This window comes from Corynebacterium sp. MSK073, assembly GCF_030232085.1.
Lineage (GTDB): Bacteria > Actinomycetota > Actinomycetes > Mycobacteriales > Mycobacteriaceae > Corynebacterium.
In genome coordinates this window covers 1-41,436 of the sequence record NZ_JASPIY010000018.1, presented here as the reverse complement: position 1 = coordinate 41,436, position 41,436 = coordinate 1, and the positions used below count along the sequence as shown (strand labels likewise).

At 55.9% G+C, this 41,436-nt stretch carries 36 protein-coding genes, 1 other RNA gene and 3 pseudogenes; 28 read left to right on the top strand and 12 right to left on the bottom strand.

Annotated features, from left to right (window positions below; all coding sequences use genetic code 11):
* Positions 1 to 166: 166 nt before the first annotated feature.
* Positions 167 to 307, bottom strand: a complete 141-nt coding sequence (locus QP970_RS10730; RefSeq protein ID WP_023025712.1) for a hypothetical protein — start codon at positions 305 to 307, stop codon at positions 167 to 169.
* A gap of 262 nt (positions 308 to 569) precedes the next feature.
* Between QP970_RS10730 and QP970_RS10725 the strand changes: the two genes are divergently transcribed.
* The 6 genes from QP970_RS10725 to QP970_RS10700 all read left to right on the top strand — a co-directional run bounded on the left by QP970_RS10725 (position 570) and on the right by QP970_RS10700 (position 7,390).
* The gene (locus tag QP970_RS10725) at positions 570 to 869 is read left to right on the top strand and encodes a type II toxin-antitoxin system RelE/ParE family toxin (RefSeq protein WP_023025236.1); all 300 of its coding nucleotides are present in this window, start codon (positions 570 to 572) and stop codon (positions 867 to 869) included.
* Between the two features lie 14 nt (positions 870 to 883).
* Positions 884 to 1,978 (top strand): HigA family addiction module antitoxin, encoded by a 1,095-nt coding sequence (locus tag QP970_RS10720; protein ID WP_023025715.1) that lies wholly within the window; start codon positions 884 to 886, stop codon positions 1,976 to 1,978.
* Positions 1,954 to 2,355, top strand: a complete 402-nt coding sequence (locus tag QP970_RS10715; RefSeq protein ID WP_156904663.1) for a type II toxin-antitoxin system death-on-curing family toxin — start codon at positions 1,954 to 1,956, stop codon at positions 2,353 to 2,355. Before QP970_RS10720 ends, QP970_RS10715 begins: the two co-directional genes overlap by 25 nt.
* Before the next feature lie 630 nt (positions 2,356 to 2,985).
* Positions 2,986 to 5,889, top strand: coding sequence for an FAD/NAD(P)-binding protein (locus QP970_RS10710; protein WP_284869927.1), 2,904 nt, complete (start codon positions 2,986 to 2,988; stop codon positions 5,887 to 5,889).
* Positions 5,870 to 6,250, top strand: coding sequence for a carboxymuconolactone decarboxylase family protein (locus QP970_RS10705; RefSeq protein ID WP_023025722.1), 381 nt, complete (start codon positions 5,870 to 5,872; stop codon positions 6,248 to 6,250). The genes QP970_RS10710 and QP970_RS10705 overlap by 20 nt, the downstream gene beginning before the upstream one ends.
* An 18-nt stretch (positions 6,251 to 6,268) precedes the next feature.
* A complete protein-coding gene (locus QP970_RS10700) occupies positions 6,269 to 7,390 on the top strand; it encodes a YbfB/YjiJ family MFS transporter (protein ID WP_284869926.1) in 1,122 nt (373 codons plus the stop codon).
* 876 nt (positions 7,391 to 8,266) lie between these two features.
* On the opposite strand, the pseudogene QP970_RS10695 reads toward QP970_RS10700, so the two are convergent.
* A pseudogene (locus tag QP970_RS10695) lies at positions 8,267 to 8,660 on the bottom strand (IS6 family transposase); the annotation flags it as partial.
* A 93-nt stretch (positions 8,661 to 8,753) separates the two neighbouring features.
* Positions 8,754 to 9,563: an ArsR/SmtB family transcription factor gene (locus tag QP970_RS10690; protein ID WP_023025734.1), complete on the bottom strand. Its 810-nt coding sequence runs from the start codon at positions 9,561 to 9,563 to the stop codon at positions 8,754 to 8,756.
* A 29-nt stretch (positions 9,564 to 9,592) separates the two neighbouring features.
* Here QP970_RS10690 and QP970_RS10685 point away from each other — a divergent pair, with 29 nt between their 5' ends.
* The 4 genes and pseudogenes from QP970_RS10685 (at position 9,593) to QP970_RS10670 (ending at position 14,868) form a co-directional block, all read left to right on the top strand.
* Entirely contained in the window at positions 9,593 to 10,102 is a 510-nt protein-coding gene (locus QP970_RS10685; RefSeq protein WP_023025736.1) for a ThiF family adenylyltransferase, read from the top strand.
* Positions 10,099 to 11,463, top strand: coding sequence for an MFS transporter (locus QP970_RS10680; RefSeq protein WP_023027935.1), 1,365 nt, complete (start codon positions 10,099 to 10,101; stop codon positions 11,461 to 11,463). The genes QP970_RS10685 and QP970_RS10680 overlap by 4 nt, the downstream gene beginning before the upstream one ends.
* Positions 11,464 to 11,537: 74 nt before the next feature.
* Positions 11,538 to 12,731 (top strand): annotated as a pseudogene (locus QP970_RS10675) (IS3 family transposase).
* 1,342 nt (positions 12,732 to 14,073) lie between these two features.
* Entirely contained in the window at positions 14,074 to 14,868 is a 795-nt protein-coding gene (locus QP970_RS10670) for a GDSL-type esterase/lipase family protein (RefSeq protein WP_284869925.1), read from the top strand.
* 157 nt (positions 14,869 to 15,025) lie between these two features.
* Here QP970_RS10670 and QP970_RS10665 read toward each other — a convergent pair whose 3' ends face one another.
* Genes QP970_RS10665 through QP970_RS10655 form a run of 3 tightly spaced genes read right to left on the bottom strand, consistent with a single transcriptional unit; the run spans position 15,026 to position 17,993 of the window.
* Entirely contained in the window at positions 15,026 to 15,838 is an 813-nt protein-coding gene (locus QP970_RS10665; protein WP_023025750.1) for an ABC transporter ATP-binding protein, read from the bottom strand.
* Positions 15,838 to 16,929, bottom strand: a complete 1,092-nt coding sequence (locus QP970_RS10660; RefSeq protein WP_023025753.1) for a FecCD family ABC transporter permease — start codon at positions 16,927 to 16,929, stop codon at positions 15,838 to 15,840. Before QP970_RS10660 ends, QP970_RS10665 begins: the two co-directional genes overlap by 1 nt.
* Positions 16,926 to 17,993 (bottom strand): FecCD family ABC transporter permease, encoded by a 1,068-nt coding sequence (locus tag QP970_RS10655; protein WP_023025755.1) that lies wholly within the window; start codon positions 17,991 to 17,993, stop codon positions 16,926 to 16,928. Before QP970_RS10655 ends, QP970_RS10660 begins: the two co-directional genes overlap by 4 nt.
* A 568-nt stretch (positions 17,994 to 18,561) precedes the next feature.
* Between QP970_RS10655 and QP970_RS10650 the strand changes: the two genes are divergently transcribed.
* Both QP970_RS10650 and QP970_RS10645 read left to right on the top strand, forming a co-directional pair.
* The gene (locus QP970_RS10650) at positions 18,562 to 19,542 is read left to right on the top strand and encodes an ABC transporter substrate-binding protein (RefSeq protein ID WP_284869924.1); all 981 of its coding nucleotides are present in this window, start codon (positions 18,562 to 18,564) and stop codon (positions 19,540 to 19,542) included.
* Positions 19,543 to 19,944: 402 nt separating this feature from the next.
* Positions 19,945 to 21,741: a siderophore-interacting protein gene (locus QP970_RS10645; RefSeq protein ID WP_284869923.1), complete on the top strand. Its 1,797-nt coding sequence runs from the start codon at positions 19,945 to 19,947 to the stop codon at positions 21,739 to 21,741.
* 40 nt (positions 21,742 to 21,781) lie between these two features.
* Here the strand turns inward: QP970_RS10645 and QP970_RS10640 are convergent, their stop codons facing one another.
* Together QP970_RS10640 and QP970_RS10635 are read right to left on the bottom strand one after the other, a co-directional pair.
* A complete protein-coding gene (locus QP970_RS10640) occupies positions 21,782 to 23,143 on the bottom strand; it encodes a DHA2 family efflux MFS transporter permease subunit (RefSeq protein ID WP_284869922.1) in 1,362 nt (453 codons plus the stop codon).
* 80 nt (positions 23,144 to 23,223) lie between these two features.
* Positions 23,224 to 23,667 (bottom strand): MarR family winged helix-turn-helix transcriptional regulator, encoded by a 444-nt coding sequence (locus tag QP970_RS10635; RefSeq protein WP_284869921.1) that lies wholly within the window; start codon positions 23,665 to 23,667, stop codon positions 23,224 to 23,226.
* Positions 23,668 to 23,986: 319 nt separating this feature from the next.
* Between QP970_RS10635 and QP970_RS10630 the strand changes: the two genes are divergently transcribed.
* Positions 23,987 to 24,601, top strand: a complete 615-nt coding sequence (locus QP970_RS10630) for a kinesin (protein ID WP_284869920.1) — start codon at positions 23,987 to 23,989, stop codon at positions 24,599 to 24,601.
* Between the two features lie 63 nt (positions 24,602 to 24,664).
* Here QP970_RS10630 and QP970_RS10625 read toward each other — a convergent pair whose 3' ends face one another.
* A complete protein-coding gene (locus QP970_RS10625) occupies positions 24,665 to 25,105 on the bottom strand; it encodes a DUF1990 family protein (RefSeq protein WP_284869919.1) in 441 nt (146 codons plus the stop codon).
* 210 nt (positions 25,106 to 25,315) lie between these two features.
* Between QP970_RS10625 and QP970_RS10620 the strand changes: the two genes are divergently transcribed.
* The 4 genes from QP970_RS10620 (at position 25,316) to QP970_RS10605 (ending at position 29,128) form a co-directional block, all read left to right on the top strand.
* Positions 25,316 to 26,407 carry a S1 family peptidase gene (locus tag QP970_RS10620; RefSeq protein WP_284869918.1) on the top strand — a complete coding sequence of 364 codons (1,092 nt, stop codon included), beginning with the start codon at positions 25,316 to 25,318 and terminating at the stop codon, positions 26,405 to 26,407.
* Between the two features lie 238 nt (positions 26,408 to 26,645).
* Complete coding sequence (locus QP970_RS10615) at positions 26,646 to 26,930, top strand: FeoA family protein (RefSeq protein ID WP_284869917.1); 285 nt, start codon at positions 26,646 to 26,648, stop codon at positions 26,928 to 26,930.
* A 3-nt stretch (positions 26,931 to 26,933) separates the two neighbouring features.
* On the top strand, positions 26,934 to 28,871 hold the full coding sequence (feoB, locus tag QP970_RS10610) for a ferrous iron transport protein B (protein ID WP_284869916.1): 1,938 nt from the start codon (positions 26,934 to 26,936) through the stop codon (positions 28,869 to 28,871).
* Positions 28,868 to 29,128 carry a MarR family transcriptional regulator gene (locus tag QP970_RS10605; RefSeq protein ID WP_284869915.1) on the top strand — a complete coding sequence of 87 codons (261 nt, stop codon included), beginning with the start codon at positions 28,868 to 28,870 and terminating at the stop codon, positions 29,126 to 29,128. The genes feoB and QP970_RS10605 overlap by 4 nt, the downstream gene beginning before the upstream one ends.
* Here the strand turns inward: QP970_RS10605 and hisN are convergent.
* Together hisN and QP970_RS10595 are read right to left on the bottom strand one after the other, a co-directional pair.
* Entirely contained in the window at positions 29,125 to 29,907 is a 783-nt protein-coding gene (gene hisN, locus QP970_RS10600) for a histidinol-phosphatase (protein WP_005277599.1), read from the bottom strand. The two genes, QP970_RS10605 and hisN, sit on opposite strands and share 4 nt — an antisense overlap.
* Positions 29,900 to 30,736 carry an inositol monophosphatase family protein gene (locus QP970_RS10595; RefSeq protein ID WP_284869914.1) on the bottom strand — a complete coding sequence of 279 codons (837 nt, stop codon included), beginning with the start codon at positions 30,734 to 30,736 and terminating at the stop codon, positions 29,900 to 29,902. The genes hisN and QP970_RS10595 overlap by 8 nt, the downstream gene beginning before the upstream one ends.
* A 60-nt stretch (positions 30,737 to 30,796) precedes the next feature.
* On the opposite strand from QP970_RS10595, the gene prfB reads away from it, so the two are divergent.
* Positions 30,797 to 31,900: a peptide chain release factor 2 gene (gene prfB, locus QP970_RS10590; protein ID WP_284869913.1), complete on the top strand. Its 1,104-nt coding sequence runs from the start codon at positions 30,797 to 30,799 to the stop codon at positions 31,898 to 31,900.
* 21 nt (positions 31,901 to 31,921) lie between these two features.
* On the opposite strand, the gene QP970_RS10585 is transcribed toward prfB, so the two are convergent.
* The gene (locus QP970_RS10585; protein WP_284869912.1) at positions 31,922 to 33,544 is read right to left on the bottom strand and encodes an AbgT family transporter; all 1,623 of its coding nucleotides are present in this window, start codon (positions 33,542 to 33,544) and stop codon (positions 31,922 to 31,924) included.
* A gap of 120 nt (positions 33,545 to 33,664) precedes the next feature.
* On the opposite strand from QP970_RS10585, the gene ftsE reads away from it, so the two are divergent.
* The 10 genes and pseudogenes from ftsE (at position 33,665) to QP970_RS10535 (ending at position 41,302) form a co-directional block, all read left to right on the top strand.
* Positions 33,665 to 34,363 (top strand): cell division ATP-binding protein FtsE, encoded by a 699-nt coding sequence (gene ftsE, locus QP970_RS10580; RefSeq protein ID WP_284869911.1) that lies wholly within the window; start codon positions 33,665 to 33,667, stop codon positions 34,361 to 34,363.
* Positions 34,360 to 35,262 carry a permease-like cell division protein FtsX gene (gene ftsX, locus QP970_RS10575; protein ID WP_023025800.1) on the top strand — a complete coding sequence of 301 codons (903 nt, stop codon included), beginning with the start codon at positions 34,360 to 34,362 and terminating at the stop codon, positions 35,260 to 35,262. The genes ftsE and ftsX overlap by 4 nt, the downstream gene beginning before the upstream one ends.
* Positions 35,263 to 35,306: 44 nt before the next feature.
* The gene (smpB, locus tag QP970_RS10570) at positions 35,307 to 35,810 is read left to right on the top strand and encodes an SsrA-binding protein SmpB (RefSeq protein WP_023016945.1); all 504 of its coding nucleotides are present in this window, start codon (positions 35,307 to 35,309) and stop codon (positions 35,808 to 35,810) included.
* Positions 35,803 to 36,168 (top strand): DUF488 domain-containing protein, encoded by a 366-nt coding sequence (locus tag QP970_RS10565; RefSeq protein WP_239270080.1) that lies wholly within the window; start codon positions 35,803 to 35,805, stop codon positions 36,166 to 36,168. The genes smpB and QP970_RS10565 overlap by 8 nt, the downstream gene beginning before the upstream one ends.
* Before the next feature lie 67 nt (positions 36,169 to 36,235).
* Positions 36,236 to 36,618: a transfer-messenger RNA gene (gene ssrA, locus QP970_RS10560) on the top strand.
* A gap of 74 nt (positions 36,619 to 36,692) precedes the next feature.
* A pseudogene (locus QP970_RS10555) lies at positions 36,693 to 37,459 on the top strand (amidohydrolase family protein).
* Between the two features lie 85 nt (positions 37,460 to 37,544).
* Positions 37,545 to 38,537, top strand: coding sequence for a siderophore ABC transporter substrate-binding protein (locus tag QP970_RS10550; RefSeq protein ID WP_370657801.1), 993 nt, complete (start codon positions 37,545 to 37,547; stop codon positions 38,535 to 38,537).
* A gap of 68 nt (positions 38,538 to 38,605) precedes the next feature.
* Positions 38,606 to 39,571, top strand: coding sequence for an ABC transporter permease (locus tag QP970_RS10545; RefSeq protein ID WP_239270078.1), 966 nt, complete (start codon positions 38,606 to 38,608; stop codon positions 39,569 to 39,571).
* A gap of 1 nt (position 39,572) precedes the next feature.
* A complete protein-coding gene (locus QP970_RS10540) occupies positions 39,573 to 40,550 on the top strand; it encodes an iron chelate uptake ABC transporter family permease subunit (protein WP_239270097.1) in 978 nt (325 codons plus the stop codon).
* The gene (locus QP970_RS10535) at positions 40,547 to 41,302 is read left to right on the top strand and encodes an iron ABC transporter ATP-binding protein (RefSeq protein ID WP_023025818.1); all 756 of its coding nucleotides are present in this window, start codon (positions 40,547 to 40,549) and stop codon (positions 41,300 to 41,302) included. The genes QP970_RS10540 and QP970_RS10535 overlap by 4 nt, the downstream gene beginning before the upstream one ends.
* The last annotated feature ends 134 nt before the right edge of the window (positions 41,303 to 41,436 follow it).

Genomic DNA, 41,436 nt, shown 5'->3' with positions numbered 1-41,436 from the left:
GCCGCTGCGTGTGGGCGTTGTTAGGCCGTCTCGAAGACCCGGTTGACGATCACCGCGTCCGGGTTCGGTTGCCCGTACCCTATATTCACAAGTATAGACACGCTTCTAGTGAATGGCAGAGTGTTGCGCCTCGGAGTATCTCTCTCGAGACACAACACTGGTGCAGCTACTTTTCGCGACGCTTCGGCGCTTGAGACAGTGTGCTGCCGGCGGCCTTCTTCGCAGCGGCACTATAGTTTTTGCTGCGCAGTACCTTACTGGCTGCCTTCGCCGCAGACCTGCTGGTCTGCTTGGAGTTACGAGCCATTTTCTCCTCTCGAGTCAATCAGTCCGAGGGGGAAATACTCCGCTACTACCAGAAGGTGCATGGGTTCTGACAGCTCTCAGGACTTGCCGGTGGGGCACCTCGTTGCAGCGAGGCGCCCCTCTTTATACCTGGTTCCACCTTGCGGAACCGGCACATTTAAGATAGCGTACTTCACGCGAAGGGTGATGAGCCTTAGATAAGTAGAGAAGAAAGGGTCACGTCATTTGGGCGCGGCACTAGTGAACTGGACGAGGTGGACTTGGTGCGCATCCTCTTCGAGGACGACGAACTTCAACGAGTGGCCGAGGATGCCTCCTACATCCCCAAACGATGGGGTTCGGACATCATCAAGGCGTATCGCAAGAAGATCCAGATCCTGAAGGGAGCCGTGGATGAACGCGACCTGCGGGCCATGCGGTCGTTACATCTGGAACAACTGAAAGGTGACCGAGCCGGGACCTCTTCGATCCGCCTGAACAAGCAGTTTCGGCTCATCCTCAAATTCGCAACCAACAGCGACGGCCGCGTGGTCATCGTTATTGAAATGGTGGATTACCACTGAGAGAAGGTGAACTCATGAATACTCCAATTGCGGCGGAGCTATTCCCGGCCGGAGAGATCCTCGCTGACGAGCTAGACACACGCGGATGGACCCAGGCCGACTTTGCCGAGGTGCTCGGACGTCCGGCACAGTTTGTCTCGGAGATTATTTCCGGAAAAAAGGAGATCACGCGCGAATCCGCAGCCCAGATCGGTGCCGCCCTGGGCACCTCCGCGGAATTCTGGCTTAACCTCCAGGACTCCTACCTGCTATGGAAGCAGTCCCAGGACGACCAGACGCAGAACAACCTCAACATCGTGAAGACCCGCGCACAGTTACGAGAGTTAGCCCCCGTCCCTCTGCTCGTCAAGCGGGGATACATCACCGCCACCGACGTACAAAGTCAGGCATGCGAGGTGCTGAACTTATTTGGCAAGAAATCCTTTGAAGATCCCTTGGGAATAAGCTTCGCCGCCCGCCGTAGTAACTGCGAGGAAAATGTCACCGTCCTGCAGGAAGCGTGGGCAGCTTGCGTTAGAGCAACTGCCAGAGTTCTCGAGACTGCCCCCTACTCCCGGAAGGCACTAGAAGACCTCGCCCGGACGCTGTCGAGTAGAGCATGTGACCCGCAGGCGTTTGCTGAGTTCCAGACTCTGTTCGCCGAGGTAGGGGTGAAACTTGTTTATGTGGAGGCTTTTCCGGGAGGAAAACTCGACGGCTGCGCCATGATGGTCGACGGGCACCCCGTAATTGGCATATCGGGACGAGGGAAACGGCTCGATAAGATACTATTTACCATCCTGCATGAGACAGCCCATATATTATTGGGTCACCTTGTCGACAATGGCGAGGTCATCCTAGATGACCTATCAGATGACAGTGCCAATAATGAAGCCCAGGCAGACCAGCTGGCCAGCGAACTCGTGATCTCTAGCCCTTTACCGGCGGTTCCTGATCGTGTGCACTCATCCTGGATTAAAGAACAAGCCGACCACCTAGGGGTTCATCCCATCACCCTGATTGGAAGGCTTCAAAAAGAGGGTAACCTGTCGTGGAAAACCACTCTCGTGCGCAACGCTCCCACCGTCATCGCTCAGCTTGAAAGCTGGAAATCACCCCTCCCAGCCTGACTGAGATTGGTAGCTTCGTTCATCATCAGCAAGACGTTTGCCTATCGGACACTGAAAGTAACGGAAGCGATGCACTTATTGGGATAAGGCCGCACCCGACCGCTTGGGATAAGGCCGCAGCATTACTGCATTCCTTCTATACTACCCAAAGTCTCCTTGACGGCAATAAGCGGACCGGCTGGGCTGCTTGCTGGTTATTCCTCAGACTGAACTTGGCAGTAGGCCCCTTGCTTGGAGAAGTTGATGCAGACGCCGCTGAACGCCTCGTTTTAAAGATAGCCAACAAAAAGATAGAGATATCAGAAATCGCGGGTACTCTGCGTTCCCTAGTTACTCCCCTCCTGGGTAACGTCGACCATTTACCCCCCAGGATTTGAAGTAACAAATGTCCTAGAAGACTTAGAAGGTGTACTCACGGGAATTGGGGAGCTTCCCGACGGAACACGTCTTGTCTACATGTATTTCACTTCGGATGAAGGCACCCCTGTCGAAACGGTACTTACCCCCCAGCCAAGCACGCGGATTCGCTGAAGAACTACTTCTTTTAGCTGATAATCCTCTCGAACAAAGGAAGCAACTCAAAATTCAAGTACAAGCAATTCAAGCCCACTTAGACCTACATAACCGACCCGACGAGCTATAGCTAACTTAAAACTCATAGCAGTACATGAGGGCCAATGAGGCAATATACATTGCCTAAAGCATCTGCCGCCTAAACGTGCACCAGGCCCAAACGAGACACAGCAGAGAGCCCATTTCTCTCACTCTCTGCTAAGAACATGGATCTATGGTAAAGATAGTAACAGCGCCTTGATTACAGCGGATGTCGAAACCCTCTCACAGGGAACTAACACCATTCCGCCGTCAGGCCAACGTGAAAACTTTACATCCAAAAGCCAACCCCCTATCCAAGCAAGATAGCAAACCGCTAGAAGCGCTCAAAGCACCACCACTGCTCGCTTTTATCCCATGCACATCACACCACATTCACTTGGAAAGGATCTCCAGTGACTCTGTTCGAAAAACCTATCGTTCTTGCGCCTATGGCAGGAGGGCCGTCAACTCCTGAGCTATGCGCAGCAGTAACCAATGCGGGCGGGTTAGGCTTTCTCGCCGGCGGTTACCTCACTCCAGAAAAGCTTGAAGAACAAGTAAGCACTGTTGAGTCTTTAACCACTCAGCCGTTCGGGATCAATCTATTTTACCCTTCCCATCCCAATTCTGACCAGCACGCCGAATACTCTAAGTATCATCAGGCACTGACTAAAAAGTGCGTAAGCTACTCCGATTTTCCTTCACGCCCTAAGTGGTCAGATGATCATTACGATCGAAAGCTCGATATTGCGCTGAAGTCCAACGCTAAGTTCATTTCCTTAACTTTCGGATACCCTGACGCAAATACGCTAAAAACGATTCGTCGAGCAGGCAAGAAAGTAGTTCTCAATGCCACAACTCCACGAGAAATCGATCACATCATCCAGCTCGACTGCGATATTCTGTCTCTTCAAGGAAAGGCTGCTGGCGGTCACCGGGCAACAGTCCTAGACAATAACATAGAGGGATCTTCCTACGATGCAAAAACTCTCCTGCACCATGCAGTAGCGAAGACAGAAAAACCTGTATTTGCCGGCGGGGGCGTAGGTACAGCAGAAGATACACTAGACCTACTCAGATCCGGCGCAACCGCAGTAATCGTAGGGACTCGTTTTCTCACTGCACAGGAAGCAGGCACAAAAGACACACACCGGCATGCACTTCTGGAGCTAACTAACCGAAACACTGTTATTACCCATGCCTTCTCCGGGAAACCGGCTCGAGCAATTTCCAATACATTCACCAAAACATTCACACCACAGGCGCCCTATATCTACCCCGAAATCCACTACTTAACTGCGGGAATGAGAGCTGAGGCCAATAACGCAAAGGATCCCGAATATCTTAACCTTTGGGCAGGCGAAGGATTCGCTAATTGCCGAGAAGCAACCGCCAAACAAATCATTGACGAACTCTTACCATACTCACAAGCGCAAGAATCGTCCAAAGTAAGTTTTTCACATACAGACGTAGCTGTAATCGGTGGTGGACCACGAGGAATGGCCGTCATTGAAAGACTCAGTTCACGCATCAAGGACAAAAACTTAAACAAGCCAATCCATATTGTCTGGTATGACGATAACGGCTTTGGATCGGGTAAAGTTTGGAGCCCCTACCAGTGTCAATTGCTGCTCATGAATACTGTTACAGCACAATTGTCAGCTTTTCCCGACGAATCTGCGGGACTTTCCGGCCAACATGCCACTGGACCAACATTTTATGACTGGCTTAAATCAAACGATGCTCGAGAATTCTTATCTTCCGACCCCGTACTGCTAGCAGAAGCAAGCTCCGCCACCGAGGATACTTATAGTTCTCGCGCTCTCTATGGTGCTTATCTTCAATGGTCAGTGAATCAACTACTTAAGGACTCAAGGGAATATTCCCCAATCGAACTGGTCGCTAGGCGAGCAGTATCCTTTGAAAAGAGGGAGGATTCACTTCTCATACACGACAGTCTCGGAGGGTGTGTAGAAGCTAAATCTGTAGTGCTGTCTCTAGGCCACACTTCGCAGAATCTCTCCGGAAAGGAAGAGAGCCTTTCTAAAAAAGCTAAGGAATCGACAGTAACTTATCTTCCCAGTGGGGACGCATCTATCCAAAAAGCTGCAAAGCTCCCCACAAGAGAATCAATCATCCTCCGAGGCATGGGCCTCACCTTCTTCGACTATATGATCCTCCTAACGGAAGGAAGAGGTGGGCAATTTAGAGAAAATGCACACGGAAAGCACTACATACCTTCCGGGAAAGAACCACATATCATCGCATGTTCTCGAAAGGGAGCACCCCACCATGCCCGTGGAAAAAACCAAAAACGTCCTGACGAACGATGGGTTCCACGAATCCTAACCGAAGATTACGCTGCTACTCTTTCGAACGCTACATTCTCTGTAGACGTCTGGCCCCGAATCGCTCAGGAAGTTGAACTAGCTTTCACAATTTCGCTCCTCGAAGCAAACAACGCCGATTACGATGAAGAATCTCTTGTTAGCCTTGCAAAGCAAGGAGGCCACAGTCTAGTTGAATGGCGACACAACCAAGGATATACAGAGACCTTGGATTGGGGTGAGCTTTTTCAGGCAAAATGGACCAACTCCCCTGGAGAGAAGCTCCGCGACTACCAGGACACGGTCGCTTCGAAGATTGAAAATGACATCGCCGAGGCAGAAAAGGGAAATAAATCCGGGCCACTCAAAGCTGCACTAGACGTACTTAGAGACATTAGAAACGAGGTTCGCGAATGCGTTCAATACGGGCGTATAACGGGAGAGTCCTTCAAGGAAGAACTCCTAGCTAGGTATAGCCCTACTAACGCTTTCCTTTCTATCGGCCCCCCGATCCAAAGACTGGAACAAATGCAAGCTCTAATCAAAGCGGGTATCTTAACTGTGCTCCCTGCTGATCCAATCATCTCCCTAGATGAGTCAAACGGAAAAGTTGACTATTTCAATCCATCGATGCCGCAAGAGAAAGGAGAAGCAACGGCTCTAGTGGAAGCAAGATTACCAACATCATCTATTCAAAATACAGCAGATCCGCTCATCGTTTCAGCTGCATCACTTGGCCTTATCAGGCCGCACTATTTTAAAAATACCCCCTGTGTATCCGGGGCAATTGATGTGGATCCACACAGTTTCAGGGTGCAGTCTGATAGCGAACAAAGCGTTTCTCTCTATGCATACGGGATTCCCCTCGAGGGCCTACAGTGGGGAACCGCTGCCACTATACGTCCGTTTGTAAACTCTGTAATTATTCACGATGCAGACGCAATCGCTTCAAGCATTCAGGAGGACCTTCATGAGCGAAAGAAACAATAACGCCGATCAAATCCGTCGACAGGTTCTAGGCGACAACTACGTCAACAATACGCTCAACGGTTGGGAACCCGCACGGCCCGTTCTGGAACTTTTGGAAAATACTCCCTGGGGTTTTCTTTGGCCGCGCGAACAATTGTCTTTGCAATCTCGCAGTCTAATCACAGTAGCTATTCTGGCAGCCCTTGACCGGCATCAAGAGCTAGAAACGCATATTCGCGGAGCTAGAAGAAATGGGTGTAGCTTCGAAGAGATTATCGAAGCGATCCTTCATTCTGGTGTTTATTCAGGAATGCCTACAGCAGTGGAGGGAGCTAAAATTGCCCAACGCATCGCTACGGAAGAGCAACAAGTAACTTCATAAGTAACCGGATTCAGATAGATGAGAGCAACGTCTTCAAGCATTCAAGGCACACTTGGACTTGCAGTGGCAATGGGGATCGGCAGGTTCTTCTATACGCCACTGCTTCCCCTCATGATGGCAGCTTTAAACTGGTCAAGTTCCATCTCGTCCTGGATTGCAGTATCAAATTATCTCGGCTATCTGCTCGGGTCTTTGACCCTTTCTAAAAACTGGCTATCTAAAACGAGAACCCTTTATCGCAGTTCCTTAATATTTTCAACTCTACTGCTTGCTGCAATGGCGTTGACAGATAGTCCAGGAATGCATGTTTTACTACGGTTCTTAGCCGGCATAGCGTCTGCATTCATTTTTGTATGCATCACCCAGTTTGTTACCCAGAATGTACAGTCCTCCTCTCTAGTTGGCTTTGTTTATGGTGGTGTTGGCTTAGGCATTACCGTTTCTGGACTAACGGTGTGGTCACTAGGTCAAACCTTGGCATGGACACACTTGTGGGGTATCGCTACCCTAATCAGTGCGTTATTTAGCATCATCGCCTGGACTTGGCCCATTGGCTCTGAAGAGAAGACTAAGGATCGCAAGGTACTGGCCAGTTCTACGGAACGATCCACCCCAGAACTTCATCAAGCTTTTCGATTACTGAATGCGGGATACTTTTTTCAAGGTTTCGGATACATTATTATTGGCACATATCTCGTTGTGCTGGCCGACCCTGTTTTCGGCTCATCAGCAGCTGCCATCACATGGGCCGTAGCTGGCGTCGCAGCAATCCCCTCTCCCTATTTCTGGTCAGCACTTGCAGAGCGTTTTGGCCGACGTCGTGCATTACTTGGCTGCTATACACTCCAAGTAGCTGGAGCAATTGCCGCCACTTTTGGCAATTCGACTGTTTTACTGATGGTTGCTGCCATTCTTTTTGGTGCTACTTTCATGGGAATTACGATGCTTACTATTTCAACGGGAGTCGCTTATAGAATAAACGGAGGAGCTGCACGTCTAACGACTTGGTATAGCCTAGGACAAGTCGTCGGCCCGGCGGCCATTGGAGTACTGTTATCAAACTCAATCCGCATATCATTTATCATTGCAACCATTGCTATCATCATCGGTATGGCAACAATTAAGGTTTCAAGGTTATAATTCATAGTCAACCTCCCAGGCGCAGCGCAGATATCATCACGCCTTCCAAGGACCAAAAGATATACGAAACCTTCTATTCACTATAGAAGACACATATCACATCCCGAATGAAGTCACAAACAAAGCTAATACTAACTCGACTAATCTACCTTTTTCTTTAGAAGACTATTTTCCTCTTTTAGTTCAGAAAATTCGTTACGCAGCTCAGCTATGTCGTCCCAGTATATTTCAATCTACTCATCGACCTGCTCTTTGTTCCATGAAACTAGGTGCACCAGCGACTATAGGTCATGGTCAGAGGGTGTGAACACTGGTGCCCAGATAGCAGGTCGCTTGCGTCAGGCAATGCGCCGGCGCATTGCCTTATCAGTTTCTCTAATTGAGATAGGAGGACGAGCAGCTAAGGCTGCAGTATCAGGGCAAGGCTTGAAAATTGGTGTACATGCGGATTATCCGCCAGTATACGCAGACTACTGTTAACAAAAGAGGGAATCTTGACAAGACAGAACATTACTTGGCCCAGTATCCTTTCGCTTGCGCTAATCTTAAGCGGATCCGTCCTGTTGTCGAAGTTTCATGAAGAGAGTTCGGCTCTTTCTCCAGAGAACTTCGTTATATGGGCGGCACCTTCCGTCCTTGGGGGATTAGGGCTGATATATTGCACCGTAAAACACGAGGTCGTAACTTCCTACGCCTACGGGATTCTGCTTAGCCTCCTCTCCTTTGGCGCAGCAGTTTGGCATCCAAGTACCTTTACTCGCTGTGTTACAGCAGTTATTTTTTTGATAGTGGCTATAACCGTCGTTCTAAAGCGCCAAAAAATTAATACTCCTAAAAACGCTCACGGCTAGCCGCAGGTGATACAAGTAAGGTGTACCCGGCTGACGCATTGGATTTGAAGGCCTTGGCCAGGAAACGCTTCGCTGCAGCCACGTTCTGCTTCGAAGAGAGGTAAAACTCCAGGGTCTGGCCACCGGCGGTGATCGCCCGATAGAGGTAGCATCATCTGCCGCCGACGCGGATATAGGTCTCATCCACCCGCCAGGAACTGGCCTGCCAGTCAGGTACCTGCCGGTACCACCGTGTTTGCTTGTCCAGCTCAGGCGCGTATTTCTGGACCCAGCGGTAGATCGTGGTGTGATCGACCGGCACGCCCCGCTGAAGTCATCATTTCCTCCACAGCGCGGTAGCTCACCCCGTAGCGGCAGTACCACCGCACTGCCCACAGAATGATGTCACGGGGGAAATGACGACCGGAGAAGATACTCATGGCTGTGATTATTTCACGTCGCTCTTCTTACTGCCCCAACTTTGCAACAGCACCTCTCATCCTGTTCCGACCGGCTTTCGATCGTCCGAAAGGTCACGTCGGTGCCGAAGAACGACTGAAGCCCTCAGGGACGGCTGTCGGGCAATTGAGGGAGATCCCCGCGTCGTTGAGCGCTGCCCGCCCGGCGGGAGTGAGACGCACGGCCCGGGTACGACCCCTGCGGGAAAGCCATTCCTTATCCAGCAGAGTCTTGCAGATTCCCGTGCCGAGAGGGCCGGCGAGGTGGAAGCGGCGTTCGGTGGAGTCCATGCACGACCTGCCCGTGTCGAGCATCTTCAGGGGCACACCCCACTGTATGAACAAGCGATGACCTTGATTAGTGACCTGACAGTGCGAGTCGATGAACTCGTGCTCTTCTAGTTGTTCAGCCAGGCGCACCCCGAGCTTACCGGCGAGGTGCTGATAACAGGTGCGGCCTTCACGTAGGTTCGCATTCGCCCGTGACGCGCTGAGGCTGTGAGGAGTGGGCAGGGGCGAGCGGGCGACCACGCCAAGGCTCTCGACCACTCGTGCGATGTCTTCCCCGGCCAGGCGAATGTAGCGGTGCCGGCCCTGCCGAATGTCGTGGACGAGACCGTGGGTGACGAGCACGTCAACATGCTCGCTCGCCGTCGACCGGGCCAGGCCCGCGTACCTGCCCAGTTCACCAACCGTCCAGGCCCGCCCGTCCATGAGCGCAGCACACATGGCCGCCCGCGACGAGTCAGCCAGAGCCGACGCGACTGTCGAGATATCCGGGACCGCTTCAGGAAACACGCGCGCAACCATGCCTCCAGTATGCACCCGGAACTGTTCGGTGACGACCGAACAATCGCAGGCGTAGTCTGAACTCACCAGATTCATTGCATCAGGAGACGAAGGGAGCGATCGCGATGAACGGGGACCGCCAACGGCTACGCGAGCACTACGATGAGGACTTCTACTGGGAACGCGTTGACCGCAACCTGGGTTGGCTCGGCGACACCACCGAGGAACAGCGTGAACGCCAAGCACGGTTGCGCGATGCCGTGATCGGCATCGTCGGCACCGGGGGCATCGGCGGTGCCGCAGCCGCCCGCCTGGTGCGCATGGGCGCACTCAACCTGAAACTGGCCGATCCCGACCACTTCGACCTGACTAACGTGCAACGCCAGTACGGCGCCGGGCGAGACACGATCGGCCGCAACAAGGCCGAAGTCGTCGCCCAGCAACTCCTCGCGCTCACCGGGGGAGAGACGGCCAGGGAGATCCGGGACATGCACTTCGCCGCGTCCTGGCGCCTGTTCGATCTGGTGCTGCCGACACTGCTGGACCGGTCCTACCGGACCTGGGATCAAGACCTGAGCAAGCGCACCTACTTCGGCCACCCGCCCGCCGAGGCTTCGCTGGAGTCTCGCGTATGACCGCGCATCGGCGCACGGCACTGGTCGCGACCCTCCTCGGTTTCTTCATCGTCATGCTCGATACGACCATCGTCAATGTCGCCCTCGCCGAGATCGGCACTGACCTCGACACGACGGTGAGCTCACTGCAGTGGGTCGTCGACGCTTACACCCTCGTGTTCGCCGCGCTCCTTCTCACAGCTGGGGCCGCATGCGACCGTCTCGGGGCTCGCAGGGTCTACCTCGCTGGCCTGGTGGTCTTTGCTGTGCTCTCGGCCGTGTGCGCCCTCGCTCCCACAGGCGGGTTCCTCGTCGCTGGTCGCGCCGTCCAGGGCGTGGGCGCGGCAGCGATCGTGCCGGGCTCTCTGGCATTGCTGTCGGCTGTGTACGACGATCCGAAGGAACGAGCACGCGCCATCGGGCTGTGGGGCGGCGCAGGAGGTGTTGCCGCCGCGATCGGACCGGTCCTGGGCGGAGCGCTGGTGTCGACGATCGGGTGGCGGGCGGTGTTCTGGGTCAACCTCCCCATCGTCGCTATCGGCTGTCTGCTCACCTTGTGGGCAATTCCCGCGCTCACGGGCAGTCGCGCGAGACGGGTGGACCTACCCGGACAGGTGCTCTCCGTGCTCACGCTGGTGGCAGTAACCTATGCAGTCATCACCGCAGGCGAACACGGATGGTCACCCTGGCAGGTAGCCGTGCTGATCGCCGGGGGCGTCTTCCTCGCCCTGTTCATCATCGCAGAGCGACGACACCCGGACCCGATGCTGCCGATGGCCTTGTTCACTCGTGCCCGGTTCTCCGTGGCCGCAATGGTAGGGCTCGCGCTCAACATCAGCTTCTTCGGACAACTCTTCGTGCTCTCCCTCTTCTTCCAGCAGTACCTGGGATACGAGCCGTGGCTGGCAGGCCTCGCGCTGGCACCACAGGCGTGCAGCGCCGTGGTCGCGTCACCGCTGGGCGGCCGTGCCGTCGCCCGGTGGGGCGCGTTCCCCACCATGCTCACCGGCCTGGTAGTCGGCACGATCGGCTTCAGCAGCCTCGTGCTGCTCACCGCAGAAACTCCTTACGTGGTGGTCGCGGTGTTGACCTTCACGGCTGGATTCGGGATGGCCTTCGCGATGCCGGCCGCGACCTCGGCCGCAGTGGCCTCGGCCCCGCCGGAACATGTCGGCATCGCAGGAGGAGTCATCAATGCCGCCCGCCAGACCGGCAGCGTCGTCGGCGTCGCAGTCCTCGGCGGAATGGTCGCCAGTGGAGCGTTCCTCACAGGCTTCCACACAGCCGTCGCGGTCGCCGGTGGAGTCTTCGGTGCCGCAGCGCTCGTAGTTGCTGCCACCATCATCAGTCACCTACAGGAGCCAGTTACACCTGAAGTTTAGAAGGACCTGACCCCTGTTTGGTAGACACCTGATATCCAGCCCGGTTGGGTTGGGAAGAAAGGTAATCTACCATCATGCCTAGGTACTCCGAACAGTTCAAACGTGATGCTGTGGCCCTCTACGAAAACAATGAGGACCTTTCACTTCACGCGGCTTCAGCAGAGCTTGGAGTCAATCGTTCCTCACTTTATTCCTGGATCAAGCAGTACGGCACCGGCAAACGCGCCCGCACGAAGACCCTGCGTGACAAGGCCCAGGCGACGACTGATTCCGAACGGATCCGCCAGCTAGAAAAAGAAGTCTCTAAGCTGCGCGAAGAACGCGATATCCTGCGCAAGGCCGCGAAATATTTTGCCGAAGAGACACGCTGGTAATCCGCTTCCAGTTTGTCTATGACCACCGAACCGAGTACTCGGCTCACACGGATGTGCCACGTGTTAAAGCTCAATCGATCCTCATTCTACAAATGGCTCAACACCCGCGAAAATCGCAGGTTAAAGACGTGTTCCGATGCTCTTATTGGTGCAAGAATTAAGACCATTTTTGATGATGAGCACGGGCTTTATGGTGCTAAACGCATCGCTGCAAGCCTCAACGACGATACGGGCTTTCCTCCGATCAATCACAAGAAGGTCGCACGCATCATGAAATCCATGGGGCTGAAAGGCTTTACTAAGCGGCGTCGGTGTATCACCACCAGGCGCAAGCCTGGCCACCGCGTCATGCCAGATTTAGTAGGCCGTAAATTCAGCGCTGACAGGCCGAACCACGTGTACGTAGGCGACATTACGTACCTGCCGTGTAAGGGCGGCAAGAATATGTACCTAGCTACGGTCATCGACGTCTACTCGCGCAGACTCGTTGGCCATGCTCTGGCCGATCACATGCGGGTATCGCTGGTTATCGAAGCTTTGTCCCATGCCAGGAAAGTCCGCGGAAGCCTTACAGGGGCAATTTTCCATTCTGATCACGGCAGTGTGTACACCTCACAGGCATTTAGGGACCACTGTGCCCATCTTGGTGTGCGCCAGTCCATGGGAGCAGTGGGTACAAGTGCCGATAATGCCCTGGCAGAATCCTTTAATGCCGCCTTAAAGCGTGAAGTTTTGCGTGATCGGAAAGTCTTTGACAATCCCATTGTCTGCCGCCAAGAAGTCTTCCGGTGGTGTATGCGCTACAACACGCGCAGACGGCACTCCTGGTGCAACCTTCTAGCCCCCGACGACTTCGAAGCACTCACATCGGCTACACTGACCCAAGCAGCATAGCTAACCCCCGACGTGTCTACTTTCCGGGGGTCAGGCCCTGAGCAGGCTAGAAACGGTGGTCTGATCAAAATAAACTGATTGGTAAGGAATTTGTTGTGAAGGAAGGGACGATCATTCCGGGAATACTTTTTGGAATAGTCTTGGGCGTCGCAACTCTTTATGGCGGAGTGCTACTGTCCACATGGCTTCCAATCCCCTTCGTTTTCTATGGGCTACCTTTACCTTCATTGGTGGTTTTGGGTGTATTAGCCATGTCTGTCTACATGTTGAAAAAGGATCGGCTTAGCGACCGATCATGGCGTGGTTTTGCCTTCACATTCGCCACGGTTTTTGTCGTATCAGCGTTCTTATGGGTGAGTACCATTTCTGGCTATGGAAACTTCGCATAGCCTAGAGATATAGAACCGTTGTAAGGCCAATTATGGGTAGCCGTCTAGATTGAGGGTTAAGTAGTAAAATGTGTGTCTGGTTGGCGTGTCGTCGGCTGGGCACTTTTTGTCATTTCATGGGTCCTTTTCTGATTCCTATGGAGTGTGAGTATGCGGTTGGGATAGCGTTGTTGTAGAAGGCTGGTCTACTTCCATATTGATGTAAGAAATGCACGTGGAGGCGGCAATATCGAGACGCGTACGAAGTGGCTCAATAGTCGCTTCAGTTATAAAAGCCACATCAAGGCTGACGTCACCCTGCCTTACGCTCTTTTGCCAGGCGAAATTGGAAATGATGAGTTCTAGCAACGCTTGGCGCCCTGAGAACTTGCTGTCATTCGTGCCGATCTTATTGAACCCCTAGAGTGATATCTGGGGCTCATGTTCTTCGGTGAGCGCATCCTTGAGAGGGTCGAGGACGGGTCTGCGGATTCCTTGGAAGCCACCGTATACTGCATCAGCCTTTTCGGCGGGATATAGGTGTATGTGGGACCGATGCGTAAGATTTGTATCCCCCGGCTGGATTTGGGAATCAAAATGAGAATCAAAGTGGGGTACCTTCCCCACCGGAAACTTCCGAGTTTGATACCGCAAGACCCAGAAGTAATAGATTGCGCTTATATTGAAAATAAAATACTCATTCTGGGGTTACGTAAGAAATGTGAGTGAAAATACTAGGGCTTTGAGATAAAAGTAAAAATCCCTGCACCCACTGGGAGAGTTCGCTATAGTGATAGCGGTAATCATAGCCACCGATGGATACCATCTATAAATTGTTTATATCGATGCTGATGACACTTTCAATGTGAGTAGTCATCTATCGGAAGGCTAGAAAAGCAACTCAATATTGATTGAAAGGAAACGCAAATATGCGCCTTGTGAGCAAATACATTGCTGCAGCTTGCGGAGCAGTCATGCTCGCTACTGGTCTTTCCGGTGTCGCGTCAGCCGCACCGACCGGTAATCTCGTCACGCTCGGTGACTCCTACTCCGCCAACCCTGACCAAGTCCGAAATACCTTCCGTGGGGTTCCTGGCGCAACCGATAACTATCCCCAGCGCGAGGGGTGTCTTCAGGCGCCTAATAACTGGCCGCGGAAGCTTGCCGCAAAGACGAATCGACCACTGGCCGATTGGTCCTGCACCGCTCAGACTTCCAACACCATGAATCAACGCTTGGACCGGGCTATTGCCAATGGTGACGTCCGCAATGACTCCACCGTCGTCATCGCTGTAGGAATGAATGACTACGGTCCATTTAACTTCGATGTGTTGAAGAGTTCTCCGGATGTCCCGAAAAACGTCCACGACAACTATGTGAACCGTTTGCGGGAAGCTGGCGACAAGATTCACCGCGCAGCACCGGGAGCAAAGATCGTTGTATCGGGCGCGCTGCCCACGGTGGACCGTGAACACGCAACGTTCTGTGCAGTCAATGTGATTCCGAACCACCCGGGCGGTATTTATGTCCCAATCGTGCGGGATGTCGAAAATTGGAACCGCGCTAACCAAATCGAGGCCGCTAATTCAATTGGGGCAACCTACGTTGACATGATTGATGGCGCTCGCGGCCATGATACGTGTGCTCCAGATGCCCAGCGCTGGGTTGCTGGCTTGATTGATACCACGACGCCGAACTACAACATGAACTTTCATCCGTCGGACGCAGGCTCCGAGTACATGGCCAACACTCTTTTGGCTCACGTATAAGTATTCGAAGCTCCTTTAATTGGGGGTAGTGGTTTACAATTCTGCTCTTGCCGCCAATTTTTAGACCTTCACCCGTGCTTTCCACTGGTGAAGGTCATTTTTTATTCTCACCCTTAACCCACTGGGGGTCTCGGACATGCAAAGAGCGGTGCCGTCACTATGTATTGGCGCCGGAGGGGACAACGAGCGGGCCTCCTGTAACTGGATCTTCAATAACCAAGGCTTTTAAGTTGAATGCGGTGAGAAGTAATTGAGGGGAAATAATCTCCTTGGGAGCCCCAGTTGCAAGAATTCTTCCTTGATTCATTGCAATCAAATGGTCGCTATATCTAATAGCTAAGTTGAGGTCATGTAGAACCATAACGATGGTGCGCCCCAGTCTTGTTCGTAGCGAATGAATGAGCTCGAGAATTTCGATGGACGTCGCCAAATCTAAGTATGTTGTGGGTTCGTCAAGGAACATAACCCCTGTGTCTTGAGCTAGAACCATGGAAATCCACACTCGTTGGCGTTGGCCACCGGAAAGTTCATTAATGAAGCGTTCGGCAAATTGCAGCGAGCCGGTTTGTGCGAGCGCGGAATAAACCTCCTGCTCATCGGATGCTGACCATTGGCGCAGCCACGATTGATGTGGATGGCGCCCGCGAGCGACAAGATCGGATACAAGTAAACCCTCTGGCGCAATAGGGGCCTGCGGCAGCACACTAACTTTTGTGGCCACATCCTTTCGGCGAAGCTCGGTGATATCGCGCTCACCTAACATTACGGTGCCACTTTCTATGGGTAACAGCTTCGCGAGGCTGCGTAAGAGTGTCGATTTTCCGCATCCGTTGGGGCCAACAATCGTAGTGACTTTGCCTTTCGGGAGCTCTACATCAATATTTTCAAGGATCGGAGTATTGCGCGCGTATCCTACAGTGAGGTTTGATGCCGTAATTGCTGTGCGCGAAGTGATTAATGGGTCAGACATTAAGCTGATTGGACCTTCCGATTTTGCTGAACGAGTAAATAGAGTAAAAACAGGCCCCCAATTATCGAAGTAACGATTCCAACAGGAAGCTCGATTCCCAGCAGAACATGTATGATGACGTCTGCACCGAGTAAGAGAATCGCTCCAGTGAAGGTAGAGGCTAGCAGCGGAGGTGTTGAGGTTCGACAAATACGAAGTGCTAATTGAGGAGCAACAAAGGCTACAAAACCAATGGGGCCTGCTGCGGAGACCGCAACGGCAGTTAATGCTACGGCGAGTATGAGTACAGAGAATTGCACCGCATTGAAACGAGAACCGAGTGCTCGTGCCATGTCTGGGCCAAGCGCCGTGGGAAGTAATTGGTAACTAACCCATCCGAGCAATGGTGCAGACATTATTATTGTGATAGCTACTGGGAAAGTAGTAGTCCAATTAGCTCGATCTAGTGAGCCGGTCAGCCAAAATTGGGCGACGGAGGCATCGTGCAATTGCGCACGAATCATAGCGAAGCTGATGTAGCCAGACAACAGCGACGTCAAGACTATGCCCGAAAGCAAGAGCCTGAATGGGTTTGCGCCTCCTTTCCAGGAAAGAACCCACACGACGACGCTTGTACTGACAGCTCCGATAAAAGCGGCTAGTGGGACGCCGATGCCGGCTAACCAACCTATGAAGCCGCTACCCGAGCCGAAGACGATAACCGTAACCGCCATTGCTGAGGCGCCAGCGGTCATGCCTAAAATGTCAGGACTGGCGAGCGGGTTTCTGGTTATCGATTGTGTTAGAGCCCCAGCGAGACCAAGTGCACATCCTACTGTAAACGCAGTGAGAGCACGGGGCATTCGCCATTCGAAGACGACTAGTTTCTCCAGTCGAGTGCCTTGGCCGCTTACAATAACTTCCAGTATTCGACCGAAAGAGATTGGATAATCTCCCAGCATGATAGAAAAAGGCACAAGAAGTAGGGCCAATATAGCGAGGATGAAAGTTGTAGATAGCTGCCACGGGCGCCAAACAGTTGAGAGCTCTAATAGTTTTGTACCAATGCGGAAGGCGGGGCGACCGGGGACAGAATTGCGGTGACTATTCATAGCGCTACTCCCTTCCGCTGGAAGACGAGCATGAAGAATAATGGGGCGCCAATAAAAGCGACGACAATTCCTACTGGTAATTCGCCAGGGCGTGCGATGATCCGGCCAATGACATCAGCTAGCACCAGTAGCGTGGCGCCCAATAGGGCGGAATACGGCAAAATCCACCGATAGTCAGGACCCGTGATGGCACGCACCAAGTGCGGCACTATCAGGCCGATGAACCCTATGGGCCCTGCCATGGCCGTCGCAGCCCCCGCAAGCAGAGCGATCAGGACCATGCCAAAGAGACGAGCCCGATCGGTTTGAGCACCGAGACTTTGAGCCACATCGTCTCCGAGGCTAAGCAAGTTTAACGATGGGGCTGAAGCGAAGGCTAAGACGATGCCCAAGACTAGAAATGGTAGTACTCCCCAAAAGACGTCTAGACCTCGACCCGCTACCGAACCTACTGTCCAAAAACGCATACGGTCCAGATTGGCTTCTTCTGCAAGAATGAGGCCTGTAGTGATTGAATTCAACACAGCGGATAAGGCTGCGCCACTCAGCGTAAGAGTAAGCGGACTAGCATTACCTCCATTGATGCGTCCCATACCGAAGACAATGATGGTTGCACTTATCGCGCCCAAGAAAGCAGCCACAGTGGTGGCAAACATACTGATTGAGCCAAAGAGCGCGAAGCTGGAAACTACGGCTAAGGCGGCGCCAGCATTGACTCCAAGAATGCCTGGATCTGCGAGCGGGTTTCGTGTGTGGCCTTGAATTAAAGCGCCAGCTACTCCGAGAGAAGCACCCACTACGATTGCGATCAACGTCCTCGGCACACGGAGCTCGAAGAGTACTTGCTGTTCAAAGTTTAGAGCAGTTTCACGGTGCGATGGAACTTCTCTGAGGGCAGATATGACGTCGGTCAGTGGAATACTTCTAGCTCCGACAGCGATGCTCAAGAAAATTCCGAGGACGAGCAGTGCCAGACATAGTATGAGTCCAGCAACGCGTCGCGAATAGGTGCGGCTTCGAGGCACTTGGGTGCCGTTAGTGCTGAAACTGGAATGAGTACTCATGGCGGTCAGTCGAGAAGTTCCTGTTCTGTGCGGTAAGACCTGTGTTCTTTAGGGCTGGATAGGCTCAACCAAGAGTCAGGCCCATAAGAATGAGAAATCAGTCGTTTGAGGTGTTTGGCTTGCGGTTGAAGTCTTTCCATCTCCTCAAAGAAAACTCCTGTTCCCACTTGTGGCTTACGCTGAGCTAGCGACTGAATTTGCGCGGTTCAGCGTCATCGACAATCTACGAAGTGTTAGGTGTGGCACAAATATATGCTTTTCAGATTAGGTTAGTCAACCCTAATCCAGGTGGGTAAATTTGATACTAACTTGTCCTGGGGTGGGGAGGGGGGTAGATGGAGGCTTTCGCCTCTCGATTGCAATCGAGGGAGGGGTGTAATCCTCTCGGGGCGATTTTCGGTCCAGGTGGGGCCAGTTAATGACATATTCCACAAATATGTATCGGCACACTATTGCAATGTGGTAAAGGTAAAGCTAACCTAACCTAAAAGTTGCTTGCGGGTCTGTGGGAAATCCAATGGAAGGCGTTGAAAAGGCAACTTCAGGAAATCGACTTTAAGGAATAGGGATGTCATTAAAAAGGGGAGCACGGTCATTTATCGCGGCCACTATCTGTGCCGGATTGGTTCTGTCAGGATGCTCGTCGAACGATTCAACCGATGAAGCGGCAACTTCCGAAGTTGCAGAAGACGTGACCATTGAGCATGCACGGGGTACAGATACGTATCCGGTCAATCCACAAAACGTGGTTGCCGTGGGGCCTGCAGTTGATAACCTGCTGGAACTTGGAATTAAACCAGCAGCCGTCGTGCAGAATGCAAAGGATAAGAACTCGCCTTGGCGCGAGGGGAAGCTCGATGGTGTCAAGGTGATCGATCAGGCAGATTTCAAAACTCTGCCACAAGAACAAATCGCGGCAATCGAACCCGACTTCATCGTTGGTGACTATTGGACAATATCTGAGGATAATTACAAAGAATTGTCAGCCATCGCACCGACTCTCGGCGGAATCTCCGATACCGGGGAGGGCATTGGCTGGGAAGCACAACTAGAAGCTTTGGGCAAGATATTCAATAAGGAGTCCGAAGCTAAGAAAGCCATTGAAGAGGATCAGAAGCGTTTCGCTGATGTGAAGGAAAAATTGCCAAACCTCTCTGGTAAAACCGGCATTGTTTCCCAATTCGCCCAGGGATCCTTTGGCGCCGTTGCTGACCCTGAGGATCCGGGTGCATCCTTCATCTACGATCTAGGTATGAAGTTCCCGGAGAAACTGACTGACGGTACGGTTCCAGTTGATAAGGGCCGAGTCACGCTTTCTCCGGAAAACGTGTCCTACCTAGCCGCTGATTTTATGGTCATCTATAACCGCACCGGCTCAATCGAAGAAGTTGAAAATACTCCGGGATACAAAGATTTGCCGCAGGTGAAATCCGGTGCGACTCTCGCTGGTGACGAAGCGGTCGTCGCTGGACTCAACAACCCAACGAGCCTGAGCCGAGCTTGGGTGCTGGACAAGACGATGCCGACGCTGGAAAAGGTTGGAAAGTAGTTAAGGTCTGCACAACTCCGACGCCTGCTAGATGGGGCTCACCCCGCTGTTGCAGGTAGTCGCCAACGCCTTCCGATTTATCGGAAGGCGTTGTCTTAAATGGACTGTATCCAATGCAGTGGTGCGTCCATTCCTGCCTTTCCAGCCACGAAAGCTTGGCCCCAAGCTTTCCGCATAGTCACCCATCGGCGCAGAAAGATGACTGCATTAAAGGTATGTAGGTGAGCTGGACAATGCTTGGCGCTGGGAGAGGCGTGCAAAGCGTCAGCAAAACTAAATAAAAATTAGGCCATCGAACAAAGTGAAATAAAAGCCATCAAGACCGAGAGGGGAATGGTCTCAAAAATGCCAAGGAACAGCCGGAGCAGGGAAATTTATCCAATTTCCTACCGGGAATTATACGTGGAAAATATCGAAGATATATCGCCATCCATGCGGCGAATTACGTTCAGCGGGGAGCAGCTCCAGGAGCACGAACGCGATGGTATTTCCGTTCCTTCATTATTAAGCCATGGTTTTGATGACGACGTTCGACTCATCTTCCCGGATCCGGAGACTGGAGAGCGACCGCACCCAATCGCCCAAAACGATGGCAACCTCCTGTGGCCAGAAGCCGTTAAGAACTTATTCCGCACATACACGGTTCGCTACTTTGACGCTGTTAATGGGCTATTAGCAATTGATTTCGCGCGCCATGGTGAGGGCTTGGCCGAAAACTGGTCACAGAGTGCTCGCATTGGTGACCCCATTTTTGTGGCAGGCCCGAAGTCGTGTGCACAGTTGCCCACGCATACCGATTGGCTTTTCTTGGCAGGAGACGAGACTGCGCTCCCAGCCATCGGCCGCTGCCTGGAATCGCTCCCATCTGGGCATGATGCGATTGCGGTGGTGGAGGTTCCGACGAACGCTGATATTCAAAAATTAGACATTCCGGATTCAGTACAGATCCACTGGGCGATACGTGACCAGGGCGAGGGCTTCGTTGAAAAGGCTAGTGCGCTCTTTGAAGAGACCGCTGACTCACAATTGCCTAGGGGCGAAGCATATGTATGGGCGGCGGGGGAGGCCTCCCGGCTGAAAACACTGCGGCGTTTGTTTAAGGCTTCCGGAATCGCCCCTGAGCATCAGGAAATTACAGGTTACTGGCGGCGAACTAGCCGGAAAGATGGCAAAGAAAGCGCATCGAGCAGCAATAGTGTTTTGCACAATATTCATGATTTGACTGAGTTGAATTCAGCCTTTGCGCTCCGCACTGCAGTACGTTTAGGGCTATTCCAAGAGATCGATGCGGGTGCCAATACTTTTCCTGCCCTTGCTGCTGCGGCAGACCTTCACGAGGAGGCGTTACGGAGGTTTATCCGTTACCTAGCTGCTCTTGAACTCGTCGAAGTCAGCGAAACCACCCTCACCTTGACTGCAATGGGAATGGAGTTAGCGGACCCAGATTCCAATGTGGTGCGTTGGCTCAGCGGGCCGGCGCATCTTGAGGCGATGGCGCTGATGCGCCTTGAGCATAGCCTTCGTACCGGTGAGGCGGCACCGCAAGGCGAACAGGGATTGCCGTGGTCAGAATATGTGAGCCGTGACCCACAACTCGCGGCCGAGCGCATTGAGCAAAAGAATATGAGCGCTGGCTGGACTGCTCCGTCCGCAGCACAGGCGATGCAGCACTATCTGAATGATACCGCTCGCGTTCTGATCATTGGCCAGGGAGGTGCAGTATATGCAGATGAAATTCTCCGGCGATGTGAGCATGCCCAGAGCAGGGTGATCGCCGATGCTTCCTCGGAAGCAGTGCTACGGGAAATCGCAGGAGCTTCTCGTGAACGGTGCGAAAAGAGTGGCGATGGAACTGGCTTTAATCCCACTGAGGCGGATTATGCGTGGGCAACTGATGTAGTCTTCATTGATCCCTGGAGTGTCTTTGGCAACGCAGAGGTGACTGCCCAATTAGACCGCGCCACTCACGGTGATGCGTTCCATCGGGCTTATATCCTTTCCGAGGTTCTGGAGGAAACCGGCGGCGATGAGCATTCCTATGAAGAGGACTTGGTGAGGCTTTCCATGTTCGGCACCAAGGTGCCGACTCAGGACGATGTCAGCGCTGTTGTTGCTGATAGCCGCGCTCTTATTTCTTCTGCCACGGCTGTTGGCTGGGGCAAACACCTCTTCGTCCTGGAGGCAGAAGCGAATTCCTAAAGAGGAGTCTCGGTGGGCCAAACGCCTCGAGCTTCACCTTTTATTTCCGAACCACGGTCCCGCGCGGGAGCCGGGTGGCCGTGGCTGCCATAAGCGTGGTGAACACGGTGAAGTAGGCTAAGGTTGTCCAGCAGACTCCGTGGGTGAGAGTCATCAGCACCGTGCAGACTGATACGCCTAGTGCGCTGCCGAGTTGGGTCGCTATGCGGCCCGCAGCGCTGGCATGGACGACTTCATCTTTTGCTAAGCCGTGGTAGGTCGCGGACATCGTGAGCACCGTGAGCGCTCCGATGCCGCCGCCGCGCACGAATAGCCCGCAGCCTTGAAGGATGAGCCAGCCTGTCGCCTGGCCGGTGGGAAAGGCGAAAGGTAGCGTTCCGATAATAGTGGCGGCAATGCACATGTAGACAGTCTTACGCGTACCCCATCGGGCGATGAATTTTTTCGATGCCGAGCGGCTGAAATAGGCGCCCACGCTTTGTAGGGCCAGCAGCAGTCCCGCATGCAGTGCGGTGTAGGCATGGTTGCTCTGATAGTGCAGCGGAATGAGGAAGAGCCCGCCATAAAATACGGTGCTTGCAATGGCCAGTGTTGCCCACGCTGAGGAAAAGGAGGCGTGGGTGAATAGGCGGACATCGATAAGCGGCGATGACGCCCGGAGCGCATGCAGCACAAAGTATCCAATCAGCCCCGCGCCGGCGACGAGGAGAATTACGCTTGCCCAAGAACTCATGTGCCCGATGGTGGTAAAGCCATAGACTGCCGCGAGCAAACCTGGGGCGAGCAAGAAGTATCCCGTGCGGTCTAGCTGGGCTGCAGGGTCTGCTGGGGTCCGTTCTAGATAGTGCACGGCAAGGGCAATCGCGGCGATGCCGATGGGGACGTTGATGAGGAAGATGGCGCGCCAGCCGATGGCATCGACAAGCAGCCCGCCCAGTAGTGGGGCAATCGCGGGTGCGATGACCGCCGGTAGCCCGATTGCGGTGATGGCGCGTGTGGCCTGGTCCTTTCCGGCATTGGTGACGATGAGGGTCTGCATCACCGCCACCGAGAAACCCGCCGCGAATCCCTGCAGGATGCGGAAGGCGATGAGCAAGTCGATATGCGTAGACATCGCGCACAGGATTGAAGCGACGGTAAAGACTGCCAGGGCGGTAATCCAGAAATTTTTGGCGCCGAAGCGGCGCGTTGCCCAGCCGCTGAGCGGAATGGCCATGGTGGAGGCCAACCCGTAGCTCGTGATGACCCATTGGGCGAGAACTATCGGTGCGTTGAACGCCTCGCTGATGGAATGAATGGCGACGTTAACGATGCCGATATCTAGCAGCGGCAAAATTGAGCCGAAGACTAGGGCGATGACGATCCGCCTAGTCTGGGGGTCGAGTTTTTCTTTTTCCTGCATGAGGGGCTCCCTTCGGAGTGTGTGCGCAGATGGCGTGGTGAGGTGTGGTCATGATGGAGATAGTGATGGAGGTGTGTGAGTTAGTGGGCGAATGGTCCGTCGTGGGTGAGGGCGGTGAGCATTTCCGCGAATTGTTGTTGCGCGGGCTCCGGCCAGCGGGCGAGGAATTCTTCTAATTGTTGGGCCAGACGTGAGCGCATCACGGCGACGTTGTCTTGGCCCAGTGAGGTTAGCGACAGTTGTATCCACCGCGTGTCGCGGGGATCGGTAGCGCGCGCGATGAGTCCGGCCTTTTCTAGGGCCGAGGCGTGACGGGATACCACTGAGCGGTCCAGGCCGATGACTGTGGCGAGCTCTTTCGGGGTGGAGGGACCACAGCGGTCTAGGCCGCTGAGCACCAAATATGTGGATTCGTTGATTTCTTCACCGAGCCCCTCGGTGAGATGGGCGTACATGCGTCGACGGAGGCTGCGCTGGGAAAGTAGACCCAGTGCGTCGGCGACTTGTTTGCTTGGAGTGTCCATGCCAGCAGAATACATGCATAGTGCACGCATGTCTAGTGCACGAGTGTTTACTGCACGCTAATTTTTGCGGGATGAGCGCGGTGAAGGGGTAGAAAGCGTCCATAGCAACCGCGTTTGTCCATTTTTCGGTCCGATTTTTGGCGAAATGCGGTTGTTTTGGGCAGCCTGACGCTCATCCGTACCTCTATCTGCCGGGGTAGCACCCGAAGAGCACAAAAGAGCCTTCCGGTTTCTCCCAATGCCGGTTCCCGTGCACGCACCTTAACTTTCTGGAACGCTAGGATGGGAAAGAATAGATCTAGTTAAGGAGTACAAAGCAATGGCTAAAGAAACTGCACGCGCCCTAGGTCACGAAGTAGACGTGGACCGCGAGAAATTTACCTACTTGGCATCTACTGATGCCGAGGGCAACAAGATTGAATCCGGCAAGGCTGCGGCAGCGGGAGCCGGCGCAGCGGGAGCTGGTGCCGCAGCTGCCGGTGCCGCTGCAACGGCGAACGCAGACGAGCAGGACGACTCCGCGACCCAGAGCGATTACGAGCCGAAGAACCACGTCGTTACTGGTGCTGAGGAAGAACACGTCGCCGCCGCGTCCGAGCAGCCGGACCTGCAGGAAAAGCTGGATGAGGACAACGCGGACTATGAGCCCTCAGAGCACGTTGTGGGCGAGGCCGAAGAAGAGCACATCGGCACCGCACCGGAGCAGCCGGAAGAGGACGCTGCAGATGATGAACGCGATGACTTCGATGACCTGAAGGACAAGGTCACCGAGGCTGGCAATGTCGTTGAAGAGGCCATCAACCGCGCTAAGGACTTCGTGGAAGACAAGGCGCAGGAATACCAGGAAGAATCCGGTAAGAAGGGCGGTTTCTTTGACCGCGTGAAAGACGTTGTGCGCGAGGCTCGCGATAACCTCGATGAAAAGCGCAAGTAGTTAACTGTGCCTAGGCCGCTGCCTTTCCTAGAGAGGAGGGGCGGCGGCCTTTGTGCTGCCACGCTAGTCCAGCGCGTGCAGGTAGAACCGGCGGATGAGGAGGCGACGGGGGATATCGATAAGCGGGCGCAAGAAGGGAAGGAAGGGCTCGGAGGCGGCATCGATAAGCAGCAGCGTCCGGCCATCGCGCAGGCGCTCCAGGGTGAAGCTTTCCTCGCCGCGCTCGAGGTGGCCGGGCAAGGTGCCGTAGGTAAAGCCGCAGCGGCCATCGTCGGCGAAGCTCTCGACCACGCGGCAGCGGAAATCAAACGGGCCAAGGCCTAAGGTGACCTCGGCGCCTTCTTGTACGACCGGGTGGGAGGGGCGCACGCGGAAAAGGCCGCTACGCTGGATGCCCCAACGAAAGAACCGGTGGGCTGCGGCATCGAAGTCGGCGTCGATGACCCTACTCATGTGCAGCTGCGGGAATCCGGCGGTATCGGAATAAGAAAGCGGCTCTGGCATCTTAAGTCTCAGCGCTTATCTGTGGGGACCTCATGGGGTGAAGAATAGGGCATCGAAAAGTTTTTGGGTACGGATTAATAGTGTGATCACCCCCGAAACCTGAAAGAACGGTAACGGCTTGGAAACAGTCACAGGACTTAGCTGCTTTCACACATTATTCGTGTCAGGATTTAGCTAGCACGATCCTGACAACTGAAAGAAGGTACTTTGATGCTTCGCATTCCGCACCTAAAGAAAGTCCTGGTGGGCTCGGCTTTCGCTGGTGCGTTTTTCTTGGGTTCCCCTGCAGCAGGCGCCCAAGAACTGCCCCAACCGGATATTGACTCGGCAGGGTTAATCAACCAAGTGCGCGATGGCCTCGCGGACTTTGGGATTGAGACCCCAGAGGTGGATAAGCAGGTCACCGATACCGTGGATTCCGCGGTGCAGAACGCGCACGACGCGGTGGCGAATAACGGCCAGCAGGAGGCCCAGTACGCAGAGCCGGCCACCAACCCGAACCCGTTCGGGTTGCTTGAGCAAGCCACCCAAGTAGAGCAAAAGCCACTGGGCAATAATCCCAACTACCAGTGGAAAAACGATGGATTTTCCAAGGTAGCTGCGGGCAAGCCCGATTCGGACTTTGTTCTGCACCGCGTGCCGGGTTCCTTGTTCGATGCCCCGCGCATTCCTGAAGAATCCGATGTTGCCATGAACCAGGGCAAGTCCCTCTATGGCCCTGGAACTCCTATCTATATCAATGGTGACACCATGTGCACCTTGAGCGTTGCCGGCAATGACGATGCCGGTCGCAAGGTGGGGCTGACCGCGGGGCACTGCGGCAATGAGGGTGATGCCATTACCTCGGCCGATTCCGATCACATTGGCCCGACGGGCACCATCGTGGCCAAGAACGACGAGCTGGATTATTCGGTGATCGAATTCGGCTCTAATGCTGAGGTCACCCGCACCTACAACGGGATTACCGTTAATTCCCTGGGTGGAACCGTAAACCCGGGTGAGACCGTATGCAAGCAGGGCGTTGCCACCGGCAAGACCTGCGGTATGACCTATCAGCAGGCACAAAGCATCCAGGTCAACCAAGTCTGCGCCATGATGGGCGATTCCGGCGCGCCGCTGCTCGCTGGTGACCGCCTCATCGGTTCCATCTCCGGCGGCTTCCTGCCGGTGAACTTCCCGTGCCGCACCCCGCTGCAGGGTGCGGTTCACAACCCCACCGCCGCTACCAACATGGACACCGTGTTGGCGGATATGAACCGCCGCGGTGGCGTTGGCGCAGGGTTTACCTTGCCCGAAGCATAAACCGCGAAGCAGATAGCGCCCCGTTCAGCCTTGAGAGCCGCACGGGGCGCTTTTTATGTGCAATTTCTATGGGCGCATAACGCGCATGTGTCCCGCCAAAGTGGGGGAAGCGCAGGATAGCCTTGCCTGCAACCAAAGACATAAACTAAGGTGAGACTTACCTATTGTCCATTTAGGAATAGTCAATATCTGCTGTGGCTAACGCTTCCACAGCGAAGTTTGAACTGAGGTTTCCCCCATGCACAAAACCCATTCCACCCCACCAGAAACCGGGCCCATGCGCGCGGATCAAGCACCCACTGACGCCGTGGTGGAACTATCCGCTGATTGCCTGCACAACGCGACCGAGACCCAACCGGCACTGGCCGTGCGGCTGCGCGAGCTGGGCTTTCGTCCTGGTACCCGGGTGCAGATCGGCCGCACCGTTGCCGGCGGTGCGCGCGTGGTCAGCGTAGGCACGGCCCGCTATGCGGTGGATGCACACACGCTGCGCCAACTCGAAGTCGTTCCGGTGGAGGCATAAGCGATGGCACATAACTCCACGGCCCCAGCAAGCTGCCACAGCACCTCCACCATGCGGATAGCGGCGGAAGGCACGCCGGTGCTCGCACTGGTGGGCGCGCCCAACTGCGGAAAATCCACCCTCTTTAACGCATTGACCGGAGCGAAGGTCCAGACCGGCAACTGGCCGGGCACCTCCGTCGAGGTCAGCCGCGGGCTCTGGAATGCGCAGCCAGAGGCCTTTGACATCATCGACCTGCCCGGCGCCTATTCACTTGAGCCCATGAGCCCGGATGAGGCCTTTACCAAGCAGATGCTCATTGACTGCCCGGCAGACGAGCGCCCTGATGTCGTCGTGGTCCTCGTGGACGCAACGGCCCCGGCCCGCGGGCTCAACTTGGCGCTGCAAATTGCCGCCGAGCCATACCGCGTGGTCATCGGCGTGACCAAGGAGGATATGGCCGAGCAGCAGGGCATTAGCATCGATACTGAAGCGCTCTCCCGCGCCACTGGCATGCCAGTGGTCAGCGTCAATGGACGGCGCCGGCGCAACCTCGACGGGCTGGAAACCACCGTGGCACAGGCCATGCGCGTCGAGCCAACCATCATCCGCCAGGATTCCGGCCTGGATCAGCGCTTTGCGGATCTCGATGCCGCCGAAAAAGCTGCGGTCCACCGCGTGGAGGTAGGCGAGACCCTCACCCAGCGCGTGGACCGCGTGGTGCTGCACCCAGTGGTGGGCCCGCTGCTCTTCCTCGCGGTGATGTGGGCGGTCTTCTTCATCACCACCACGGTGGCAGGGCCCATGCAGGACGGCCTCGAAGACCTTGTCACCGGTCCGGTCTCGGACGCGGCCCGCGCCGGGCTGGAAGCCATTGGCCTGGATCACTGGCTGATTTCGGGCTTGCTTGTTGATGGCCTCATTGGTGGCGTCGGCATGGTGCTGACCTTCGCTCCGCTACTGGCGCTGATGTTTCTGTGCTTGGCGGTGCTGGAGGATTCCGGCTATATGGCGCGCGCTGCGGTGGTCACCGATAGGGTGATGCGCTCGATTGGCCTGCCTGGCAAGGCCTTTATCCCCATCGTGGTGGGCTATGGCTGCAACGTGCCGGCGATTTCGGCCACGCGAGTGCTTGGCGATGTCCGCCACCGCATCCTTACCTGCCTGCTTATCCCCTTCACCTCGTGCTCGGCGCGGCTTATCGTCTTTATGATGCTGGCGCAGGTCTTTTTCCCAGATCACGCCGGATCGGCGGTCTTTGGCATGTACGTTCTGTCCATCGCCCTGGTGGTAGCCGTGGGCTTGGCACTGCGCAAAACAGTCTGGCGCGCCATGCCGTCCGAGGCACTCGTTATCGACTTGCCGTCGTATCAGCTGCCCACGTTCAAGCTATCGCTTTCGGTCATGTGGGTGCGCTTAAAGGGATTCCTGCATACCGCCGGCGGCATCATCGTGGCCACGGTAGTGGTCATTTGGCTGCTCATGTCCATCCCGGTTACCGGTGGCCACTCCTTCGACGAGGAAGCCGTCCCGCCGGAGGACTCGGCGTATGGTGCGGTATCCAAGGCGATATCCCCGGCGTTTGCGCCGGCTGGCTTCGATTCGTGGTCCCTGACCGGCCCGCTGGTAACGGGCTTCGTGGCGAAGGAAACACTGATTTCCACCTGGGCGCAGACCTACGCCGTCGATGACGTCACGGATGCGGATCCTGAGGAACAAGCCGAGTCTTCGCTGGCCGATCACATCCGCAGCGATTTCGATGCCACCTCCGGCGGGCACGGCCTAGCTGCGGTGTGGGCATATATGGTCTTCCTCTTGGCCTATACCCCGTGTGTGGCCACGGTGGCCGCGCAGCGGCGCGAAATTGGCTGGAAGTGGACGCTCATCGGCTTTGTACTGCAGCTCGTCACGGCTTGGGTCTTGGCCGTCGGCGTCTTCCAAGTGCTGAGGTTATTCCTATGAGCCCTACAGACAAAGTAAAAGAAGCGATCCGCGGCGGTCACTCCACCCCCGCGAACATCGCCCGCGCGACCGGACTGGGGCAGGGGACCGTGGAGGTCATCCTCGCCCACTTGGAGCACAGCGCGCAGCTCGTGCGCGAATCGCTGTCCTCGTGTCCCACGGGCGGCTGCGGTAGTTGCTCGCACAGTGATGGCTGCTCCGGCGCCGAGGCCGGGCTCCGCGAACCGGTCCTATTGAAGCTTTCGGCCCGACCCTAATCCTGCAGCATCTCCAATGCGGCCTTGTGCAGGCGGCCATTGGAGGCAATGGCCGATCCGCCGTGCGGCCCAGGATTGCCGGACAGATCCGTAAACGTGCCGCCGGCCTCGGTCACGAGCAGGGATGGGGCGGCGAGGTCCCAGAGGGAGACCTCCGGCTCGGTGGCGATATCGACGGCGCCTTCTGCCACGAGGCAGTAGGACCAGAAATCGCCGTAGCCACGCAGGCGCCAGGTCTTATCCGTGAGGTTGAGGAACTTATCGCGCAACCCGCGCTCGGACCAGCCTGTCAGCGAGCTCATGGCCAGGGATGCATGCCCAAGCTTTTCGATCTGGGAGACGTGCAGGCGCTTCGGTTCGCCGCCAAAAACGCGGTAGGCACCGGCGCCTTTCGCCGCGTACCAGCGCCGGCGCAGGGCAGGGGCAGAAACCACGGAGACGACCGGTTCGCCGTCCTCAAGCAGGGAAATAAGCGTGGCCCATACCGGCACACCGCGCACGAAGTTCTTCGTACCATCGATGGGATCGATGACCCACTGGCGGCCTTCGTAGCAGGCCTGGCCACCGAATTCTTCGCCCAAAACCTCATCGCGCGGGCGGGAGCGCTTCAGCGAATCGCGGATGTGCTTCTCGCAGTTCAGATCCGCATCCGAAACCGGGGTCAGGTCCGGTTTTTCCTTCACGGAAAGGTCGGTGGCCTCAAAACGGTGCATCGTGACCACATCGGCGTGACCGGCTAACTCGAGTGCGAGACCTAAGTCTTCTTTGAATTTACCCACGGAGCCATTCCTCCATTTGTTGAACTACTTGTTTATTTCCGGCCAAGCACCACTCGACGCTACCGGCTTCTACCTTGCGGGCTGCACCACCGGCGGCCTCAATGAGAGCCTTGCCGGGGAACCAATCCCAATCTGCTACCGAGTGCTGCATCCATGCGCCCCACGTGCCTTCTGCCACGGAGGCCAAGTCCACCGAACCGGCACCAAGCATACGGACTGTAGCAAAGTTTTCGGCCACCCGCTGCCACGCGGCACGAATTTCTGGATCCGCCAGCGACGTTGGGTGTAGGTAGGACGAGAGAGAGATTTCTTCTGCCGGCTTATCCTGCAGCTTGGCAACGTCCTTGCCATCGAGCGAGGTGGGATAGTCGCGCCCGCCAAACCAGGTATAGCCCATGGCGGGGCGGTGGACGGCGCCGAGGGCGACCCCGGAGGCATCGGTAAGCGCGAGCGCCGAGCACCAATAATCCGAGCCAGAGGTGAAATTGTAGGTCCCATCGACCGGATCGATGACCCAATTGCGCCCAGACTGGGACTCGCGGGCCGTGCCTTCCTCACCCACGAGGCCGTCCTCAGGGCGCACGGCCTCTAGCACGCCGGCGATAAAGCGCTCGGCGGCGCGGTCCGCATCCGTAACCACATCAGAAATAGAGGATTTCTGCTCAACCGAGACGCCCATCTCGCGCAAGCGCCAAGCCAAGCGTCCTGCGTTATACACAAGCGCCTGCGCCAAATGGGCATCCCCATCGTCAGCATGCGCGACAATAAACGTTTTGATGACCGCATCGATCATCTCCTGCAAGCTTGGCTTTTGATCCATGCACACCATTGTCACCCTAAATCCAACCAATGGCTAATTCTGTGGGGGAGGTGGGTAAGATTGGGCCCTATGCGTCCCGAAGTAATTACACGGCTCAAGCAATTGGACACCACCCTGACCACCATTGAAAAGGTCATGGATCCGGAAGCCTTGGCTACGCGCATTCGGGAATTGGAAGCCCAAGCTGGGGATCCCTCGTTGTGGGACGACCCCGAGCACGCACAGAAGGTCACCTCTGAGCTTTCTAGCGCGCAAGCAAAGGTCCGCAAACTGGAGTCTTTGCGCGGGCGCTTAGATGATATGCCGGTGATGTACGAGCTCGCGGAGGAAGAAGGCACCGTCTCCGTTGCCGATGAAGACCTTGCTGAGCTAGAAAGCGCCATCGAATCCCTCGAGGTAACCACCATGCTCTCCGGGGAATATGACCCGCGCGAGGCCGTGATCAATATCCGCTCCGGCGCCGGCGGGGTAGACGCGGCCGATTGGGCGGAGATGCTCATGCGCATGTACACCCGCTGGGCGGGAAAGCATGACCACAAGGTGGATATTTACGATATTTCCTATGCCGAAGAAGCGGGCATTAAATCCGCCACCTTTGTGGTGCACGGGGAATACATGTACGGCCAGCTCTCCGTGGAACAGGGCGCGCACCGCCTGGTGCGCCTTTCGCCCTTTGATAACCAGGGCCGGCGCCAAACCTCCTTTGCGGAGGTCGAGGTTCTTCCCGTGGTGGAGCAAACGGACCACATTGATGTGCCAGATAACGAGGTGCGCGTGGATGTGTACCGTTCCTCTGGCCCCGGTGGACAGTCAGTTAACACCACCGATTCCGCGGTGCGTCTGACCCATATCCCCACCGGCATCGTGGTCACTTGCCAGAACGAGAAATCACAGATTCAAAATAAGGCCTCTGCCATGCGGGTTTTGCAGGCCAAGCTCTTGGAGCGCAAGCGCCAGGAAGAGCGGGCGGAGCTCGATGCGCTTGGCGCCGGCGGCAATGCCTCTTGGGGCAACCAGATGCGCTCTTATGTTTTGCACCCGTACCAAATGGTCAAGGACCTGCGCACCAATTTTGAAATGGGCGATCCCTCCAAGGTGCTCGATGGGGACATCGATGGATTCTTGGAAGCCGGCATCCGGTGGCGGATGCAACAAGAGCGCGGGGAGGATTAACCTCAACCGCGCTCTGCAGGCTTAAGCCGGGTAGTGCATCGGGGCGCCCGGCCCGAGCGGGATACCCAGCAGGTACCACACGATAAAGAAGATGAACCAGCCAACGATCATGGCGATGGAATACGGCAGCGCCAGTGACATCAGCGTGCCAACGCCCGCCGGCTTGTAGTAGCGCTGCAGGAAGGTCAGTGCGAGGGCGAAGTACGGCGACATCGGTGTGATGATATTTGTCGGCGAGTCACCGATACGGAAGAGCATCTGGGAAACCTCGGGGGAGATGCCCACGTACATCATCATCGGGATGATTACCGGCGCCATCAGTGCCCACTGCGCAGAACCTGAGGTAATGAACAGGTTGAGGACTGCCACCATGGCCACGAGTGCGGCGAACATCAAGACGGGCGGCAGCGACCATGCCTGTAGCAGCTCAGAACCCTTAATCGCGGTCCAGACACCGAGGTTGGACCACTGGAACCACGCCAAGAACTGGGCCACAGCGAAGAAGAGCACCAGCATGGGAACCAAGGTCTTAATGCCTTTAGCCATGAAATCTGGCACGTCGGAGGCGGACTTCAGCGTGCCGGCGTAGATGCCGTAGACGATGCCGCACACCAAGAATGCCAGGGCAATGGGAACCGCAATCGCGCTAATGAGCGGCGACTCCATGAAGCTATCTTCTTGGCTTGCCAGCGGGGAGCCTGGGATAAAGAGCAGGGCAAAGAATCCCGCGAGGAAGATGACTAGCGCGATGCCAGAGGCGGTCAAGCCCTTTTGCTCCTCCGGCTTTACCCGCAGCTCGTCTTCTTCTTCCTCGAAATCAACGTCGCTTTCTTCCTCGTCCGCCTCGTTATCAGCGGCGCCGGCGGCCTGGGAGAAGGAGACTTCCTCGTAATTGATCTTGTCGTGGTTGACCAGATCGCGGGCCTTTTTCACCATGAACCATTCCGTGACGGCGGTGATGATAAGGGACAATACGATGGCGGATGGGATGACGAAGAAGATATTGGCCAGCGGGCTGACCTCATAAGCCTCATCCACGAACTGCGCGGCGGGCGTGGAAATACCGGCCAGCAGGAGGTCAGTGATGTTGAGGATCAGCGAGGCGTTGAAGCCTGCCGAGGACGCTGCAAAGGCCACCATGGCACCCACGATGGGGGAGCGGCCCACCGAGTGGAAGGCCATCGCGCCCAGCGGGATGAGGATGACATAAATCGCATCCGAAGCCACGGAACCGGTCACGCCGGCCAGCGCGACGAGGAAGGTAAGGAACTTCGGGCTGACCTTGGTCACCATGGCGCGCACAAGCGCGGACAAGAGCCCAGACTGCTCGGCCACGGCCACACCCAGCATGACGGCAAGGATGACGCCCAACGGCGGGAAGCTCGTAAAGTTTTCCACCGCGTCTGTGACCATACGCGAGATATTCTCGGTGGTCAGGAGTGATTCAACCTCGATGGTATCGCCGGTTTTAGGATCCTCGGCGCTCATGCCAATTAAGTGGCCAATCCAAGAGGTAATGGCGACGATTATCGCGAGGATGACGAAGAGCCAGAAAGGATCGGGGAGTTTATTGCCAATCTTTTCTACGGTGCCTAAAAAGCCGCTTGCTTTCTCCGGTTTTTCTTTGGTTTTAGTCTCGGCCATAGTATCGGCACTTTCTGTCGATCGAGTCGGGCACCATTTCGTACCAGATATTGTGTTCCAGACTACAATACTAGATAGCGTTCACAGGTTGCTGTCAACTTTGATTGCTACAGTAGCGGAGTGATTACTTTCGAAAACGTGACTAAGGTGTATTCCGCCCAGTTCCGGCCCGCGCTCGATGGGGTGTCTTTTGACATTGCGGATGGTGAGTTTGCCTTCCTCATCGGACCTTCGGGGTCCGGAAAGTCTACCTTTCTAGAGCTCATGGTGCGCTACAGCAATGTGACCTCGGGCGATATTTACTTCGGCGATTTTCACGTCAACGAGCTGAGCGGCAAGGACATCAACGCCCTGCGCCAATCCATCGGCTACGTATTCCAGGATTTTCGGCTGCTTCCCAAGCTGAACGTGTACCAGAATGTGGCGTTTGCCTTGGAGGTCATCGGCAAGAGCAAGCACCGCATCTCCACCGCGGTGCCGCAGGTATTGGAGATGGTGGGCCTGGAAAACCGTCATCACGCGATGCCGCACGAGCTTTCCGGCGGTGAGCAGCAGCGCGTGGCCATCGCGCGTGCCTTGGTCAATCGCCCGAAGCTGCTGCTTGCCGATGAACCCACGGGCAACCTCGATCCCGCCACCGCCGACGGGATCATGGACTTGCTGCTGCGCATCAACAAGCGTGGCACCACCGTCGTGATGTCCACGCACAATTCCCGCGCCGTGGATAAGGCGCACAAACGCGTGCTGGAATTGCGCGAAGGCACGCTCGTTCGCGATGAACACAATGCCACCTATTCGGCGCAGGAGGAGCAGGCATGAAGCTAGGATTCATCTTCCGCGAGGCCAGCAAGGGCTTGGGCCGTAACCTGACTATGACCATCGCGATGATCATTACCACGGCCATCTCTGTCGGGGCCGTGGTTGCCGGCATCATGGTCACCAACCTCACCAAGGATACGAAGGATATTTACTTGGACCGCGTGGAGGTCATGGTGCAGCTCAACGAGGATATTTCCGCCACGGATCCAAACTGCACCACGCCCGCCTGCGCGGACTTAAAGGAACAGCTGGAATCCGATAGTTCTGTAGAGTCCGTGGAATTTCGCAACCGGGAGGCCTCCTACGAGCGCTTCCGCGAGCTATTCCAGGACACGGACCCGGTGATGGTGGAACAAACCTCGCCGGATGCGCTACCCGCAGCGTTGCACGTGCGTCTCGTTGACCCGGAGGAGGCCTCCGCCATCGATGCTGTACGGGATAACCCGGCGGTAGAAGAGGTCGTGGATCAGCAAGAAGAGGTGCGCGAGGCGGCAAGCAACCTCGATTCCATCCGGACCGCCACCTTCATCGTGGCCATCGTGATGTCTATTGCAGCCATCTTCCTGGTGGCCAATATGGTGCAAATCGCCGCCTTCCACCGCACCCGCGAGACCGAAATCATGCGCATGGTGGGCGCCTCGCGCTGGATGACGCAAGCACCGTTCGTAGTAGAAGCGGTGCTCGCCTCCCTTATCGGTGTGGTCCTGGGCGGCGCTGGGCTGCTCGTGGCGAAATCCCAAGTGATCGATCCTGCGCTGCAGGGCCTGTATGAATCGCAGTTGCTGGCACCGATGAAGTCCAGCGATCTGTGGCTCGCCCTGCCGCTGGTAGGGCTGCTCGCCTTGGCGGTTACCGCTGCCACCGCGCAGATTACCCTGCGTTCCTATGTCCGCCGCTAAGCCGTTTGCCGGGTGCGGTAAACGAGCAGTACACTGAGGCAATTATGGCTAAAAAGGGCAAGAAGAATAAGAAGGCGGCTTCCGGGGACGCCACGCTTGCGACCAACCGCCGGGCCCGGCACGACTATAAGATCCTCGAAGAATTCGAGTGTGGCATCGTCCTGCTCGGCACGGAGATCAAATCCCTCCGAGAGGGCAAGATCTCGCTCAATGATGCCTTCGCCACCATTGATAATGGCGAGGTGTACTTGCGCAACCTGCACATTCCGGAGTATTCGATGGGGTCGTGGACCAACCACAGTCCGCGGCGCACCCGCAAGCTTTTGCTGCACCGCCGGGAGATCGACAAGCTCTACGGGCAGGTGCGCAATGGCAATAAAACCCTGGTGCCGCTCAAGGTGTACCTAAAAAACGGGTACGCGAAGTTGTCGCTGGCGCTCGCGCAAGGTAAGCAGGATTATGACAAGCGCGAGGACATCAAGCGGCGCGACCAGAACCGCGAAATCACCCGCGAGCTCGGCCGCCGCGTGAAGGGGATTAATGCTTAAGACGGTAAAGGTTCACGATGCAGTCAAGGGCGAAGACTCCATTTCCGGAACCGGCGTCCTAGTAGATCGTCTGTGGCCGCGGGGCATCGCCAAGGCGGACCTGGACTATGACGAATGGTTCAAGGACGTGGCGCCTAGCCCCGAGCTGCGCAAGTGGTGGAGCCATGACGAGGATTCTTTCCAGGAGTTTTCGCGCCGCTACCGCGCCGAGCTCGATGACCGCGAGTCGGAAGAGCTCACCCAGCTGCTCTCCTTGGCAAAGGAGGGGGACCTCACGCTGCTCTTTGGCGCTGCCGACCGCGAGATTAACCACGCGGTGGTCTTAAAAGACTGGCTGGAAGAGCACTTGGAGAAATAAAAGCGTCTGCGGTAGTGTTAGAACAACCGTAGGGAATGATGCACTATCCCGTCCCTACAAGTGCTATGGGGTTGATTTGGTTTCGACTTCGTACACTGCGCCAGGGGAAGCGTGCCGGTGAAGGCTATCGACCACCGTTTAAGCGTCGTAGCAAACAAATAAACGCAGAGAAGAACTCTCAGCGTGACTACGCCCTCGCTGCCTAATTGCAGCGACGCGTGTCTGTCAGCCTAGGTTTCGTTCCTGACCTAGAACCTGGCATCGACTAAGGAACTTGCCGTCTGGCTGTGTCATCAGGGCCAGATGGGACTCTTACTGGTGACTGGGCCCATCATCCGGTACGAGTTCGCCCGAACCGGAGGGCCGAGCAGAGATCATGTGCGAACTGCGCACGGAGAAGCCCTGGCAAGGTGACGAAGGACCCGGGTTCAAGTCCCGGCAGCTCCACCGAGAGCCCCAGCTAGATTCAGTTCTAGCTGGGGCTTTTCTCATAAGGTTGCCCGCGCGCGGCTAGGGTGGTGGCCATGCAGCGAGTATTCGATTCCCACCTCCATATCATCGATTTTTCTCACCCCATCCAGGAGAATCAGGGTTATACGCCGCCGGAATTTTTGGTTCCGGAATATGACGTATGGCGCGAGAAGCTGCGCGGTGAGGGCTTTGATATCACCGCCGGCGCGGTCGTCTCCGGTTCCTTTCAGGGCTTTGACCAGGGGTATCTGGCGGATGCGTTAGGGGAGTTGGATAACTTCGTAGGCGTGACGCAGCTGCCTGCCGATGTCCCCGATGCCGAAATCCGCCGCCTCGATGGCCTGGGCGTGCGGGCGGTGCGCTTTAACTTCCGGCGCGGTGGCAGCGCAGCGCGGGAGGACCTCGAGGAGCTCGCCTGGCGGATCTATGACCTAGCCGGCTGGCACGTGGAGCTTTATGTCGACGCGGCTGCGCTGGGCGAAATGGCGCCGGTGCTGAAGAAGCTGCCGGCCGTGAGCATCGACCACCTGGGCCTGAGCGCGCAGGGAGTAGATGGCCTCTTGGAGCTTGTCGATGCCGGCGTAAAGGTCAAGGCCACCGGATTCGGGCGAGTGGACCTCGACCCAGGGGAGGTGGTGCGCCGCATTGTCGACGTCGATCCAACGGCGCTCATGGCGGGTACCGATTTGCCCTCGTAGCGGGCGAGCCGGGTGTTTTCAGTTGATGATTTCCGGCTCATTGAGAAGGCCGCGGGGTACATGCCGATCATGTTTTCTACGCAAATGCAGCGCGTTTCTATGGCCTGGACGATGTGCTTTAGGAAAGGTTACCCTCACCCTTGATTGGTTAGGGTGACTTAAGCTAAGTTAATGGGGCATTTGTTTCTCGTCTATAAGGAAAGCACAATGAAGAAAATTCATCGCGCTCTTTTGTCTGTCGTGGCTGTCGCCTCCCTGGCGCTTACCGCATGTAGCACTGCGGAAGAAGAGGACCAGGGTTCGAACAAGGGGACATCGGAAAGCGCACTGCAGATCGAAGATAATAACGGCACCCATGAGCTGGACGTACCGTTCGAGCGCGTCGCGGTAACGGATAACCGCGCCTTCGAAATCCTCGCGGATTGGGACGTCAACATCGTGGCAGCCCCGCTGGGCATCGTCCCGGATACCCTCTCGGACAAGATCAACGAAGACTCGATCGAGGCCAACCTGGGCATGCACCGCGAACCCGACCTGGAGGCGCTGGTTGCCGCAGAGCCGGACATCGTCATCAACGGTCAGCGCTTCACCCAGCACCAGGCCGATATCGAGGCTTTGATGGAAGATACCCCGGTCCTGGACTTCTCCCCGCGCGATGATAAGGACATGGCGGAAGAACTCATTCGCCAGACCGAAGCACTGGGCAAGATCTTCGACCACGAAGATGAAGCAAAGAAGCTTGTCGATGACTTCAACAAGGCGCTGGACCGCGCCAAGGATGCCTACGATCCTGAGAAGACCGTAATGGCCGTCAACACCTCCGGTGGCGATATCAACTACATCGCCCCAGGTAAGGGCCGCTTCTTCGGACCATTCTTTGACCTGCTGGGCATGAAGCCTTCCCTCGAGGTGGAAAACGCCAGCGATGACCACGAGGGCGATGACATCTCCGTCGAGGCAATTGCTGATTCCAACCCTGACTACATCCTCATCATGGACCGCGACGGTGCCATTGCCAAGGATGAAGCAGGCTACACCCCAGGTAAGAAGCTGGTAGAGGATTCCGCGGCACTCAAGAACGTGACTGCCGTGAAGGAAGGCAAGATCGTTGCCGCTCCGCAGGATACCTACACCAATGAAAACATCATTACCTTCACGGAGACGCTCAACGCGATGGCAGACGCGTTTGAAAAGAACTAGCCACCACTAAAAACCGGAAACCGGAGGGATTTTGTGCCCTCCGGTTTTCAGGTGCGTAAAGGATAGTTATGGAAACCACCACCCGCACAAAGGTCTGGGATTGGAAGCTCGGCCTCGGCGTGCTCATCGTCGCCGCGTTGCTCGTTGCCTCCTTGCTGACCGGGCAGTACGACGTTTTTGGCGCCGACGATGGCGCCGCCATGTTCGGCATTACCCGCTTACCGCGCACCATTGCCTTGGTGCTGGCCGGCGCGGCCATGGCTGTAAGCGGCCTGGTCATGCAGCTGCTTACCCAGAACCGCTTCGTCGAACCGTCTACCACCGGCACCACGGAGTGGGCCGGTTTGGGCTTGCTCATCGTCATGGCCGTCGCGCCCACGTCCTCGATTCTGGTCAAGATGATTGGTGCGGTGGTCTTTTCCTTCCTGGGAACCGTCGTATTCTTCCTCTTCCTGCGCCGGGTGACCCTGCGCTCCTCACTCATCGTGCCGATCATCGGCATCATGCTGGGCGCCGTGGTCTCTGCAATTTCGACGTTTTTCGCCCTGATGACGGACATGCTCCAGCAATTGGGCATCTGGTTCATGGGCTCATTTACAGCGGTGTACAAGGGTCAATACGAGGTTTTGTGGATCGTCCTCTTGGTGCTGGTGGCGGTGTATATCTACGCCGACCGCCTCACCGTGGTTGGCTTGGGCGAGGACGTGGCCACCAACGTCGGGCTGAACTATAACCGCATGTTATTGATGGGAACCGGCCTCATCGCCATTGCTACGGGCGTGGTGACCGTCGTCGTGGGTTCGCTGCCCTTCCTGGGCCTTATCGTGCCCAATATCGTCTCCATGGTGCGGGGCGATGACCTGCGTTCCAACGTTCCCTGGGTCTGCCTGCTGGGCATCGGCATCGTCACGGTGTGTGACCTGGTGGGGCGCGTGATTATCGCCCCATTCGAGATGCCAGTTTCGGTCATTCTTGGCGTCATCGGCGCCATCGTCTTCATCATCATGATTGTGAGGTCGACCCGTGCGAACTAAGATGTCCGCCCCACCCAAGAAGTACTGGATCACGCTAGTCTGCGTATGGGGCCTAGCTGCGGCTTTGGCCTTTGCTTACCTGGCCTATGGCAACCCGATGGAGTTTGGCACCCGCAAGTTTTGGCTCATCGCCCAGCGCCGCGCCGATGCCCTCATCGCCATGGCGATCGTCGCTGTGTGCCAAGCCATGGCCACGGTGTCTTTTCATACCGTGACGAATAACCGCATCTTGACGCCATCCATCATGGGCTTTGAGTCCCTGTACGTTGCCATCAATACCGCGACCATTTTCTTCCTGGGTGCTAGTGGGCTTAACGATGCCCGCACCGTGCCCACCTTCCTCATGCAAATGGGCGTCATGGTGGGCCTTTCCCTGGTGCTTTATTCGTGGCTGCTGACCAATAGAAAGCAGAATATGCACGCCATGCTGCTAGTCGGCGTGGTCATTGGTGGTGGCCTGGGCTCGCTGTCTACCTTTATGCAGCGCATGCTGACCCCCAGCGAGTTCGACGTGCTGACCGCGCGCCTTTTTGGCTCCGTCAATAACGCCGAGACTGAGTACTATCCCATCGCTATTCCCATCGTGGCCATCGCCACCACGCTGTTGGTGCTCAATGCGCGCAAGCTCAACGTGATTTCCTTGGGTGCCGATGTCAGCACCAACTTGGGCGTGAACCACAAAGCGCATGCAATTTACACGCTGGTGTTGGTCTCGCTATTGATGGCGACGACGACCGCACTGGTAGGGCCCATGACCTTCTTGGGCTTTTTGGTGGCTACGCTGGCCTATCAATTCGCCGATACCTACGACCACCGCTACATCTTTCCGATGGCGGTGGGGTTAGCATTCCTCGTGTTGATTGCGGCGTACTTCCTCATGCAGCACGTATTTTCCGCCCAAGGCGTGGTGTCCATCATCATTGAGCTGGTAGGTGGCTCCGTGTTCCTCTTTGTCATTATGCGAAAGGGCCGACTGTGATCGAATTAAAGAACGTTTCTAAAACCTATTCCGCCGAGACCGCTATTGGTCCACTCAACCTGACCATCCCGCAGGGAGGCATCACCGCGCTGGTGGGGCCGAATGGTGCGGGTAAGTCCACGATGCTCACCATGATCGGGCGCCTGCTCGACATGGATGAAGGCAGCATCGAAATCGCCGGCTATGACATCCAATCCAGCAAGTCCGCCGACTTGGCAAAGATCGTGTCTATCCTGCGGCAGGAAAATCACTTCGTCACGAAACTGACCGTGCGCCAGCTCGTGGGCTTTGGCCGTTTCCCCTATACCAAGGGTCGACTCAATAAACACGATGAAGAGGTCATTTCCAAATACATCCACTTCCTACATTTGGAAGAATTGCAGCACCGCTACCTTGACCAGCTTTCTGGTGGTCAGCGCCAGCGCGCGTACGTAGCAATGGTGCTGTGCCAAGAAACCGATTACGTGTTGTTGGATGAGCCGCTGAATAACTTGGACATCTCGCACTCGGTGGACATGATGCGCCACCTGCGCGAGGCTGCCCAGGAATTGGGGCGCACGGTCATCGTGGTTCTGCATGACATCAACTTTGCCGCGCGCTACGCGGACTATATCTGCGCCTGCAAGGACGGGCAGATCGTCGAATTCGGCCCGGCCGAGGAGATTATGCGCGACGATATCCTGACGCCCATCTTCAATACTCCGGTGCGCGTTATCGATGGGCCCGATGGAAAGATCGCGTGCTATCACTAAAAACCAACGTTAGCCTGCGAGTTTGCGTTGTGTAGTGGGGTGGTATAAATTTTAGCGAGTCGCCGAGAGGTAGCCGGTTGGTTACTTTTGAGTGACTTTTTGTACTGACTTGGTTCGAGGATTTGACTTGGTTC

What these genes read in the sequence shown, in the direction of transcription:
- QP970_RS10730 (WP_023025712.1), bottom strand. Translation starts at nt 307, where the DNA reads ATGGCTCGTAACTCCAAGCAGACCAGCAGGTCTGCGGCGAAGGCAGCC.
- QP970_RS10720 (WP_023025715.1), top strand. Translation starts at nt 884, where the DNA reads ATGAATACTCCAATTGCGGCGGAGCTATTCCCGGCCGGAGAGATCCTC.
- QP970_RS10705 (WP_023025722.1), top strand. Translation starts at nt 5,870, where the DNA reads ATGAGCGAAAGAAACAATAACGCCGATCAAATCCGTCGACAGGTTCTA.
- QP970_RS10700 (WP_284869926.1), top strand. Translation starts at nt 6,269, where the DNA reads ATGAGAGCAACGTCTTCAAGCATTCAAGGCACACTTGGACTTGCAGTG.
- QP970_RS10690 (WP_023025734.1), bottom strand. Translation starts at nt 9,563, where the DNA reads ATGAATCTGGTGAGTTCAGACTACGCCTGCGATTGTTCGGTCGTCACC.
- QP970_RS10685 (WP_023025736.1), top strand. Translation starts at nt 9,593, where the DNA reads ATGAACGGGGACCGCCAACGGCTACGCGAGCACTACGATGAGGACTTC.
- QP970_RS10680 (WP_023027935.1), top strand. Translation starts at nt 10,099, where the DNA reads ATGACCGCGCATCGGCGCACGGCACTGGTCGCGACCCTCCTCGGTTTC.
- QP970_RS10670 (WP_284869925.1), top strand. Translation starts at nt 14,074, where the DNA reads ATGCTCGCTACTGGTCTTTCCGGTGTCGCGTCAGCCGCACCGACCGGT.
- QP970_RS10665 (WP_023025750.1), bottom strand. Translation starts at nt 15,838, where the DNA reads ATGTCTGACCCATTAATCACTTCGCGCACAGCAATTACGGCATCAAAC.
- QP970_RS10660 (WP_023025753.1), bottom strand. Translation starts at nt 16,929, where the DNA reads ATGAATAGTCACCGCAATTCTGTCCCCGGTCGCCCCGCCTTCCGCATT.
- QP970_RS10655 (WP_023025755.1), bottom strand. Translation starts at nt 17,993, where the DNA reads ATGAGTACTCATTCCAGTTTCAGCACTAACGGCACCCAAGTGCCTCGA.
- QP970_RS10650 (WP_284869924.1), top strand. Translation starts at nt 18,562, where the DNA reads ATGTCATTAAAAAGGGGAGCACGGTCATTTATCGCGGCCACTATCTGT.
- QP970_RS10640 (WP_284869922.1), bottom strand. Translation starts at nt 23,143, where the DNA reads ATGCAGGAAAAAGAAAAACTCGACCCCCAGACTAGGCGGATCGTCATC.
- QP970_RS10635 (WP_284869921.1), bottom strand. Translation starts at nt 23,667, where the DNA reads ATGGACACTCCAAGCAAACAAGTCGCCGACGCACTGGGTCTACTTTCC.
- QP970_RS10630 (WP_284869920.1), top strand. Translation starts at nt 23,987, where the DNA reads ATGGCTAAAGAAACTGCACGCGCCCTAGGTCACGAAGTAGACGTGGAC.
- QP970_RS10625 (WP_284869919.1), bottom strand. Translation starts at nt 25,105, where the DNA reads ATGCCAGAGCCGCTTTCTTATTCCGATACCGCCGGATTCCCGCAGCTG.
- QP970_RS10620 (WP_284869918.1), top strand. Translation starts at nt 25,316, where the DNA reads ATGCTTCGCATTCCGCACCTAAAGAAAGTCCTGGTGGGCTCGGCTTTC.
- QP970_RS10615 (WP_284869917.1), top strand. Translation starts at nt 26,646, where the DNA reads ATGCACAAAACCCATTCCACCCCACCAGAAACCGGGCCCATGCGCGCG.
- feoB (WP_284869916.1), top strand. Translation starts at nt 26,934, where the DNA reads ATGGCACATAACTCCACGGCCCCAGCAAGCTGCCACAGCACCTCCACC.
- QP970_RS10605 (WP_284869915.1), top strand. Translation starts at nt 28,868, where the DNA reads ATGAGCCCTACAGACAAAGTAAAAGAAGCGATCCGCGGCGGTCACTCC.
- QP970_RS10595 (WP_284869914.1), bottom strand. Translation starts at nt 30,736, where the DNA reads ATGGTGTGCATGGATCAAAAGCCAAGCTTGCAGGAGATGATCGATGCG.
- prfB (WP_284869913.1), top strand. Translation starts at nt 30,797, where the DNA reads ATGCGTCCCGAAGTAATTACACGGCTCAAGCAATTGGACACCACCCTG.
- QP970_RS10585 (WP_284869912.1), bottom strand. Translation starts at nt 33,544, where the DNA reads ATGGCCGAGACTAAAACCAAAGAAAAACCGGAGAAAGCAAGCGGCTTT.
- ftsX (WP_023025800.1), top strand. Translation starts at nt 34,360, where the DNA reads ATGAAGCTAGGATTCATCTTCCGCGAGGCCAGCAAGGGCTTGGGCCGT.
- smpB (WP_023016945.1), top strand. Translation starts at nt 35,307, where the DNA reads ATGGCTAAAAAGGGCAAGAAGAATAAGAAGGCGGCTTCCGGGGACGCC.
- QP970_RS10565 (WP_239270080.1), top strand. Translation starts at nt 35,803, where the DNA reads ATGCTTAAGACGGTAAAGGTTCACGATGCAGTCAAGGGCGAAGACTCC.
- QP970_RS10550 (WP_370657801.1), top strand. Translation starts at nt 37,545, where the DNA reads ATGAAGAAAATTCATCGCGCTCTTTTGTCTGTCGTGGCTGTCGCCTCC.
- QP970_RS10545 (WP_239270078.1), top strand. Translation starts at nt 38,606, where the DNA reads ATGGAAACCACCACCCGCACAAAGGTCTGGGATTGGAAGCTCGGCCTC.
- QP970_RS10540 (WP_239270097.1), top strand. Translation starts at nt 39,573, where the DNA reads ATGTCCGCCCCACCCAAGAAGTACTGGATCACGCTAGTCTGCGTATGG.